The sequence below is a fragment of the Lysinibacillus sp. FW12 genome (assembly GCF_050817245.1).
Lineage (GTDB): Bacteria > Bacillota > Bacilli > Bacillales_A > Planococcaceae > Lysinibacillus > Lysinibacillus irui.
The window spans coordinates 3,342,892-3,400,562 of record NZ_CP139094.1 but is presented as its reverse complement, the minus strand read 5'-3'; the positions used below and the strand labels follow the sequence as shown (position 1 = coordinate 3,400,562).

Here is a 57,671-nt window from a genome sequence, read left to right as displayed (position 1 = left end):
TCAAAACATTTGTTAAAATATACATATCTGCTAGTAGCATATGCATGCAGTGTTGATTTTTGAACGGGGAAAAGGGGAGAATGGACATGACAAATGAGGTAGTAATCGTGAGTGCTGTGCGTACAGCTATAGGCTCATTTCAAGGGACATTGAAAGACGTACCAGCAACAACTTTAGGTAGTATTGTCATTAAAGAAGCATTAGCTCGTGCAGGTGTAGCAAAAGAGCAGGTCGATGAGGTGATTATGGGGAACGTCTTATCAGCAGGACTTGGACAGAACCCAGCGCGGCAGGCAGCGATAAAGGCTGGTTTACCACATGAAGTGTCAGCTTTAACCATCAATAAAGTATGTGGATCTGGTTTAAAGGCTGTTCATTTAGCAACACAGGCCATTTTAGCAGGAGATGCTGATATTATTGTTGCAGGTGGCTTTGAAAATATGAGTCAAGCGCCGTATATCTTAAAAAATGCACGAGAAGGCTTCCGTATGGGAGATCAAAAGGTAGTCGATACAATGATTCATGATGGCTTATGGTGTGCGTTTAATGATTATCATATGGGAATTACAGCAGAAAACCTATGTGATATGTACGAGATTTCACGAGAAGAGCAGGATGATTTCGCAGCTCGCTCACAGCAACGTGCAGAGGCCGCAATTTCTGCAGGCAAGTTTGAAGATGAGATTGTCGCTGTAGAGATTCCTCAGCGCAAAGGTGAGCCTATTCTTTTCGAAAAGGATGAGTTTCCTCGAGCAGGTGTGACAGCAGATTCTCTTGCAAAGTTACGTCCAGCATTTAAAAAAGATGGATCAGTAACAGCAGCGAATGCATCAGGCATTAACGATGGTGCCGCAGCCGTTGTTGTGATGTCAAAGGAAAAGGCACAAGAGCTCGGTATTCAACCAATGGCCATCATATCTGCTAATGCCAGCGCAGGAGTCGATCCAGCCATTATGGGAACAGGTCCTGTCAAAGCAGTGCAAAAAGCGCTAAAAAAGGCAGGGGCAACATTAGATGATGTGGATTTAATTGAAGCAAATGAAGCATTTGCAGCACAATCGATTGCTGTAGATCGTGAATTAAGCTTTAATCATGATAAACTAAATGTTAACGGGGGTGCGATTGCTCTTGGTCACCCAATCGGTGCAAGTGGTGCTCGAATTTTAGTGACGCTGTTACATGAGATGGAAAAGCGTGATGCAAAAACGGGCTTAGCCACATTATGTATTGGTGGTGGACAAGGCGTAGCAACTGTTGTCAAGCGCCCTTAATGTCAATAAGTAGGTGAATGTGATGGGAAAGAAACGAAAACAACAGCAACATGCAGCTAATAGCATGACAGCAAGCTTACCAAAGCAAGAAGCTGTAACATTAGCAGACCAACTAGGTGGCGATGTACTTGCAAAATTAAAAGCTGCGAAGCAAGATTTAACTGCTAAAGAGCAAGCGGCAGAAGAAGAACGCCAAGCAAAACTTGCATTTGATCGTAAACAACGTGAAAAAAATAAATCGTTTGAAGAATTACTAAACGAATACGGAGATAAAGGCTCAAAATATTAAATGGGAAAGCAGTGAATTCATGCATAAATGGATTCACTGTTTTTTTATGTCCATATAAAATATCCTTTAATAGACGATATTATAAAGGCAGGAGATTCTTAATCATAAAATGGAGGACGCTGCCAATAACATATACCTTATTGTAGTTTATTAAATGATTAAATTATGATAGGAGTAACAGCCATGTTAGAAATACAAACAGAAAGATTAAGATTAATACCTTTAAATGCTAAGTATCTACAATTACTAATTGAGCGTGGAGAACAAATGGCAAAAGAGCTGTCGTTAAGTAAGTTTGAGGAAATATTAGATGACGAGCTTAAACAAGCATTGCATTTCAGACTCTTCAAGGTTTTAGAAGATGAGCAAAACTATCTGTGGCATACAAATTGGTTGCTTGTATTAAAAGAACAAAATTGTGCTATTGGAGGCATTATGCTAAAAGGGATGCCTAACGAGAGGCTGGAAGTGATCATTGGTTATTACACTTTTCCTAGTTTTCAGGGATGTGGTTATATGACAGAAACCATCATCGCATTGAAGAACTGGTTACTTAGTCAACCAAATGTAAAGTATGTTATAGCTGATACTGAAAAGGATAATAAGGCTTCCCATCGAGTTTTAGAAAAAGCAGGAGCTACATTATATAAAGAAACAGAGTCATTCTTTTTTTGGAGATTCCTACATTAATTATAGATAAAAGACAAAAGGCTAAAACAACGCCTTTTGTCTTTTATTTTTAAACAATTTCCTTATAATGACGACTGCACCAACAAAAACAATGGCCCCGGCTGTATCAACAAGCACATCTTGACCACTCATCGTGCGACCTGGAGTAAAGCTTTGACGAAATTCATCAAGCATTGCGATAAAAGCCGTGCCGATAATGGCAATAATAGCTGCAAAACGGCGTTTTCCCCATGCAAAGTACAGACCAAGTGCAATACATCCAAACCCGATAAAATGTGTCAATTTACGAATTAAAAATTCTACAAATGGAAAATAACCGCGTTCTTCAATAGATACGGTTGTTCCCCAATACGGAATTTTTAAAACGGATAGTTGTTCTTCAAAAGGTTTATTGGAAAGTAAGTCTTCTAATTCAGGTAAAATACTTTGTTGCTCGTAGGTCATACTTGAAGAGGTGATTAGTATGACTAGACAGATGATAAAGATCAACCATTTTTTCATCGGTGTTCTTGATAATGCTCATCTTTAGTCAGCTTATTGACTTTCTTAAAATCTGTTATCGAATCAATTTTTTCATAGGCAGCAAGTGTTTCAGCTAATTGTTGTTGTGAGCTTGCACCGATGACCGTTGAAGCGATAGTAGGTTCTTTTAGATTAAAGGCGATTGCCAGTGCATGTAAATCATCATATTGAGCAGCTAAGTCTGTTAACGTTGTAGATAACTCATCTACTGTATAGGTATTAAAACCATTTACATGCTGTAGACGTTGTTGCCAGCTATTCGTTAGTAAGCCTTTCGCAACTGTTCCACGTGTTACGACAGATGCACCTTCCTTTGCAATCAACTCAAACCATTCTTCAGGGCGACGGTCTAATGCACTATATTGCATCATAACGCTTTTTGCTGAGCTTGCGGGTAAAAAACGACGTAGCACGTTGGGGCGAATGGAGGAAATACCATATTCCCGAATAAGACCTTCTTTTTTCAAATCCTCAAATGTACTGATAATACCATCCCAGTCATCTTCGATTGTACCACCATGTAATTGGTAAAGATCAATGTAGTCAGTACCTAAACGACGTAGGCTAGCATGTATGGCTTCTTTTATATAGGACGGGGATGCATCCCAGTGCCAGCTATTGACACCTTCAGTCCAGCGATTACCTACTTTTGTGGCTAAAATAACATCTTTACGACGTTTTCCTAGGGTTGCCCCAATAATTTCCTCGTTTGCACCGTAATCATATAAATCTGCTGTATCAATATAATTAATGCCAGCATCTAAAGCCATATCGACAATAGTAGCAGCTTGCTTTTTATCTGTCGAAAGAGACATGCCTCCTAAACTGATCTCTGAAATAAACAATTCACTTGTGCCAAGCTGTCTTTTTTTCATGTGAACAACCTCCTTCGATTTCTCTACTTGTAATGGTACAATGAACATATCTGAAGAACAAGCGAGGTTATCGTCAATGAAAAAGTTTGAGGAAAAAACAACTAAAACGACACCGGTCTATGACGGAAGAATAGTAAAACTACAAATTGATGATGTGACGTTACCGAATGGTCAGGTTGCCAAACGAGAAATTATCAAGCATCCAGGTGCTGTGGCAGTCATTGCTGTTACGGCTGAGGGGAAACTAGTGTTGGTAGAGCAATATCGTAAAGCGCTTGAACGTTCTATAATTGAAATTCCTGCTGGTAAACTTGAGCCTGGTGAGGAACCAGTGGTAACAGCACGCCGAGAATTAGAGGAGGAGACTGGCTATGGGGCACATAGTCTAACTTTTTTACAGGCATTTGCGACATCTCCAGGCTTTGCGGATGAAGTTATTTATCTATTTGTTGCCAAGGGTTTATATAAAATAGAAAATAAAGCAGACTTAGATGAGGATGAATTTGTCGAACTATTAGAAGTTTCGTTGGAAGAGGCACAAACAATGGTAGTAGATCAACGAATATACGATGCTAAAACAGCATTTGCGGTACTTTGGCTTGCAGCAAATTTAGAAAATAATCTTTTAGCATAATAGAGACGGACGAGCATAAGCTGTACAAACCTTGATAGAAAAGGAGCATGTTTATGTCTCGTACGGTGTCTATATTTTATCACGCTTCCATCATTGCGGTAAGTTTCGTTTGTGGTGTTATCTTCTTTCATATTATTGGTGGACCGAAAGCGGAACCATTTATTTTATTTATAGAGCCTCGTTTAGCAGATGAGGACAGGCAATCCATTTTTCGTTTAGTTTTACCTGTTGCTATTTCCATAGGCCTTGTTTTGCTACTAGCGACACATAGCGTTTTAAAGGTTTTAGTACGTGTGACTGTAGCTATGCGTGCCACTTTTTTTGGCTTTAGCTCGGTTTTTTTATTACAAAAACTTGAAGCTTTTTGGCTTTATACGATTTGGTGGTTTCCATTTCAGCTCATCTATTGTATATTGTTGCTAGTCCTATGCAATTTACTTGTACCTGCTTGGTCAAAGCGAAAAATCGGGAAACAAGTATCTGGTCGGACAATTTTGTTGAATTTTATCGCATTTTTCATCATAATAGTTGCAGAGTTTATTGTTATTTCTTATGTGTTAAAATGATGAATTGAATGGACATAAATTGAGATCAGATAAAAAAATAGAAGCTTGTTAGAAATCTATTCACTATCTTGTAATAGGATTTACTCCTTTGGTATAATGGAAAGAGTTTAGGGGGGCGTCACATGGAGAGCCGAATTGATCGTATAAAAAAACAGTTGCATAGTGCTAGTTACAAGCTGACGCCGCAGCGAGAAGCGACAGTTGCTGTCTTGCTTGAGCACGAAGAGGACCACCTAAGTGCTGAGGATGTATACCTTTTAGTAAAAGAAAAAGCACCAGAGATTGGTCTAGCTACTGTTTATAGAACGTTAGAATTATTAACTGAGCTCAAAATTGTCGACAAAATCAACTTTGGCGATGGCGTATCGCGCTATGACTTACGCCAAGAGGGAGCTGCCCATTTCCACCATCATCTTGTTTGTATCGAATGTGGTGCTGTTGATGAAATTCAAGAAGATTTGCTTGAAGATGTGGAAGCCGTAGTTGAAAAACGTTGGAACTTTATCATCAAAGATCACCGACTAACTTTCCACGGCATATGCTGGCGCTGTCATGATAAGAACGACGAAACGAATGAAGACTAATAACGAAAAACTGTCTGTTTTAATCTTTAGTATAGATTGAAATAGGCAGTTTTTTGTTTTATCTTGATTCAGTAGAAAGCAATGATTGGGAAGATTAGCTTTTAGGCTAACCCGAATTTCTGAACTTACGATGTAACGACATGGGTTGAATTATGTCGAATGGAGGGTGCTTTAGCACATTTCTTTTTGCCGTGCTAAAATAGAGAATAATTGACAGTGAGGGGGCGTTGTGATGAATGAGTTTCAATATGCAGTAGAGGACTATATCCATTTTATCCAGGTGGAAAGGCAGTTATCTGATAATACATTAGCATCCTATCGCCGAGATTTAGAAAGCTATGTGCATTTTTTACAGGAGGCAGAGGGGATGACTGATTTTAGCCGTGTGGAACGAACAACCATATTACGGCATTTAGAGCAATTGCGGGCACAAGGCAAGACAAGCCGTACCGTTGCTCGTCATATCTCCTCTATTCGGAGCTTTCACCAATTTTTACTGCGAGAAAAGCGTGCTGAAACAGATCCAACGGTTCATTTGGAAATGCCAACCATAGAGCAAAAATTGCCGAATATCCTATCTATCGAAGAAATTGAAGCTTTACTAACAGCTCCAAATCGTAGTAAACCACAAGGTATACGTGATCTAGCAATGCTAGAGTTATTATATGGCTCAGGTATGCGCATCAGTGAACTTATTGCGTTGGACTTAGCCGATATTCATTTAACAATGGGCTTTGTACGTGTATTTGGGAAGGGTGGAAAGGAAAGGATTATTCCACTTGGCAAAAATGCACTATCAGCCATTAATGCCTATTTAAACGGTGCTCGTGGTCAATTACAAGGAAAGCATCCAAAAACAGATGCGTTTTTTATTAATCAAAGAGGGAAACGTTTAACAAGGCAGGGTTGTTGGAAATTAATGAAGGAGCATGCATTAAAGGCAGGCATCCAACATGAGTTAACACCACATACATTGCGACATTCCTTTGCTACTCATCTGGTTGAAAATGGAGCCGATTTACGAGCGGTGCAGGAAATGCTTGGCCATGCAGATATTTCTACTACGCAGATTTATACACATATTAGTAAAACCCGATTATCTGAGGTTTATAAGCAATTCCATCCACGAGCTTAACACTTCTAAAAGGAAAAATATTTTTTAGTCGGATGTCTGACCTTTATTTTTAGCTTTTTTTTGGTAAAATAGAGTCATGAGATTAGGAGGCAACCATTATGAATAAACCGTTTAACAAAATCCATGTTGTTGTCATGGATTCCGTAGGTATTGGTGAAGCACCGGACGCTGCAAATTTTGGTGATGTTGGTGCACATACACTAGGACATATCGCTGAAAAAATGAATGGGCTTACAATGCCAGTGATGGAGTCCTTTGGTTTAGCAAATATTGAATCATTGCAAGGCATGCATCCAGTTAAGGAACCAAAAGCATACTACGGTAAAATGCAAGAAGCATCTGTTGGTAAAGATACGATGACTGGTCATTGGGAAATCATGGGGTTAAATATCGATAAACCATTTAAGGTGTATCCAGAAGGGTTTCCAGCTGAGCTTATTTCTGAGATAGAGAAGCGTACAGGTCGTAAAGTGCTGTGCAATCAACCGGCAAGTGGTACACAAGTCATTGAAGACTTTGGTAAGGAGCATATGGAAACAGGTGCGATTATTGTCTATACGTCGGCAGATCCTGTTTTACAAATTGCTGCACATGAGGAAATCATTCCATTAGAAGAATTATATAAAATATGTGAAATTGCTCGTGAATTAACATTACAGCCTGAATATTTAGTAGGGCGCGTTATTGCACGTCCATTTGTTGGTACACCAGGAAACTTTACTCGTACTTCCAATCGACATGACTATGCATTAAAGCCATTTGGCCGTACAACGATGAATGTTTTGAGGGATGCAGGGTTAGATGTAATTGCTATTGGAAAAATCTCTGATATTTTCAACGGTGAAGGTGTTACAGATGCCGTTCGTACAAAAAATAATATGGATGGTATGGATCGATTTGCAGAGGTTGTACGCCGTGACTTCCGTGGTATGAGCTTCTTAAATTTAGTAGACTTTGACGCCAATTTTGGCCATCGTCGTGATCCATTAGGATATGGACAGGCATTACAAGAGTTTGACGCACGTTTACCAGAAATTTTGGAAGCGATGTCAGAAGAAGATTTATTAATTATTACAGCTGATCACGGAAATGATCCAACCTTCCATGGAACAGATCATACGCGTGAATATGTACCGTTAATTGTCTATTCACCACGCTTCAACGGAGGAGCAGAACTTGCACTTCGTGAAACGTTTGCGGATATTGCAGCAACAGTTGCTGAAAACTTTCATGTAGAAGCACCACCATTCGGCAAAAGTTTCTTACAGGATTTGAAATAAGGGGGTTATTCGTATGAATATGGTTCAACTGTTTGAAAAGAAAAAACAAGGATTAGAGCTATCTCAAGCTGAAATTCAGTATTTTGTTGAAGGCTATACGACAGGTTCAATCCCAGATTATCAAGCAAGTTCACTGTTAATGGCAATACGCTTATTAGGTATGTCTGATGATGAAACATTTTATTTAACAAAGGCCATGATCGAATCAGGTGATGTTATTGATTTAACATCCATTGAAGGCTTTAAAATTGATAAGCACTCAACAGGAGGAGTTGGTGATAAGGTTACACTTGTTGTTACACCAATTATTGCTTCCCTAGGAATTCCTGTGGCTAAATTTAGTGGTAAAGGTCTAGGTATTACTGGAGGTACAATCGATAAACTAGAATCGATTAAAGGCTTGAAAACAGAGCTTTCCTCACAAGAGTTCATTGATAATGTCAATCGACATAAAATTGCAGTAGCTGGTCAAACAGGTAATCTAGTGCCAGCTGATAAAAAGTTGTATGCCCTTCGAGATGTAACAGGTACGGTTGATTCTATACCATTAATCGCTGCATCAATCATGAGTAAAAAAATTGCAAGTGGTGCCGATGGTATTGTATTAGATGTTAAATGTGGATCTGGTGCCTTTATGAAGACACAAGAAGAAGCACAGCTTTTAGCGGATACAATGACAGCTATTGGAGAAAAACTAGGACGTAAAGTGGTTGCACATATTAGCGATATGGATAACCCACTAGGTAAAATGATTGGTAATAAGCTTGAGGTCGTAGAAGCCTATGCTTTATTAAAAGGACAGTTAGAAGAAACACATGAAGATTTAGTCGATGAATGTGTCGTCATTGCCTCCTTAATGTATCAAGTTGCCGCTGGTGTAAAGGAAGCAGAAGCAACTGCAGCTGTTAAGCGTGTGCTTGCGGATGGTTCGGCCGCTGCAAAATTTGAGGAGTTTATTGTCGCACAAGGTGGAGTAGTCTCTGATATTGTTCAAAATGACACAGCTTATAAAGTAGCGGTAACAGCAATTACAGAGGGTACGGTGGAAACAATTAATGCCCTATTAGTTGGTGAAGCGAGTGTCGGTTTAGGAGCTGGACGTTTAACGAAGGAATCTGAACTTGATTATGATGCAGGAATTCAGTTGATTGCTAAAAAAGGCGATCATGTTAACAATGGTGATACCATTGCTTATCTATACTCAAATAATCCAATTGACGAAGAAACAATTAATAAAGTACAAAAAGCTTATACAATTGTATAAATGTTAGTTTAGCGAGAGCTCTCACTTTTAGAGAGTTCTCGCTTTTTTGTGTTTTAAGGAAAGAACAATCAAATAGATGGATTGAGCTTAGAAGACAGACAAATTAAAGAATAGAACAATTGAAGTTTAAGAATGAGTTGCGTTTAAAAAATGTAGATTTATCCCATACTGCACTTAACCTAAAAAGCTATAAGTATGTCGATTAGACACTATTTCGGAAGACTTTGCACTAGTTCTGTCAGCCGCAAGGATTCACCGTATTGAATGTGGAATTGCACGAGAAGGAGGCGATGTTCATGCATTATCAATTAGAAATGGTCACAAGAGAGACAGTCGTTATACGTTTGTTTGGGGAGCTCGATCATCATGCAGTAGAACAAATTCGAGCAAAAATTTCTGCAGCAATTTTTCAAGGCACTGTGACGACCATCATTTGGAACTTAGAAGGCCTATCTTTTATGGATAGTTCAGGAGTTGGATTAGTGCTTGGTCGTATGCGAGAGTTAGAAGCAGTTGCTGGGCGAACTATTTTATTGAATCCATCGCCAACGATGCGAAAAGTATTTCAATTTTCAGGTTTAGGGCCGTGGATGATGGATGCAACAGAGGAACAAGCGATTGATCGCGTAAGGGGGATTGTAAATGGATAACGAAATGACATTAACTTTTTTAGCACTTAGTGAAAATGAAGCCTTGGCACGTGTGGCTGTTACAGGCTTTATTGCACAATTAGACCCAACAATTGATGAGTTATCAGAATTTAAAACAGTTGTCTCAGAAGCGGTTTCCAATGCCATTATTCATGGCTATGAAGAAAATGGTAAGGGTGTTGTTACAGTTCATGCAAAACGTGAGGATGATATTGTAACAGTATCTGTCATGGATAAAGGGGTAGGAATTGAAGACGTTAGTCGAGCAATGGAGCCGTTATTTACAACGAAAAGTGCAATGGAACGCTCAGGTATGGGCTTTACTATTATGGATAGTTTTTCGGATCAGCTAACAGTTATGTCTAAATGGCAAGAAGGAACAACTGTAACGTTTACGAAGAAATTTTATACAGTTCGCACAGCGGTAATGTGAGGTTGAGACAGTGAAGCCGTTAGAACAGTCGTCCGATAAGCTATTGTCTCAGGAGGAAATGCGTGATCTAATTGCACGTGCACAGCAGGGCGATCATGAGGCTCGTAAACGAATGGTAGAAGGTAATACGAGGCTTGTGTGGTCCATCGTTCAACGTTTTACAACAAGGGGTGTTGAACTCGAGGATTTATTTCAGATTGGCTGCATAGGGCTCATGAAATCTGTGGATAAATTTGATTTAACCTATGATGTGAAGTTTTCAACCTATGCAGTACCAATGATCATCGGAGAAATTCAACGCTTTTTAAGGGATGATGGCATGGTGAAGGTGAGTCGCTCGATTCGTGAGCTAAACTTTAAAATCCGTCATGCTACAGAAGAATTTATTAAAAAGAATGAACATCCACCGACTATTCAAGAGCTTGCTCAGGTGCTTGGTGTTACAGCTGAAGAAATTGTCACAGCTTCTGATGCGCTAAGAGATCCAGCATCTCTCCACGAGCAATTGTATGAAAGCGAAGGGGATTCCATTACATTGATGGATCAAATGAAAGATGAAAAATCAGAACAACCATTTGACTATATTCCATTGAAAGAAGTACTCACGAGACTTGAGCCGAGGGAGCAGTCTATTATTTATTTACGCTATTTTTCAGATTGCACGCAAACTGAAATTGCGACTAGACTTGGAATATCTCAGGTACAAGTATCCCGTTTAGAGAAAAAAATCCTCGCCCAGCTGAAAAGTTGGATGGCGACAAGTGCAACAGTGGAGCAAGAAGTAATGAAAAAAGACATCTAAGAAAATGGTGACAGCATGACAAATAAATTATTTAACAGCTTAGAAGAAGCCGAAGATTTTCTTATAGAACATTTTGGTGACGGCGAATCATTTGACGTTTGTGTCAAACACTTATTTGTCAAAGATTTGCCGGTCCTTTGTGCCTATATTAGCGGACTTGTGGACGGGGAAGCTTTAACACAATTACTCTCTAGCATGCTCCCAGATGAGGACTCGGACATTGAAATTGATGTTGAGGATGAGAAAGAATATTTTGAGTCCTATTTTAATTTCCATGGACGTTCAGAGGAAACAGAGCGTAAAGCCTATTTACTATCCATTTTAAGTGGACAAGTAACCTTTATTACTAAAGGGGGCTATTGCTTTGTTGCCGAGTTGAGAAACTACCCGGGTCGTTCACCAGAGGAGCCTGACAATGAAAAGGTTATCCGAGGTTCGAGGGATGGTTTTACGGAAGGAATAATGCAGAATACGGCTTTAATTCGTAGACGAATTCGCAATAGTAATTTACGTTTCGAGCTACATAAAATATCAAAAATCGGCCAAACTGACGTCGCGATTGCATTTATGAAGGATGTTGCCAATGAAGATATGCTCGAAGGATTACGACAGCGTCTTGGACAAATTAATCATGATGGCCTGACGATGGCCGATAAATCGCTAGAAGAATGGCTTTTTAAGCAGAAGTTTCATCCAGTTCCATTTGTACGTTATACGGAAAGGCCGGATATTGCAGCAGCTCATCTACTTGAAGGACATATAGCCATAGTGGTAGATACCTCTCCATCGGTTATTCTTGTGCCTGTTACGATGTTTCATTTATTACAGCACGCAGAAGAGTATAGACAGGCGCCAACTGTTGGAACTTTTGTACGTCTAATGCGGTATTTTGGCTCTGTAATGGGTTTACTTTTACTACCATTGTGGTATGTATTTGCAACGAATGAATCGTTACTTCCTGATGCCCTATCCTTTTTAGGTATTGAGGAAAAATCACATGTACCCTTATTGCTGCAAATTCTGATTGCCGATATAGGTATTGAGTTTCTAAGGATGGCCGCCATTCATACTCCCTCACCATTATCTACTGCGATGGGATTGGTTGCGGGAGTGATTATTGGTCAAATTGCCATTGATGTAGGATTGTTTTCTTCAGAGGTTGTGCTCTATACAGCTGTTGCTGCTATTCTTATTTTCATTATCCCGTCGTATGAGCTCAGTATCTCAATCAAAATTTTTAGGTTGATGTTATTGATTATGACAGGTATATGGGGTGTCAACGGATTATTTATTGGATTATTTTTATTGTTTACGTATTTATGTTCATTGCGACCAATGCAGGCACCTTATTTATGGCCGCTAGTTCCATTCTTTCCAAAGGCAATGCTACGTGTCATTATTCGCTTCCCAATGACTGCGGATGCATTAAGACCTTATGTAGTCGCTTCCAAACAGCGAAAAAGATCATAGGAGCCGTTGCACTCGTTTTTTTCATGTGATAAAGTTCACATATAGTATTTTGTGATTTTTGCAAAAATTATTTTCATTCAAGAAAAAGTAAGTATTATACATTTACATTTTCTTGCTTAGTGGAAATAATTATTTGATGGTGTACGTTTATTTGAAGGTACAATTTCGCTATCAATGCGTAAAAATAACAAGATGGAACGATGTGAAAAGGGAGAGATGCACATGCATTTATATGGAACACAAGCGGTATCTGAAGATGGTCATTTAACAATTGGACAGGTAGACACACTAGACTTAGCAAAAGAGTATGGTACACCACTTTTCGTGTATGATACTGCACTTATTCGTAAGCGTGCACGTAGCTTTATCGATACGTTTAAAAAATTGGGCGTAAAAGCAGAAGTAGCATATGCTTCAAAAGCATTTGCATGTGTAGCGGTGTATCAATTAGCAGCAGAAGAAAATTTATCATTGGATGTGGTATCAGGTGGAGAATTATTTACAGCTTTAAAGGCAGGATTCCCAGCTGAGCGCATTCATTTCCATGGCAATAATAAAAGCATTGCTGAATTAGAGCTAGCTTTTGACTCCAAAATTGGATGTATTGTTGTAGATAATTTCTATGAAATACAGCTTTTAAAAGAAATTTCGGAGCGCCGTCAGCAAAAAATGCGTATTTTATTACGTGTTACACCAGGGGTTGAAGCACATACGCATGATTTCATTACGACAGGTCAAGCAGATTCAAAATTTGGCTTTGACTTAAACAATGGCCAAGCGGATGAAGCATTCCAACAAACATTTAATCATGAATTCCTAGAGCTATTAGGCTTACATTGCCATATCGGCTCACAAATTTTTGACACTGCTGGCTTTGGCTTAGCTGGAGAAAAGTTGATTGACAAAATTTCTGATTGGAACAAGGCTCACGATTTTACGTGTACTGTGTTAAACTTAGGTGGGGGCTTTGGTATTCGTTATACTGAAGAAGATGCACCGCTTGAACCACAAGTATATGTAGAGGATATGATTACAGTTGTAAAAAATAAAGCAACTGTACTTGGACTGAAAATGCCAGAAATTTGGATTGAACCAGGTCGATCGCTTGTAGGTGATGCAGGAACATCTCTTTATACAATCGGTTCACAAAAAACAGTGCCAGATGTGCGAAAATATATTGCTGTTGATGGTGGAATGAGTGATAATATCCGCCCGGCATTATATGATGCTAAGTATGAGGCTGTCATTGCAAGTAAAGCAAATGCGCCAAAAAATGAACTTTATACAGTTGCTGGTAAATTATGTGAATCTGGCGATAAATTAATTATTGATGCTAAACTCCAAGATGCAGCTTCAGGTGATATCTTAGCTATTTTCTGTACTGGTGCCTATGGTTATTCAATGGCTAGTAACTATAACCGTGTACCTAGACCGGCTGTTGTGTTTGTAGAGAATGGACAGCATCAACTAGCTATTCGCCGTGAAAGTTATGAAGATATTGTGCAAAACGATCTCCCGCTAACTTTAAAAAAGGGTGAGTAAATTTGAGGAAAAATAAATGGGTATTGCTAGCGTCGATTTCAACTTTTATTTTGTTGTGGGGCGTTGTCTATTGGGTGTTGGCATCTAAAGGTATTCTCGGACCTGGTTCGTAAGACAGAAATTGGCTTGCGGTAAAAGTACAAATCGTGTAGGATAGTCAAAGATTATGTACAGCTAGAAAAAGAGGGAATAGACAAATATGTTAATTCGATATAAAAAAGCTTTAGAGAAAATAGCAATGGGGCTACTTTCATTTATGCCTAACGAAAAAGACGTAAAAAAGCTTACAGAGACCATCCACTCCTATGAAAATGATGATCATTGGGTTTTATATTTATGGAAAAAGAATGATGAATATGTTGGTATTGTAGGGCTTGTAATCGATGAGGATAACACGGCTACAATCCAGCATGTATCAGTTGTTCCCTCCTATAGGGGCGAGGGTGTAGCAACGGAAATGCTTCAGGAAGTAGCGGAACTTGGCCAATATGAAAGTGTACGCGCTACGGATGAAACACGAAGCTTCGTTCAAAAATGTATCCATTGTATCGATGAAAAAGCAGACGATTAACAACGTCTGCTTTTTCTTTGTTTGCTTTCTTGTCGCTCTGCAAGAATATGTGAGCGATCTCGTAGCATATGTTTATGAAGAAGATAGGTTGAGCTACTAGAAGGCAAAAGCTGTATACGTGTTATGGTTAACTCCAGTAAACTTGCTGAAAGAGGGAGTTGAAAAGCTTGAAAGGACTTGCCTGCTTTAATGGCAGATAAGGTTGTTGTTACTTGTGTTAGGAGTTGATGATAATCAATTTCCTGGAAAAAAATATGACCTTCATTTTTTTTGAAATTATGAAGTGCCTTTTCTAAAATTCGGACAGCGCCAGTATTGTTACCACGTCGCCAATGATAGAAACCTGTTGCAAGCTGCACATAGCCGACTAAAGGATGCAATTTATCACCTGGTGCAATTTTCTTCCAATATTCCTCAAGCACTTCATGGCATTCAAAAAAATCCTGATTGCCATTAAAATATGCACAGTAATCTATAAATAAAGTATGATGCTGTGGATGCATTTTGGACTCCTTTCCTCTATACTAAAAGAACATAGAATCACAGGGTGGTAAAATAATGTCTTATGAAGTAAAACTAGATGCCTTTTCGGGGCCTCTTGATCTATTATTGCATTTAATTCACAGATTGGAAATTGATATCTATGATATCCCAATGGCTGAAATTACACAACAATATATCGACCATATACATGCTATGCAAGTACTGGAGTTAAATGAAGCGAGTGAATATTTAGTGATGGCAGCAACATTGCTGGCTATTAAAAGTCGTATGCTTTTGCCTATTCATGAAGGAGAAATGGAAGACGCAGAATTAGAAGTGGATGGACCTGACCCGCGTGAAGAACTGGTGCAACGACTAATCGAATATAAAAAATACAAAGAAGCTGCCAGCAATTTGCAAGAACTTGAAACTGACCGATCGCAGGTATTTACTAGGCCACCTGCTGATTTAACAGGTTTAGCCTCAGATGAACAAATGGCTTTGTTTGATTTAAATGTCAATATTTATGACATGCTTGGCGCATTCCAAAAATTAATGCGCCGAAAAAAATTGAAGAAACCTTTAAAAACAACAATTGCTAGACAGGAACGATCAGTAAAAGATCAAATGCGTTCAGTTGTTGATTCTTTACGATCAACAGGTGGACGTGCATCATTTTTCGAGCTTTTTCCCTATGAAGATAAGCCGACACTTATTCTGACGTTTGTATCCCTTCTTGAATTGATGAAACGACAGGTCGTCATCGTAGAGCAAGATGGTAACTTTGAAGATTTAACTGTTACCTTACAGAAGGAGGAATGGGAAGATGACGAAAACATTGATGTTACAGAGTAGAATTGAAGCCTTATTATTCGTTGTTGGAGATGATGGCTTAACGATTAAACAATTATCACAACTTTTAGGGGAACAGGAAGAGCTCATTGTTCAGGCGATGAGTGCCTTGAGAGAAGCTTATGACGAGGATTTAACTAGAGGAATCACTGTAAAAGAAATTGCGGGCGTTTATCAGTTAATTACAAAATCAGAGTTTGCTGATACGATTCAAAGATTAGTAGAGAACCCAACGGCCCAATCTTTATCCCAAGCCTCACTCGAAGTATTAGCGATAGTAGCTTATAAACAACCAATTACCCGTGTGGCAATAGAGGATTTACGTGGTGTGAAGTGTGAACGACCAATCCAAACATTAGTTTCACGAGGATTAATTAAAGAGGTAGGGCGCTCTGAGGGAACTGGACGTGCCATTTTATACGGGACAACTAAAGAATTTTTACATTATTTTGGTTTGAATAGTATTGATGAAATGCCACCTCTACCTGATGAAGACCTTATGGAAACTGAACAAGAAACAGATTTATTTATGACTAAATTTCAAGAGACGTTTAGTGGTTCAAAGTAATTTGTTAGGTATAATGCCTAGCCTTCGACAAAAATATAAATCTATATTTTCCTATCATATTGAATAAGGAGTGGCTAGTTGCTTCGGTTATTTCGTTTTACACTGTTTATGATTATTTTGCTAATGGTAATGCTCCCACAAACCAGCTATGCAAGAGGTGGAAGTGGCTATGCTGTCTTAGATGGAGAAACAGGACGTGTTTTAATAGGATCTAACAGCGATGCGCGATTACCTATTGCTAGCTTAACGAAAATTTGGACGGCGCTGGTGGCAATCGAAAATAGTGATCTCCAAGATGAAGTTGTTATTTCACCGAAAGCTGCTATGTCTGAAGGCAGTTCCATTTATTTGCAGGCTGGCGAAACGGTGACAGTAGAAACGTTATTATATGGTTTAATGTTACGTTCAGGTAATGATGCTGCCACAGCTTTAGCAGAGCATGTGGGGGGGTCTGTGGAGGGCTTTGTTAAATTAATGAATGAAAGAGCTGTAATTGCGGGTCTTTCTAATACAGTTTTTATGAATCCATCTGGCCTTCATCATGAAGAACATTTATCGTCTGCAAGGGATACTGCAGAGATGTTAAGAATTGCCCTGCAAAATAAAACCTTTGAGAAAATTGCTTCAACTGTTCTTTATCGGGCGGATACGGTAAACGGAATGCTGTGGGAAAATAAACATCGTTTATTAAGAGAAGGCTCAGGGATGGCTGCAGACATTGATGATGAAACGGAGCAGCCTGTCAGTTCTTTAAAATCAGCCACAGGTACGGCCTTTGCTGGTAAAACAGGCTTTACAAAGGTTGCTGGGCGTACACTTGCGACCGCCTTTCAAAAGGACGGGCAAACTTGTATTGTCGTAACATTAAATGAATCAGATGATTGGAATGTTCATCGAGGACTATCCAATAAAGTATGGCAAGATTATAGTCTTGAAACAGTAGTGAAAAAAGGGAAATACAACGTTAATAAGAAATTGGCGATTCGTTTAGAACAGCCTATACGCCTACAATTAAATAAAGAAGAAAAAGAGCAAGTACGGCAAGTTCTACATGTTTCAAGGAAACGTAAGGAAGCTGTCTTGTCAATCTTTATTGGGGAAGACCGTATTTATGCTACACCTGTAAAAGTTGAATCAGCGAATCGTTGAAAAACGAGACGCTGATTTTTTACATTAATTGATTAATTGAGGGTAAATTTGGTAATATGATAATGAGGTTAATAGTCTTAATTTTCTAAAAAAGGGGGAGGAATATTTGAGGAGTGTTTCTGTTGAAACAAATAGTAGACAGATTCAATTAGGGATAATCATTGTATTGTTCTTATCAAGTTTAATTATCCCTGTCATTCTACTATTTCCGATTCAAGAGTGGTTTTATCGACCAAAAGAGGTTTATTATTTTGAACCGTACTTGCAAGCTTATTTAATATTTATGGCCGCATTATTGTTCATGGCACTAGCACTATTAATAAATTATTTGATCATACCTGAAACTAAAAAAGGTAAAAGTATTCAACGTGGTATACTGATTACTTCCTTTTTAATTGCTTTAATCTTCATTGCCTTGAGCTTTAATCACTATAAAGTAATGGATTCAAATGGTATTCATATGAATCAATTTTTTAGTTTAAAAGAGGATTTTGTCGCCTGGGAAGAAATAGTGAAAGCTGAGCAAGTAAATGTAAAAAAAGATGGAGCGACAAAGCCTGAGCGACTGGTATTTACATTAAAAGATGGTTCCACAATTGAAGAACCTACATCGACTAAATTGATGCTAGCAAAAAACTTTATTTCCTTTGAGTTAAATCAACGTGGATTAACAATTGAAAATGTGTTTGAATAAAGCTGCCGTGTGGTAGCTTTTTTTGTTAGAAAAAAGGAAGTACAAATAGTTTATATAAACATTTTTTAGGAACGATTTGCTTTCTGGTAAAAAGAGCATACTACTATCTAGGACTGATAAAAAAGTTTTTCCTTAATTTGGTGAATGAACAGAAGATAGATAATTACGAATACTCTAATAACAAATGTGAAATTTGTTTTTCTTTAATAATGCTTAAAAGTATGACATAATTTTCACAGATTGGCGGGAAAAATAACCCTATTCATGAGGTTAAAATCGAATGGTGACGAAAGTGTCAATGTGAAAGAAAACTAGAGGTGAAAAAATGGAAAGATTACAAAAAGTCATTGCCTATGCAGGAGTTGCCTCAAGGCGAAAGGCAGAGCAATTGATTTTAGAAGGTAAAGTAAAAGTAAACGGTGAAGTTGTTCGTGAGTTAGGAACAAAGGTATCTAATTCCGATACAATTGAAGTAGAAGGTGTGAAACTTGAAAAGGAAGATAAGGTTTATTTCTTACTATATAAACCACGTGGCACAATTTCAGCTGTAACAGATGATAAAGGACGCAAAACTGTCACAGATTTATTTCATCATATTCCGCAACGTATTTTCCCAGTTGGTCGTCTTGATTATGATACATCTGGATTATTGTTATTGACAAATGATGGAGAATTTTCCTATATGCTGACACATCCAAAGTTTAAAATTGATAAAACGTATATCGCTCGTGTCAAAGGTGTTCCAACAATTGAAGGGCTTAAAAAGCTTCAAAGAGGGATTAAATTAGAGGATGGTAAGACAGCACCAGCTAAGGTTAGTATGACATCCTTTGATGAAAAAGCAGGCAAAGCGATTTGTGAAATTACGATTCATGAAGGTCGCAATCGCCAAGTGCGCCGTATGTTTGAAGCAATTGGTACTCCTGTTGTTAAATTAAAGCGTGAACGCTTTGCATTTTTAGATTTATATGGCCTTGCCCCAGGTGAATACCGTGAATTGACAAAGCATGAAGTAAAACAATTGCGTGTCTTAGCAGAAACAGGAAAGCTTGATTAAAAGAACTTCCCTGAAGAAAGGTTAGATACCTCGAAAGGTATTAAAAATGTTTACACTTTCTTTGTGGTGAAATCGTTCATAAATCATTCATAATTAATAGCTAAGTGTTTTTGTATCATTTTGCTATAATAGGTGAGAATAGTACACCTAGTAACAGTTTGCATAAAAAGAACTGTAGCACATTTTAATCTGGTATTGTTGACGTCCATGTGAAAGAAGTTTTTACATACTTAAAGACGTAAATAAAATGAAAAAGTTCTATCTGGGTCTTTAAAATGTAAAAGCTTCACGTCTACAAAATTACGCTATGTCGTAATTGATAGGGGGTTTATTAACTTGGAGAAAAAGAAAAAGCGACTCGTACTGCGAACGGTCATTTTAGCCGTGCTGGCATTGGCAATTGGGTACACGGTTTATGGAACAGCAACAAAGGAAAAAGTAGAGTTAGTGGCAGTAGGGTCTGAAGCACCTGACTTCACGTTAGTAGATTTAAATGGTGAAAAACATAAATTGTCTGATTATAAAGGACAAGGGGTATTTTTAAACTTCTGGGGAACTTGGTGTAAGCCTTGTGAGAAGGAAATGCCTGCGATGGATAATCAGTATCAAGTGTTTAAAGATCAAGGTGTACAAACATTAGCTGTTAATATTGCGCAAACAGACTTTGAAGTGCAGAATTTTGTCGATCGTTATAATTTATCATTCCCAGTAGTCATTGACAAAACGAAAAGTGTTATGACTGCATACAATGTAGGTCAATTACCTGCTACAGTGTTAATTGATCCAGAAGGCAAAGTAGCGAAAATTATCACAGGTGAAATGACGGAGGAAAATATCGCTTCGTTCATGGAATTAGTGAAGCCGAAATAAGGAGTAAATGACGATGGAAAATATCATTTGTGCTTGTGGTCATAGTAACCCATACGGCACGAAGCTCTGTGAGAAATGTGGTCGTCCTTTAACCGAAGAAGAAAAGCAAAATAAAGTAGTTGATATGCGATATGATGGCATGGCCATTCGTTCAAAAACATACAACAAATCTATCATCGATAAAATATGGAATTTCTTCTCGAGTGTTAAAGTTGGTATTACCTTAATTATTATCACATTGATTGCTGCTTCAATCGGAACATTACTACCACAAGAGTTTTACGTAAAAGCTTCTGATATGGAGAAAGGAGCTTATTACGCAGACGTATATGGTACATTCGGTAAAATTTATTACACGTTAGGCTTATCGGATTTATATAGCTCATGGTGGTTCCAAATTTTAGTTGGTATGCTGGCTGTGTCGATAATCGTAGCGAGTCTTGACCGAGGAATTCCACTTTATAAATCATTAAAAAATCAACGTGTGAAAAGACATGAAAGCTTTATGAAGCGTCAGCGCATTGTCGCGGAAGGGCAAGTGACTGGTAGTGCAGAGGAAACGCTTGATAAAGTAGCACAAAAAATGACTGAGATGAGATATTCTGTTCGTCGAGATGGTAGCGCTCTCTTAGCTGAAAAAGGACGCTTTTCTCGTTACGGCCCGTACATAAACCATGTCGGTCTCATTATTTTTTTAGGTGGAGTCATGCTACGTCTTGTCCCGGGCTTCTATGTCGATGAATCGATTTGGGTTCGTGAGGGAGAGACACGTGCTATTACTGGCATGGACGGTTATTTCATTGAAAACCGTGATTTCATTTTAGAGACTCATGATAATAAACCACAGGGAGAGCAAGTCAAACAGGGTGTGAATGTTGTTGCGAAAAATTTCCAAACAGATATTACACTATACAAACAGCCTGATGACGCACTACCAGGTGATACAGAAAATCTAGAAAAAGTAAAAGATTATTCGATTCGTGTAAACCATCCTTTAAAAGAAGATGGCTTCGCTCTTTACCAAATGGATTATCGTCTAAATGAATTAAAACAAATGAATTTTGAATTAATCAATAAGTCGACTGAAAAATCACTTGGTAAAGTAGAAATTGATTTAACTAATCCTAAAAAAGAATACGATTTAGGTAATGGTTCTTCAGTACAAATTCTTGTTTATACACCAGATTTTGATGGGTTTGAAAACGGAGAGCCACAAACAAAAACTTCAATTCCAAATAATCCAGCATTTTTATTTAAAATGACAACGCCAGAAACACCAGAAGGCGAAGTAAGTTTTGTTGAAATTATGCAACCTCCGTTAGAGCCGCTTGGTGAAAATAAGTACAGAATGAAGTTTGTAGCAGCAGAGATGCGTGATATGTCAGGTATTACGGTCCGTAAAGATAGTACAATTCCTATTTTATTTGTCGGGGGTGTCATCTTTATGATTGGTGTTGTGATAGGTTCTTACTGGAATCACAGACGTTTATGGCTTCAAGTAGAACCAGATGGCCGCGTGTTAATGGCTGCCCATGTCAATAAAAATATGTTCAGCATGAAAAAGGATTTAGATGCTGTAACAGCCTTTGCTACATTGCCTCCGTATATAGACCAGTTAGAGAAAAATGAGGCTAGCGAAGAGTCCACAAATGGTGGCAATAAAGAAAAGGAAGGTGACAACACCTTATGAGTTTGATTGACCTAAGTGGAAACCTATTATTTGTAGCATTTATTGCTTATTTAGTTGCAACATTATTATTTGGTGGCTCCATTAAGCAAGCGAATGCTACTGGTAAGAATACAGGAAAATGGGGTAAGCTTGCCATTGTTGTAACAATTATTGGTTTCCTTTCTCAGCTTGGCTATTTTATTACGCGTTGGATCTATACAGGTCATGCGCCAGTAAGTAATATGTTTGAATTTACAACGGCATTTGGTATGTTCATTGTAGGCGCGTTTATCTTAATTTATTTTATTTATCGTTTGACTGCACTTGGATTAGTTGCCTTACCTGTAGCACTTTTAATTATTGCCTATGCCGCGATGTTCCCAAAAGAAGTAAGTCCATTAGTACCTTCCTTACAAAGTCATTGGTTAACCATTCACGTTATAACGGCAGCATTAGGGCAATCTATTTTAGCCATTAGTGCTGTGGCAGGACTTATTTACTTATTAAAAGTAGTCGATTTAACAAAGCCTTCTAAACAACGTTTTTGGTTAGAAGCCGTGATGTACTGTCTTGTAGTAGTGGTTGGTTTTGTTGCGGTGACATCTACATTTAGTGCGATGGATTATGAGTCTAGCTATAATTATGTTGATAAAGAAGGAACAACGCGAAAAATTATTTATAATTTACCGCCAATTTTCGGTATGAATGAGTATGAAGCTGTTGAAGAACATGGCATGTCACCATTAGTAGAAATGCCAGCTTTAATTAATGCGAAAAAATTAACAACTGTTGTTTGGTCATTAATGGTAGGATCGGTTTTATATTTATTAATTCGATTAATCGCTCGTCGTCGAATTAGTGCCATTTTCCAACCACTCGTTAAACGTGTAAATTTACAATTACTTGATGAAATTGGTTATCGTTCAGTGCTAATTGGATTCCCTGTATTCTCCCTAGGTGCTTTAATCTTTGCGATGATTTGGGCACAAATTGCTTGGAGTCGTTTCTGGGGTTGGGATCCAAAAGAAGTTTGGGCTCTTATTACATGGTTATTCTATGCGGCATTCCTACATCTGCGACTATCTAAAGGCTGGGAAGGTCGAAAATCTGCTTGGTTAGCATTAATTGGATTCGGGATCATTTTATTCAACCTAATTGCTGTTAACTTAATTCTTGCAGGTTTACACTCCTATGCATAACCTGTGAAGCAACAAGCCTTTTCGCTGTAGCGAAGAGGCTTTCTTTTCTTTTCAATATGTGTCACACCATGTACAATAGAAGTTAGAGAAAGATTGGAAGAGAGGGATCGTGAAAGTGTCAGAAAATATTTCAGTATTAGTAGTAGATGACGAGGATCGTATTCGCCGCTTATTAAAAATGTATTTAGAGCGTGAAGGATACCTTGTTGACGAAGCAGAAAATGGTGAACAAGCGATCGAAAAATCTTTAGAAAAAGAGTATCACTGTATTTTACTTGATATTATGATGCCTGAAAAAGATGGGCTAGAAGTATGTGCGGAAATTAGAGAACGTGCAGCAACACCGATTATTTTATTAACTGCAAAAGGCGAAGAAGCGAATCGTGTACAAGGCTTTGAGCTTGGTGCAGATGATTATATTGTAAAACCGTTTAGTCCTCGTGAGGTCGTATTACGAGTGAAAGCTATTTTACGTCGTTCACAGGCGTTCTCACCAGCGACAAATGCATCCTCTTCAAAAGATTTAGTGGTATTCCAGCATTTAATGATCGATCATGATGCACACCGCGTGACAGCAGAGGGAATTGAGGTCAATTTAACACCTAAAGAGTACGAATTATTATACTTCTTAGCGAAATCGCCAGACAAAGTATTTGACCGTGAACAACTACTAAAAGAGGTTTGGCATTATGACTTCTTTGGTGATTTACGTACAGTTGACACACATGTGAAACGATTACGTGAAAAGCTCAACCGGGTTTCAGAAAACGCTGCTAAAATGATTGTGACGGTTTGGGGCGTTGGTTACAAATTTGAGGTTGTCAATGAATAGAATATGGAATAGTGTTGTCGGGAAGCTATGGGTAACCATATTGCTTCTCGTTTCATTTGTATTATTTGTTTTCACGGTATTGATGCTAGAATTTCTTCAAAACTACCACATGCAGCAAGCGGAAATTTCATTACGTCAAACGGCTGCAACAGTGGCAAGTATAGTGGACGACAATGAAACAGCAGAATCCACTTCAGAATTATTAAAAGATATATTACCTACAGGGACCAATGCATTGATTGCTATAAGTCATGTGGAAGTCTCTTTTGCAATGCAAGAAGGTGTAAATAAAAAAGAAATACAAGACACCATTTTAGCTAACAAATCTTTCCATGAAGTATTTCAATCTGATGAACCCATTATTAAAGAAATGATGATGCCTTCTTCTACTGTTCCAGAAAAGATGGAATCGTATGTTGTGCTTGGTTTCCCATTGAATGTTGAAAACGCAGTACATGGAGCTGTCTTCATCTACCAAAGCCCAGATGCGTTACATAAAACGTCTAAGGAAACAACGAAAATTGTCTTTTTAGCGGCCTTTATAGCATTTGTATTGACAACATTTTTTGCGTTTTTCCTTTCTTCACGTATTACTTCACCGCTTAGAAAAATGCGTGAGTTGGCCTTTGAAATTGCTAAAGGTAACTTTGAAGCAAAAATGCCAACGACCCAAAATGATGAAATTGGTCAGCTTGCGGTTGCTTTCAACCAAATGGGACGTCAATTAAAACATAATTTAGAGGTCATCAATCAGGAAAATGAACAGCTTTCAAATATTTTGACATCTATGACAGATGCTGTGATTACATTTAATCGTGACCGTACAATATTATTAAGTAATCCACCAGCCGAACGTCTTATGCAAAAATGGTTTGTCAACAAAGGCTCGCAAAGTGCTAAACCAATTCCACCTGAGCTTTATCATATGCTTGATCATGTGCTGATGTTTGAGGATAAGTTAGAAGAGGAAATTGAAATGGACGGCAATTATTATACATTTACTATTAGTCCTCTTTATAGTGGAGAAATGATACGTGGTGCTGTCGCTGTTATTCGTGATATGACTGAACAACATCGCTTAGAAAAACTAAGATCGGATTTTATTGCGAATGTTTCTCATGAGCTTCGAACACCGATTGCCATGTTGCAAGGATACTCGGAAGCGTTGATGGATGATGATTTTATTCAAGATCAGGAAGAGCGCAATGAAATTACTAAAATTATTTATGATGAATCGAAGCGAATGGGTCGCCTTGTAACAGATTTATTAGATTTGGCACGAATGGAATCAGGGCATATGACCCTCTATAAAGATGAATTACCAATTAATTCTACATTTGAACGTATTACTCAAAAATTTGCCCAAGTAGCAAAAGAAAAGCATGTTCGCTTGATCTTTGACAGTGAATTTAACGACGATGCCATGATTAATATGGATGAAGATCGCATTGAACAAGTGCTCACAAATTTAGTTGATAATGCATTAAGACATACTGATGAAGGGGCTGTCACTGTAAAGGTTGAACAGGAGCCAACCTTTGCTAAAATTTCTGTGCAAGATACAGGGCACGGCATTCCACAGGAGGACCTACCATATGTCTTCGAACGTTTTTATAAAGCAGATAAGGCACGTACTCGCTCTAAAGGAGGAACGGGTCTTGGTTTAGCCATTGCTCGAAATATTGTAAAGGCACATTCAGGTAATATCATGGTAGATAGTGTGCTGAAAGAAGGTACAACCTTCACGTTTTATTTACCGTTCGATTAATAACATGTATTGCTATTAATTGGCTGTAACTTCTATGAATGTAAGACGACAAATACTATAGAACGGGGGTGGAGTGCTTTGAATGACTCCGTGTTCCATCGACTATACGATGCATATCACCAGGACGTGTTCCAGTTTTTAATATATTTAGTAAAAAACCGTACACTCGCTGAAGATTTAGCGCATGAAGTTTATGTACGAGTGTTGCGCTCATATGATCAATTTGCAGGTAACAGCAGTGAGAAGACCTGGCTTTTTGCTATTGCTAAAAATGTAGCAATTGATCATTTCAGAAAGCAAGCTGTACGCCAAAAGCATTCACTTGATTTCTTTGACTGGGAAACGGAACAGCTCCATTCAACCACACCATCACCGGAAGATATGCTACAGGCCAGTGATGAATTTATGCAAGTCGAGTCAGCACTTGAAAACTGTACAGGTGACCAGAAAATGGTCATTATTATGCGCTATTTTCAGGATTTATCTATTGCAGAAACTGCGCAAATACTAGATTGGACAGAAGCTAAGGTAAAAACAACCCAGCATCGAGCCATTAAATTTTTAAGGCAACAGCTACAGCCGATTAAAGAACAGGAGGCGAAACGGCAATGACGCATAAGCCATTTGATGATGAGCAGCTTGAACATGTATTGAACAATGCCCCTAAGCTTTCTGACCACCGTTCAAAAGAAGACATATTAAATCGGTTAATGGCAGATGCTCGCTTGCAGGATAATATTCACCTTCAAGAAGCAATTCAACAACCAGTAGAGGATGAACAAACTCAGCAACAAAGTAATTCTCTGAAACAAGAAGAACGATCAACCGAATCTAAGTTTCGTAAAATACCATTTTTTATGAGTGTGGCAGCAGTTTTTGCGTTAACAATACTCGTAGGCTCAATGGTAATGAATAATCAAGCTGAACAGAAAGATCAAGCTAGTACGGCTGAAACAGCTACGTACTCTACTTTACAGGAAGATCGTGCTACAAAAGATGCATCTGCGAAGGATGAGGTGCTCCAATCCAATATTGTAACAGAGCATGAGCGTATTTTATCTTTACGGTCATCTGTCTATGAAGAAGATGTCAAAGATGCTGTTGTCTTTCGTATTGGTTTAGCTGGACGAGACGCAGAAAGTGTTCCTATGACATATGTAATTCCAAATGAGCGTGTTGCAACTGATTTTGGAACTGAAAAACCTTCTACTTTACAGATGTATGAAAAATACGCTCCTCAAATAGATGAGGAAGCTAAAGGGTTTACAGACTATCATCCTTATAAAGGTGAGTTAAAGGAGAAGGAAGATAAGCTTGTTCATGTTTTACCTAAGGACAATGATTATGATGTTGCTTCAGCTACCGTCAATGAATACAAAGGAACTTTGGAAGATACATTCTCAGATTCTGAATATACAGAAGTAGAGATTCAAAATGAAGATGGTACGCCTTATGAGTTTTCCCAAGATGGTGAGCCAAGTCAAGCTATGTCATTAACAGGTGCCAAACATTATAATTATTATTTATACAAGGATCCAAATGGAGCAGAATATTTATCTCCAGATTTCCGTCAAACCTTTGCTAATGTGACAGAGGCACTCACACAGATGAAAAATAAAAATGATGATGTTTATGTGCCAGTTGTTCCTGAAAACGTGACATACACAGTAAAAGAGGAAGCGGATGGTGTAGTCATTACATTTGACATCCCTCTTGATTTAACATCCTTGGAGCCAATTCGAGCTACACAATTAATCGAAGCCATGATGCTAACTGCTGCTAGCTTTGATCAACAGTTACGCTTAGATAATGTTGTTCAGGAAAGCTGGGAAGGATTCGATTTAAAAAATTATTTGCCAAAGCCTGTAGGACCAAATAAACAATATATGCCGTAGTCAAAGAGATAAAAGAAATAGGGTATTCCTACAACGTAGGAATGCCCTATTTCTTTTTGCAATACATACAAATCTAATCGGAATTTTTTGAGCAGAACTATTTACTTTTTCTTAATAATTCATTATAGTAAGGCTGTAGAACAAAATAATATGATTCATCTTCGGGGCAGGGTGAAAATCCCGACCGGCGGTAATAGAGTTGTAAATCGTTAATGAATTTTCATTAACTCGAGAGATTTATGCTAAACTCTTCAGCCCGCGACCTGTGCAAATTTTTTTGCATGGCTGACTTGGTGCAATTCCAAGGCCGACAGTTAAAGTCTGGATGGGAGAAGATGGAGGTACGATCGTCATTCATTGTTATGAAATAAACTGTGACTGAGCGCTTTTTCGTATGGCTTTAAACGCTGCTCAAAAATAGTTTATATTGACGCCTATTCGTCATGCCTTTCTCCCTTGTGCTTTAGATGCATAAGGGTTTTTTCATGCTAACAATTGAAAGATCGTCACCTTTCTTCTTGCGAGATTGAATCAGCAAAGAGGAGAGAGTTTTCTATGAAGAAAAATGTTAAACTTCAATCGTTTATTACGATTGGTATGCTGAGCAGTATTTCGTTTTTATTAATGCTTTTTAATTTCCCTATTCCGCCTTTCCCAGCATTTTTGGAAGTGGACTTTAGTGATATGCCTGCCTTACTAGCAGCCATCACAATGGGACCGGTAGCTGGTATTTTAGTAGAATTATTTAAAAATGTGTTGGATTGGATTTTCTCAGGTACTCCAACTGGGGTGCCGGTAGGTCATATTGCCAACTTTGCAACAGGTATTTTATTTATTTTGCCAGTAAGCTTTATTTTTAATCGTTTTAAATCGATTGCGGGCCTTATTGGAGGTTTAGCGACAGGGACAATAGTGATGGCAGTGGGAATGAGCGTTTTAAACTATGCTTTATTTTTACCAATGTACACATATTTCCTAGGAATGGAACCAGTTGTAGGAGACTCACTTTATAAAATGATTGTCGCTGGGATTTTACCATTCAACATTGTGAAGGGTATTTTATTAACAGCTATTATGGCTTTATTATTTTCAACAATGCGCAAGTGGATCGACCGCCAGCGCTCAATGTATATAACGAAATAATTGAAGATGAACCTCGGGTGGATGGACTGCTCGAGGTTTTTTGTGGTTTAAACTGGATGGGAGGTAGCTTGGCTAAAGTGAGAGAGATAAAAATCGGAGCGTAAAAATAGAAAAAAGTAATAGAAAATGCTAGCAATCTAGTTCTTTATGATTATTACCTAGTCGAAAGGCATATTTTCATGTAAAATAGAGTTGAGTTTAGAATGTTTGAGGAGTTTTGAAGAGATGAGTGGAAAAAAAGGACAATGGTCAAGTAAATTAGGTTTTATTTTAGCGTCAGCTGGTGCTGCAATTGGTTTAGGAGCGATATGGAAGCTACCGTATGTCACAGGGCAGAGTGGCGGTGGGGCATTTTTCCTAATTTTTGTGCTCTTTACATTGTTAATTGGTTTGCCCATGCTATTATCCGAATATGTCTTAGGTCGTGGTACGCAATCAGAGGCGATAACTGCGTATAAAAAAATCGCTCCGTCAAAACCAGGGTGGGCATGGATAGGCCGAATGGGTGTGCTTGGTTGTTTTTTATTATTAACTTTTTATAGTGTTGTTGGTGGTTGGATTTTCATTTACAGCGGCCTAGGTGTAGCTGGCGCTGTGATAGATCCAGCAATTGATTCAGCTGAATTATTTGGGAAAATTATAGGGACCCCTTGGATTACGCTAGTGGGCTTAGCTTTGTTTACATTAACAAATGTACTAATTATTTCATTAGGTGTACAAAATGGTATTGAGAAAGCTAATAAATGGATGATGCCATTACTCTTTATCATGTTCATTGTTCTTGTTATGCGAGCTGTTACATTAGATGGTGCGATGGAGGGAGTAAAATTCTTCTTATGGCCAGATTTCTCTAATATTACTGGGAAGGCACTATTAGAAGCACTAGGGCAATCATTCTTTGGACTAGCAGTAGGATTCTCTTGTCTTGTTACATATAGTTCCTATCTAAAAAAAGATGTTAGTCTTCCAAACTCAGCGGGCTCTGTTGTGCTACTAACTGTACTAGTATCTTTTTTGGCAGGACTAGCGATCTTCCCTGTTGTATTTGCCTTTGATTTAGAGCCGGCAGCGGGACCAGGTTTACTATTTATGGTGCTACCGACTGCTTTTAGTCAAATGCCATTCGGGGAAGTATTTTTAGCCATGTTTTTATTGTTATTTTTATTTGCTACATTAACATCATCATTCAGTTTATATGAAATTATCGTAGCAGCCATGATGGAAAATAGTCAGAGATCTCGTCCGATGTGGACACTTTTATTAGGTGTAGTCGTTTTCATTGCTGCCATTCCAGCAGCACTTTCCTCTAGTATTTTATCGGATGTAACTATTTTCGAGAAAAGTATTTTTGATGCAACCGACTTTTTAGTGTCCAACTTAATGTTGCCATTGGGGAATTTGTTTATTGCGATCTTTATTGCCTATGTAGTGGATAAGGAAATTGTGAAGAGAGAACTGCTAATGGGTAGTAAAATGGGGCAGGGCTATTATTCAACATATCGTATGTTAATGTTAGTTATTGTACCGATTGTTATTCTCGTTGTATTTATTAATATGTTATTGCAATATTAAAATAAAGATAAGGTGTATCCATTGAAAAGTGGGTGCACCTTTTTTATGTATCGAAAATCAAGATCAATATATTCTAAAAAAACAATGTTATAAAACCTAACATAAGTATTGCGTAGTTTTCATTTTTAATGTATTTTAAGTACAGTTATAAAATGTTGTGTAAACTAAAATTACATTGGAGTGGTGAAGAATGAAACATTTTACAAAAGAAGATATTATTCGTCGGGTAAAGGAAGAAAATGTGAAATTTATTCGCCTACAATTTACTGATATATTAGGAACAATTAAAAATGTCGAAGTCCCTGTGAGCCAATTAGAAAAGGCTTTAGATAATAAAGTCATGTTTGATGGTTCGTCGATTGAAGGGTTTGTCCGTATAGAGGAATCTGATATGTATTTAAAGCCTGACTATGATACATTCGTAATTTTCCCTTGGACTGCCGAGAAAGGAAAGGTTGCTCGCTTCATTTGCGATATTGCGAGACCGGATGGTACACCGTTTGAGGGAGATCCTCGCTCCAATTTAAAACGTGTATTAAAGGAAATGGAGGAGCTTGGGTTTTCATCCTTTAATCTTGGTCCAGAGCCAGAATTTTTCCTGTTCAAGCTTGATGATAAAGGGCATCCAACACTAGAGTTAAATGATAGTGGCGGATATTTTGATTTAGCACCTACTGATTTAGGAGAGAATTGTCGTCGTGATATCGTCCTAGAGTTAGAGGGGATGGGCTTTGAAATTGAGGCTTCTCATCATGAAGTAGCACCTGGTCAGCATGAAATTGACTTTAAGTATGCCAGTGCCATTGAAGCATGTGATCATATTCAAACGTTTAAATTAGTCGTAAAAACCATTGCTGCACAGCATGGATTACACGCTACGTTTATGCCAAAGCCACTATTTGGGGTCAATGGGTCAGGAATGCATTTTAATCTATCGCTTTTTGAAGGGGATAAAAATGCATTTTATGATGAACATGCGGACTTACAATTAAGTGCAACAGCACGCAGCTTTATGGCGGGGGTAATGAAGCATGTGCATGGCTTTACGGCAATTACGAATCCGCTAGTCAACTCTTATAAAAGATTAGTACCCGGCTATGAGGCGCCATGTTATGTAGCATGGTCTGCTCAAAACCGTTCACCACTCATTCGTATCCCTGCAGCTCGAGGATTGTCTACTCGAATCGAACTACGTTCAGTTGACCCAGCTGCAAATCCTTATTTAGCAATGGCTGTTATTCTTGCATCTGGACTGGACGGTATACGGAAAGATTTAACACCACCTGCTGCAGTGGATCGTAATATTTATAAAATGACAGAGGGGGAGCGTGAGTTAAATGGTATTGATAGCTTACCATCCTCATTGGAATATGCGCTTATTGAATTAGAAATGGATACCGTTGTTCGAGAGGCTCTTGGCGATCATATTTACGATAAATTTACCGCTGCTAAAGAAATTGAGTGGAATAAATATCGTACTCGCGTCCATAACTGGGAGCGTGAGGAGTATTTAACGATGTACTAAAAAGTGTAGGAGTCTTTTTTCTCCTACGCTTTTTTATGTGTGACATGGACATCTTTTTGCTCTATCATTAGAGTAAAGGAGAGTGGACCATGGCACAAACGACTCAAGTTGTAACAATTCAAAATCATGATATTGTGCAATTTGAACATGATATTAATCGAGCTTTAGCAGATTTACGAGGCTTTATCATACTTGATATCAAATACAATACGCTCTATATTGGTGAGCAGACAGTCATCCATTCGGCATTAATTATTTATGAATATAACGATTAGACACCAAAACAGATTAGAATCTGTACGAGTATATCGTTTGGTCATGTCGATGAGACGTGACTTTTTTATTTAAATAAGGATAAGAGAAATACCCGATCTTCTGGAAAGGTTAGAGGTAAAATAGCTACTTCCTCTTTAGTTTTCCATGCGATGTCATAAATTAATCCATCGGGATCTTGAATCATCATTTGTCCACCTGTTATGATGGCTTGAAAATAGCGAACTTCCACTACTTCATTGTGCTTATAATAAATTTCCTTCATAATATCGGCTGTATAGCCTGTTTCCTCATAGACTTCCCTTTTACAGCAAGCCTTAAAATCTTCCGTCGCCTCTTTCCCACCTGATGGGACAGTCCACGTTTTCTCTTCATCAACAGTTCCTTGTAAAACCATTAATAACTGATTCTCTTCGTTCAAACAAATAGCTGCAGCACCTAGCCATTTCATCGTAGAGGCCCCCTATACTTTCTTTTATACTATTTTTATAATGAATACTATTGTAAATAAATATAAGGAGAAACGAACTATAAAAGACTTAAATATGAAAAGCTATTCAAAAAATACTTCCCATTTCACCTGTCCAAAGTTAGCATAAAAAGACAGGTTATACAGCAATATCTATTTTAAGATGGTATCAAGGAGTGAGAGCAATGAGTTGGATTGAGTCGATTCAAAAGGCCATTAATTTTATGGAAGAACATTTATTAGAGGACATCACGATTGAACAGATTGCACAGGAGGTTAATTCATCTGTCTTTCATTTTCAACGAACGTTTGCAATATTGACGGATATGTCCATTGCGGATTATTTGAGACGAAGAAGATTAACATTAGCTGCACAAGAATTAATGGACACAGACCGGAAAATAATCGATCTCGCCTACAAATATGGCTATGAAACTCCTGAAGCTTTTACAAAAGCGTTTCGTAAGCAGCATTATGTAACGCCAAGTGAAGCTAGAAAGAAACAAGGACCATTACAATCATACAATCGCCTGGTCATCCAGGTAAGCTTGAAGGGAGCAGAACCAATGAAGTATAAAATTGTAGAAAAAGACAAGTTTCAAATTGTTGGTGTGAAAAGAACGTATAACTGTCAAAATGGAGAGAACTTAAGAGAAATTCCTTTATTTTGGCAAGAAGTGAATCAGAGTGGCCTTGATCATCAGCTATATCAATTAAATAACGGCAGTATCGATGGCGTATTAGGTGTATGTGTACCAAATATAAAGCAAGGACAAAAGGGATTCATTGATTACTGGATTGCTACTGATCATGTAGGGGATGTTGATGAGGGGCTATTAGCAATGGAAGTCCCTGCATCTAAATGGGTTGTCTTTGAGGTCCATGGACCAATGCCAGATGCGATGCAAAATACATGGAAACAAATTTATTCTGAGTGGTTTCCGTCGAATCCGTACGAGCCAGCAGGGACAGCAGAACTTGAGGTTTACCCGGAGGAAGATCCCTACAGCCCAGATTCATACTCAGAAATTTGGATTCCAATAAAGTAATCGTCAAGCCAAGAATGCAAACCGATGCATTCTTGGCTTTTATCATTCTTATAAAAATTTCCTTTTTAACAGTACATTAAAGATGTAAAATAAATGTATGTTTACAATAAACGATTAAATATTAAATGACTTTTTAATCGTTAATTATTTTCATAAGGGGGTTAAAGGATGATGAGAGGTACGATTCAAAACAAACGTGTTGAAATTTCACAAGTGGAAGCATAGCACTTCTTAAAATCAGGGAGAGTAGCGCATGTCGCAACTGTTGATGAGGAAGGCTTTCCTTACGTAATTCCTTTTGTCTATGTATATGAAGGGGATGACAAACTTACACGAATCGAGGAGGTATCTAAGAAAGAATGGTTCTTTGATGCTCTTCTAGAGAAGTATGGCAATCCTGAATGGACATTTGAAAGAGAAGGCTATCCGATTCTGCCTAAAATTGAGCTTTTTGAGGTACAAATAGAAAAAATAACTGGAAAAATAAATCACAGCATGTATCACTGATAAAAAAGGCTAAGTATTAGTTGAAATCTACCATCCTTAGCCTTTTCATTTTACGAGTTAGTTAAAGTGAATAATTGAAGCGTATTGTCAGTATCGTCATAGCCTTGGTAAATAAAGTTCAATTTCTTTAAAACCTTGATAGAATTGATATTTGCAGCCTCAACTTTTGCAACAATTGTATTCATTGCTAAGTTCGTAAAGGCGTAATCAATTAAAGCAGTTATAGCTTCTGTTGCATAGCCCTTTCCCCAATGAACCTTCGCTAAATCATAGCCAATCTCAGTGATAGCATGGTCAAAATCAAACATATTAAAGCCACATGAGCCAATGATATGATTGGATGCCTTTTCAAAGATTGTGAAACGGAGCGCCTTTTGTTGATCTGCTAATTGTTCCAGTAGTTCAATCATTTCTAGGGCCTGGTCTTCATGTGTAAAATAAGTGATATTCATATATTTGGTTACATCAGGATCTGACCAAATGGCCAATAAATGTTTAGCATCAGCCTTCACCATTTTTCGTAGCTGTAATCTTTCAGTGTTAATATATTCAATCAATACTTTTACCTCCAAAAAGTTAGGATGTTGGATGAAAAATATTGCTATCTGTGCATAATTCAGTCCCTTCTAATGAATCTAATTTTATTATAATAGACTGGGTACAGACTGCAAGTAACTGGAGGAAATATTATGATAAGAGTCTCAGAGGAACAATATCCAACCATTAAACAAATGATTTTAAGAGCCCCAACATTTGTTTATAGTATACTAGATCAAATAATAGAAGGAACTGTCTATGCGGATACAACTGCTTTTCAAACTTTATTATTTCATACGAAATCAGGCATTTATTATATACATGGTGATATAAATAAGACTGCGGTTGATCAACAGCTTAGCTATTGCTTTCTAGAATCTATCAAGCAAAAGAAACGTTTTACTCTATTCTCTTCCACAGCACAGTGGGATACTAAAATTGAACAATTATTCGATGGGCTTATTAGAAAATTAGAGCGCTATACATTTTCATTTGATGAAGACATGTATAATCAACGTGAAAAAAGCGAGGGGCATGATTACGAGGTACAACCTATTACTGAACATCTTATAAAAAATTCATTGGAATTCGGGCATGCATATTATGATGAATATTGGGACTCTCCTGCGAATTTTCTTGAAAAAGGCTTTGGCTTTTGTTTAGTCCATCATCACCAAATAATTAGTGAAGCTGTCGCTATTTTTAAATCAAATGATTATGCGGAAATTGATATTATGACGGATCCGAATTTTAGAGGGCAGGGCTTAGCTAGTATGATTGCAGAAACATTTATTGACCGTTGTCTCGCACATGCTATAAAACCTTGTTGGGATTGCGATATTTCGAATACTGCGTCCATTTATCTTGGTACAAAGCTTGGTTTTACTAAGCCGCAAAAATACTCGATTTTTACTAAGAAGGAGCCCACGCTGTCCTCAAAAACATCGTGAGCTTTGTTCCTTAAAAGTATCGATTGCGTAAATCAAAAACACGATAGAATAATCTGGCATCTCTCGCCATTTTATTAGGTGCATTCATATACGGTTGAAGGCATCGTTGAAACTGTTCATCACAATGTCTTGTGCTACCGTGGCGTGTATAGCATTCATCGTGTAGTTTACAGCAAGCATCCACTGCATTCGTAGGCTCGCCTGGCCCTGAGCAGCCAGGACCACAGTACCGATAACCTGGGTAACAAAAACCAAGCTTGCGTTTTCTATTCATTGGCTAAACCTCTCTTTACTATGTTTTTACTATAAAATATGTAATATTTCATGACAAAAGAGGTTAAAAAACTACTAGGCTATTCTTTTAATTTGTAAGGTTGCTGTAAGCTTAAATGAACATAACTGTAAGGATGGGGCGTTATGCTAGCTATAGCATAAAAGATAAGGAGTTAATGCAACATGAATCCATCCGTAACACAGAAAGAACGAATTATTTCCTTAGACATTATTCGAGGATTAGCGTTATTTGGTATTTTATTTATTAATGTAGGTGCCTACCAAGTTCTTATTGAAGGTGGCCCAATGCCTGATTATAGTGGCATCAATGGTGTAATCAATACACTTATTGATATATTTATCGAAAAGAAATTCTTTTCTATTTTTTCATTCCTGTTTGGTGTTGGTTTTTATATTTTCGCTACTCGTGCAGAAGCGCGTGGAGATAGACCGAGATGGCGCTTTGCAAGACGGTTATTGGCATTATTGATTATTGGTATTATTCATATTTTTCTATTTTGGGGCTCGATCCTAGCCATTTACGCAGTGCTTGGATTTTTATTGCTGCCATTTTATTCAGCAAAAGTGACAACAATTAGTAAATGGTTAATGGCTATTATCACGCTTTATATTCTTGCTTTATTAGGACAAATATATATGCCTGCTAATACTACAATGTCAGCTATTTATGGCTTTGTAGGTAATGATGCCGTCTCTATTTTCATTATGTTTTTAAGTGGTTTTTTGGCAGCAAAAGCCGGCTGGATTAGCCGTATAACAGAGAATATGCAAAAAGTGAAATGGCTACTTTATGTGACAGGTCCATTATTTATCGGATTTTCATTATGGATTTGGTTGGCATCGCAAGCAGATGATCAACATATACAATCTATTCTTGGCTTAGGTGTTATTCCGACAACATACTTTTATTTAACATGTTTGTTTATAATATTAGAGCATAAACAAGTAGTGAAACTTCTTCAACCAATCGGACGAGTGGGTCAAATGGCATTTACTAACTATTTAGCACAAAGCTTTATCGGTACTGCTATTATTTCACTAATGGGTTTAGAGGTTGTCTCACCATCAGATATTGTTGTAATAGCGAGCATCATTTTTATTATTCAAATTATTTTTAGTATGCTTTGGTTTAAATTCTTTACAATCGGACCATTTGAAAAGCTATGGCGATATATGACATACGGTAAAAGAGCGGTGACAAAGCAATGATAAAATTCTTGGAATCCCAAACATATAGTTTGGGATTTTTTCCTGGAGAAATAAATATTGTATGATTTTGTAAAAAGTGAAACCTACTATTAATCACATCCGTAGATTAGTTACATGAAATAAAGGAGCATTTGAAAATATGGCAAAACAAATAAAAAAATATATGGCTGTAACAACGGCATCTTTTATGGCTGTACAGCTAGCCGCATGTGGAAATAGTGAAACACAAATAGTAGAGGAAAATCCTACAACAACATCTGCTACTAATCCGTCAAGCGAAGAACAAACTCAAGCAACGAGTGATGAATTAATAAATGTTTATAATAGCGAAATGGCTGATGCCTGTGATGAATGGCAAGAGGGGGACGATGGTTCCTATGAATGTATCGATGAAGATTCCCCGTATTATTCTCAGCATTTCTTTAATGGTCTCATGTATGCAACGGCGGGCGCAATGATCGGAAGTGCCATTTATAAAAGCCGCAATTTAAAAAATGGCACAGATCGAGATGAACAAAGCGGGGGTGGTGGTTCTACTGTACCTCGATCAACCCAAAATGCTAAGGATGAAAGTAAAACAAATGGTCTCACGAACAGCACTCAAGAAAAGGCTGGTACAACATCCAGTAGCTCTACACCGAGTAGTTCAAACTCCTATTCAAGTGGTCAGCGCTCCTATTCAACGGACAGCTCATCAAAAAGCTCGAACTCCTATTCCAATAGTTCTTCCTCCTCTAGTACAGGGAAATCTGGCTTCGGTTCAGGTGGGGCCTCTCGTGGCGGCTCGTCCTCCTCGTAAGTTTGAAAAGGGAGCATAAAAACTGATGAATTATACACAACAACGACAAGCATTCTATTCTAAATTTCCCCACTTCTTCCCTGATTTTGAGGATTTAGAGTACGCACTTTATGATGTTTTAGAATTGCCAAAACAACAAATCGATCAACTTCACTATGCCACACAAATACTTTGGCGTATCTTTTTAAAAGTAGGGAAACAATTTAAGCATTTATCGTGCGATCAATTATTAGCCTTAGGAATTCGTCCCGAAATGATACCCTATATTCAACTAGATTATTTACAGCAGCAATCTGTTCTGGCTCGCTTTGACTTTATTTGTACAGAGGATGGTCATATTAAATGTCTAGAGTTGAATGGAGAAACACCTTTTCTTGTACAAGAAACCTTTGAAATGAATGAACAGCTCTGTCAGCATTTTAGTTTTAAAAACCCAAATGATGTGACCGCTTTACAAAAAACGTTGTCAGGTGCACTTTTTGCTGCTATGCAATATGTAAACGATGTTAAAAAGCCAAAGATTGTGATCACCGGAAAAATGGCAACAGAGGATTATGAAGAGTATTGTCAGGTGCAATTTATTAAGAGCTGTATTCCTTTTGAAATTGAGTATGTACCTATTCAGAAACTAACCATTTTTTCTAGTGATACGTCAAATGTGTCTCAAGGTCTTTATACACCTGCTATGGAGAAAATTGATATTTTATTTCGTCCTGCACATCCTGCAGAGTTTTTAATAGATGATATAGCTTCAGATGGGGATCGTATTGGGCTACAATTATTAGAGCTTGTCAAAAAGCGACAGCTAGCCATCATTAATCCACCTGCAGCTTATGTCTTACAATCGAAAATCTTATTATGGTTAATATGGGAGCGGAGAAGTGACCCACTACTCTTTACAGCAGAGGAAAGAGCAGCAATTCAGCAATTTATGCTACCTACATATCTTACAGCAGAACCTTTTATTCGTGAGGATATGCCTTATGTGAAGAAACCTGTTTATTCACGTGAAGGAAATACTGTGGAGATTTACGAAGGTAGTGGGAAGAAACTAAATGCCTCTCAATCCTCCCATTATGATGATAATTTGTTTATTTATCAGCAGTATATAGAGATGCCTAACATAACGATTCAGCTAAAAGAGGGATATCAGTCTAAAAAATGGCTAATCGGTTCATTTGTTGCTGATAATCGAGCGTGTGGTTTAAGCTGTCGCGTCGGCAATCAGATTACTGAATGGGATTCACATTGGTTAGCAGTGGGTTACAAGGAATAGTAAGTCATTAATAGTAGAATCGGCGAGACCTTTTGATAAGTTTCGCCGATTATTGTTTTTAATCATTCCAGCCCTTACATACATCAACCCATTCTTTATAGGGAGTATACGTTTCGAGTTCTGAAATGGTTACCTCTATGGCAGAATTGCTACTACCGCATGCTGGAAATACAGTTGTGAAGCGTTTCAGTGATTCATCTAAATAAATGGCCACCCCTTCGTTTACACCAAAAGGACAAACGCCTCCAACATCATGCCCAATCATTTTTTCAACGTCATCCCTTGCTAGCATCTTAGCCTTCGTCCCAAAGACCGCTTTAAATTTGGCATTATCGATTTTAGCATCGCCTGCAGCAACAATTAATACGGCACCGTCATTCACCAGAAAGGATAAAGATTTTGCTATACGTTCAGGCTCACAGCCGAGTGCCTGTGCAGCTAATTCAACGGTTGCAGAACTTTCTTCTAATTCTTGTATCTTGTGCTCAACATGCCATTGTGCTAAATGATTACGTACTTTTTCAATTGCCATATGTACAACTCCTCCTACTTATCTCTATTACATTCGACATAGTGCTATCCAGTTTAATACTTTTTTAAAAGTATTCCTCTAACGAGATGCTAGCCTTTGCAACCAAATGTTAAACCTTTGAAATTAAAGCTATGCCGAATCAGGATAAATTTAATTTTAACATAATTTTCTGAATAAATAGTTGTGAATGCTTTATCTTTCCAGTACGATTAGTTTAGAAGTGTAAAATTACACTGGAGGAGGGTATCTGATATTAGAATTATACAAACTGTATCGGTGTTAATTGGTTTATCGGTTGTCACATTAATGGCTGCGCTTATTGTTACACTGAATGGAAGTATACATTTTATGCATTTAGTGTTTACCGTGCCTGTTTGTTTATTTGTCTTTTTTATATCTAGCATGTTTAAATGGATCAACACTAAGAGAAGAAGAGGCTTGTTATTTGGTGCTATGGGGATTGCCTTATTGATTGCGTCCATCAAACCGATTCAACATTATTATAAAATGAGTATCCCGACTGTCGATGCAGAAATTGATGTAACGGCCTATCAGCCATTTGCACAGGGCAATAAAGTGGAAAAGACTGACGCAAAAGCATCCTTACAATTATCGGAGTCATTACCACGTTTAGATGGTGCGACGGCTCTGTATCCTTTGTATGCAGCTTTTGTAGAGGCCACTTATCCAAAAAGTGACTATGCTCCGTATAATAGTAGAGTACAAGTTAATCGCACACCTGAAGCTTATCAAAATTTAATTACAGGAAATGTTGATCTTATCTTTGTGGCAGCACCGTCCACCTCACAGGAATGGCAAGCAGAAAAGGAAGGTCTGACGTTAAATATGACACCAATAGGACGAGAGGCATTTGTCTTTTTCGTGCACCATAAAAACAGTGTCGATAATTTAACTCTAGAGCAGGTGAAAAAAATATACGCGGGCGAAATTACCAATTGGCGAGAGGTAGGTGGCGAGGACGAGACAATTCGTGCTTTCCAACGTCCAGCAGATAGTGGCAGTCAAACAGCACTAGAAAAATTGATGGGCAATACGCCATTGATGAAAGCACCTTCTGAAGACATCGTGTCGGGAATGGGAGGAATCATCCGAGAAGTTTCGCAATACCGAAATTATAAAAATGCCATAGGCTTTACGTTTAGATATTATTCGACAGAGATGGTCAAAAATGAAAAAATTAAATTATTAGCTATTGATGGAGTGGTACCGACTAAAGAAAATATTCAAAATGGTACATACCCTTTAGTATCAGAATTTTATGCAATCACAGCAGGAACAGAAAATCACAATGCACAAAAATTAATTGATTGGATTCTTTCTGAGGAAGGGCAAGTCATGGTTGAAAAGGTCGGCTATGTACCACTGGAAAATCATTAAATAGTTTGCTATACTAAGAGTAACAATCGAATGAATAGTTTTCTAGGGTTCCGTAGCCTTGCTAGTCTGGTCCGAGAGAAAACCACAAATTGATTTTGTGACACGGAAGGATAAAAGCCTGGGAGATACTGTTTTTAAAACAGTTTCTTCAGGCTTTTTTTGTTTGGATAAAATTAACTCACAAAGTGAATGCTAAACAACGGTTAATCGTCCGTGTCTTATAAAATGGAGGGGTTTTTATGAATAAACAGTGGATAAGTGTCATTGTAGCGGCTTGCTTTGAAGTATGTTGGGTCATTGGTTTAAAGCATGCAACAAGTGTATGGGAATGGCTAGGTACTGCCATTGCTATTTTTGTAAGTTTTTATCTGCTTATTAAGGCAGGGGAGCATTTACCAGTTGGTACGGTTTATGCTGTCTTTGTCGGTTTAGGGACAGCTGGAACTGTTTGTGCGGATAGCTTGTTATTTGGGGAGCCATGGAAATTAGCAAAAATAGTATGTATTGTAGTGTTACTCGCAGGAGTAGTCGGCTTAAAGCTTGTAACTGGAGAGTCAAAGGATCAAGAGGTGACTGAATAATGGCATGGATGGCATTAGTGATTGCAGGATTGTGTGAGATGATGGGTGTATATATGATCAGTAAATATAACAAGATGAAAAGTTTGAAAAATTTAGGATTACTGATTTTTGCATTTACCTTAAGCTTTGCAGGTCTTGCCTATGGAATGGAAAAATTGCCAATGGGTACAGCCTATGCTATTTGGACAGGAATCGGTGCGGCTGGGGGAGCACTGCTAGGAATGCTATTTTTTAATGAATCCAAGGACTGGCGCCGTATTGTTTGTATTATCCTTGTATTAGGGGCGGCAGTCATGTTGAAGTTGTTATCATAATAAACAGGCACTCCTGCATAAGCGGAAGTGCCTGTTTTCTTATATTATTTCTTTACATCTTTTGTCCATTCAGCTACCTTATCTGGATTAGCTTCTACCCATTCTTTCGCAGCGTCTTTTGGATCTTTACCATCCATTACTTCTAGCATTACGCTTTCTAAATCTTCTGCTGTCCAGTGGAAGTTATCTAAAACAGAGTATACATCTGGTAAATCTTCTTTCAAGCCTTTACGAACAAATGTATTAATGGTTTCTTCTCCACCATATACACCTTTTGGATCTTCTAAGTATTTAAGATCATATTTCGCAAATTTCCAGTGAGGTGACCAACCTGTGACAACAATCTCTTCTTCATTTTTCAGCGCCTTAGCCAATGAAGTTGTCATTGCGCCAGAAGAAGAAGTAATAAAGTTCCAATCTGCTAAATTATCATATTCTTCTATTGCTTTTTCCGTAGCAGCCGTAATACCAGCACCTGGTTCAATCCCAGTGATTGTATGATCAGCTTCATTTGTTAAATCTTCAATAGAGTTCACATTCATATAGCTTGGAACAACTAAGCCAATTTTTGCACCAGCAAGGTTTTCTCCTAGCTCATCTAAATCAGCTTTATATTTTTCGTACTGTGATGCATGTGTATGTGGTAACCATGCAGCAACCATTCCGTCAGCTTCCCCTTTAGAGACAGCCTCCCACATAATTGCATTATCTAAAGGAGTTAATGTCACATCATAACCTAAATCTTCGAGAACTTGCCCAACCACATTCGTTGAGGCGATTTCTGTATCCCACTCAACATAGGCAAGGTTTACCTCCTTAGAATCACTGGTTTTTCCAGAGCTTGAGCCTGAATCGCCTCCACTACATGCAGCGAGCATGAAGCCTAGACCTAGAGCCATTCCTAACTTTGATATTGTCTTTAGTTTCATCGAATCTCCCTTTCTATTTATCATTTTATCAAACTGCCAACACCATCCATAAGGTGCATGCCGGCGAGAAAGATTAACTATGTTTCTATAATGCTTTCTTTTTATTAAAGCTTTGTGTTAAGCGGTCAATAATAATAGCAAAAATAACTAAGCCTAGGCCTGCAACAAAGCCATTCCCAACTTGTGTACGTTGAAGGGCTGTTAATACCTCTCGTCCTAGACCCGGTGCTCCAATCATAGAAGCAATAACTACCATAGAAAGTGATAGCATCACGGTTTGGTTAATTCCGGCCATAATCGTAGATTTAGCCAAAGGAATCTCTACTTTAAATAGTTTTTGACTAGCGGTACTACCATAGGAGTCTGCTGCTTCGACTAATTCCTTCGGTACTTGACGAATACCGAGGTTTGTCATACGTACTGTTGGGGGTAAAGCGAAAATAACAGATGCAAAAACACCAGGCACAATCCCGATGCCGAAGAAGGCAACTGCTGGGATCAAATAAACAAAACCAGGCATTGTTTGCATGAAGTCAAGTATTGGTTTAATAATGTTTTCAGCTATTGTAGATTTCGACATTAGAATACCAAGTGGAATACCGATAATGATGGATATAATACTTGAAAAGAGCACGAGTGTAGTTGTCTCCATAAGGTGTGTCCATAGTCCTTGATTATAAATAAACAAGAGACCTATTAATGAGAATGCAGCTAGCCCGAATTTTTTGCCTGAAACGAAGAAGGCAAATATCACTACAAGTAATATAAGAATAATGGCTGGGATACCCATTAATAAATCAGTGACCTGATTCATGAGTAGTTTTCCAAATTGCTGAATAGAGTTAAAGAACGCTGAAAAATTACTCGTCAACCAGTCCATAGCTGATTCTACCCATTGAGCTAGTGGTATTGTTGGAATATTATCTAAAAAATTATTCATGTACTTCGGCCTCCTCATCGCTCGTTGAAAGTGCTTGGATGACAACGCCCCTAATGAGAACCCCTAGTAAGCGGTCATCTTTTACAACTGCGATAGGAGTAGGTGAATTATAAATCATCCCTAGAATATCTTGTAATAGCATATCTGGTGGAACGGTTAGCACCTCTGTTTGCACAATGGAGTGGACGGTCTGTTCATGCTTTTTAGCTGCAGCTAGTGCATCATCCGCAGTAATATAGCCTTTTAAGTGTCGATTTTTATCAACAGCCATTAATAAACTAACTGCTTCTTGTCGCATGCGTTTGAGTGCTACTGTAGGGCCATCCAAGTCTACATTAACGTAAACAGGTCGTACCATAACATTTTCAGCTGTTAATACTTTAGAACGGTCCACATCCTCTACGAATGTTTTGACATAATCATTTGCTGGGTTGGTTAATATTTCTTCCCCTGTACCAATCTGAATGATAGAACCATCCTTCATAATAGCGATCCGGTCCCCAATGCGTAATGCTTCATTTAAATCATGTGTAATAAACAAAATCGTTTTTTTCAATGTTTGTTGTAGATCAAGTAGTTCATCCTGCATTTCTTTACGAATCAAAGGATCTAGTGCAGAAAAAGCTTCATCCATTAGCAGTATTTCAGGGTCATTTGCAAGTGCACGCGCTAACCCAACACGCTGCTGCATACCACCAGATAATTGACTTGGATACTGATCTTTGTATGCAAGTAATCCAGCATTTTCTAGAGCCTGTTCAGCTTTTGCTTGTCGTTCTTCCTTTGAAATACCACGAATTTCAAGGCCGTATTCGGTGTTTTGAAGTAGTGTACGATGGGGGAATAAACCGAAGTTTTGGAATACCATACTCATTTTGTTTCTTCTTACAGTCCGTAGACTTTCTTTTCCCATTGTAGAAATATTTTCTCCATCAATATATATATTTCCGCTCGTTGGTTCAATAAGGCGGTTTAAGAGCCGTATAAGGGTTGATTTGCCACTACCTGACAAACCCATAATGACGAAAATTTCTCCTTCATTGACAGTAAAGCTTGCATCGTATACACCAACAGTTGCACCTGTTTCTTTTAAGATATCAGTCTTACTTTTTTGTTGCTTAACGAGTTCTAGTGCTTGGGGAATATGTTTGCCAAACACTTTCGATACGTGTTCTATTTTAATTTTTTCCATAGAAGCACTCCTTTCGTAAATTATTACTATGTGAGGATAATGATACCCAAAAATAAACAAGTAACAACTTTACTGTAGCAAAGGGTTGTTACTTTTGTCAAATCGACAAAAAAGAAAAAAACCGCTTAAACGCTGTTATATCAGCGCTTAAACGGATTTTAATTTGGATATAAAAAGCTTTGAACTCTGGCAAAGCTTTCATCATTACCGACAAAATAAATAATGTCTCCCTCTTCGAATGAGACATAAGGTCCAGGGGATAGTAATAATTCATTACCACGTCGAATTCCTACAATGGTACTTGATGTATTTTGCCAAAAGTTTAATGCTTGTACTGTTTGATGAATGCAAGGGCTATCAGCTGTCATTTCTAATTGATAGGGAATGAAAGGATTGACTGAACGGAAATGCTCTGTGCGGCTAATTAGCTGCTTTGCTTTATCTTGTAAATTAATTAATTCATGATGCTGTTTTTGGATGCTAGTTAAAAGTTCATTTTGTATTTCATGTATAGATTGAACATCATGAAACTGTCTAACGAAATGTGCCGCTTTTTCATAAGATTTAATGATAACTCCACTACCTTTTGAGGCCTCTACAATTTCTAAGTCTTGTAAAACAGCAATGGCTCTTCTTGCAGTTTCCGCCGAAACATTATATTGACTTGCTAAAGAGGATCTTGCATATATTTTATCGCCAATTTGGTATTTTCGTTCCACGATCTTTGATGCAAGGTCATTGGCTATTTGTTGATATTTTGGCTGTTTTACTTGAACATTTTTTTCTAAGTTCATTCTTAACTTCCTTTCGTCATTACAGGTACCACAGCTTATTATAGACTAGCCTGCACAGAAAAAATAGCATCTCCATAAGCTAGTAGTATATGATGTAAAAGTAATGTTAAAATTTTTGTATCTTATATTTATAATCAAAGAATAATAGCTGTTGATTGACACTTTTTAGTTATTATTATAAACTAAGTTACGTTATGTAAGTGCTGTGAAAATACATGTGCTCAGTTGGTGTATTTACCCCAACTGTTTCTATAGAAGGTTGGAGATTATAATGACAATTACGACTAAAGTTATGGACTTAGTGAAAGATAAAATGACAATGGTAAAGTATACCGACACAGAAAATATTTGCCTTGTTGGACCTGTAAATTTACCGATTAAACAAGGTGATTTTTCTGCCACATTTCAATGGTATAACTGGCTTAAAGTTGATGCAAATTTATCAAAAGAAGAAATCATTGATGGATTAGCCACTGCCAATTTAGCCTTTTTACAGCAATCATCAGTCCTTGTATATGGTGATTTTACCCATTCAGAAGATGCTTTAATCCGAATGCATAGTATTTGTCACACAGGTGACATATTTGGCAGCCAACGCTGTGATTGTGGCTATCAATTGCATGAGTCCATGAAAATGATTGTGGAGCATGGCTGCGGAGCAATTTTTTATTTAGCAGACCATGAAGGCCGTGGTATTGGTTTATTCTCTAAATCTCTTGCTTATTTATTACAAGAGGAAGGGTTAGACACGGTTGAGGCAAACCATGCTCTTGGCTTCCCGGACGATACTCGTTCTTATGAAGAAGCACTTGCCGTTCTAGCTACGCTGCGTTCTAAACCGGTAACACTTATTACAAATAATCCTAAAAAACTGGCTGCTTTACAGGATCGCGGCTTGGCAGCAGAAGGGCATGTACCTTTATGGGGTGGGTTGACGGAGACGAACCGTTATTATTTAGAAACAAAGGTTGAAAAATCTGGACATATACGCGAAAAGCAATGAGTGGAGGTTACGATCATGACGAATTTAGATGAAAAGTATATGCAATTAGCACTAGATTTAGCAGCTAGTGCGAAAGGAAATACTAACCCAAATCCACTTGTTGGGGCAGTCATTGTGAAGGACGGCGTGATTGTTGGCACAGGCTTACACAGAAAAGCAGGTGAACCTCATGCAGAAGTGCATGCTTTTCGCATGGCTAGTGAACATGCGCACGGTGCGACGCTCTATGTAACGCTAGAGCCCTGCTCACATTATGGCAAAACACCTCCTTGTGCGAATTTAGTGAAAGATTCTGGAGTACGTCGTGTTGTGGTTGCTATGCAAGATCCTAACCCAGCTGTAGCAGGGCGTGGCATTCAATTGCTTCGAGATGCTGGAATAGAGGTAGAAGTGGGGATTTTAGAGCAACAAGCGCGCCGTTTAAATGAACGCTTTATTCACAATATGTTGACGCAACGCCCCTTTGTCATTTCAAAATTTGCTATGACTTTAGATGGGAAAATTGCCACACATACAGGGCATTCTAAGTGGGTGACAGGCGAGGCAGCGCGTGAGGATGTGCACCAAATTCGTCATGAAGTAGATGGAATTTTAGTGGGTGTTGGTACAGTCATCGCTGATAATCCTACTTTAACAACAAGATTAAAGGAAGGGAATGGAAAACATCCAACACGTATTATTATGGATAGTTCTCTACGTACACCTGACCTTGCGAATGTGTTAAATACAGAGCAAGCACAAACGATTCTTGTTTGTAATAAGGACGTAAGCCAAGACAAGATTGATCAGTTTACAGAGAAAGGTGTCACGGTTTTACCTGTGGGCAAAAATGAACACGGACTTCAGATTGATGAGATGCTTGAACAGCTTTATCAACTTGGCATTACAGATATTCTACTAGAAGGTGGAAGTAAAGTGAATGCTTCATTTTTACAGCAAGGAGCTATTGACAAGTATGTGGTGTATATTGCCCCTAAAGTTCTGGGAGGGAATTTATCGTTAACGCCATTTGCTGGCTATAATCCCTCTTTTATGAACGAAGCATGGAATGTTGAAGTTACTACATTTGATAAAGTCGGCGAGGATTTGCGAATTATTGCCTATCCAAAGCTAGGTGAGGAAAAATGAATTACCATGCGGATGTATGTATAGTAGGAGCAGGACCAGCTGGAACATTGCTGGCCTATTTATTAGCCCAAAAAGGGTTATCCGTGATTCTACTAGAGCAGAACGCAGCACTCGGCCAGGCATTTCGTGGCGAGCATTTAAATGAGGAGGGCGAGGCTGTTTTAAAAAACCATCATCTTTTTGAAGCAGTCGAATCCCTTGGCGTATTACGAATGGAGAAGCTTGAGTATTACGCAGAAGGTAGACCTTTTAAAACGATATATCCTGATGAGGCAGTAGGGCATTTAGGTATACATGTACCGCAAAAACATTTATTAAAAGCCATTATACAAAAAGCACAATTATTACCCAACTTTACATGTTTACTACATACAAAGGTAATAAAGCTCGTTATGGATGCATCTGGATATTATAAAGGGATCACAGCAATAAAAGGTGGAGACACGATAAAAATCAATAGTCAGTTAATAATCGGTGCTGATGGCCGCTATTCTACCATTCGTAAGCAAGCACATATTGATGCTCAAAAACATAAACATGGCTTTGATTTACTATGGGCTAAAATTCCTGCCCCTCCTGGCTGGGAACCATCAATTAAAATGGCATTAATCGAAGATAAGCAACTGTCATTGTTTACACAAGTCGGGGGCTTTATTCAAATTGGCTGGAATATTGAACAAGGGAGCTTCCCACAGCTTCGAAAACAAGTGTTTACACCATTTATACAACAGCTTTCGGATGCATTTCCAGAGTTAGCGAAGACCGTGACGGAGCGTATAACATCTTGGCGTGATTTTGTGTTGCTGGATGTCTTCAGTAGCCATTGTCATAGCTGGGGGACAAAAGGTCTTGTCTTGTTAGGGGATGCTGTTCATACTATGACACCCACTGGCGCCTTTGGGCTTAATAGTGCACTGAAGGATGCAGAGTGTCTTGCGTCATTACTAAATAAAGACATGCTAGCACATTTTAATGTACAAGATTTTCAACAAATGCGTAAGCAAGCCATTGAAGAAGTATTAGCAAAACAAATTGAAAAAGAGCAAACATTTGCTGATAATTTCATCAATAAGGCTTCTTGAAGGGACGAACAACTAGATGAAGTTTGGCTTTGATATAGATGACACATTAATTGATTTACGAGCACATGCCTTTTCTCTTTACAATCAAAAACTAGGGAAGAATGTTTCCTTTGAAACCTTTCAAGTCTTACAACGAGTAGAAATTCATGAACCTTTTGGTTTAACGGATGAGGAAGGCTCAGCAATGTGGAATAGCACATTAGAGGAAATTTATTTTACGAACTGTCCTCCTTTTAAGGACGCCTTAGAAACACTGCAAGCCTTAGCCGAGTCAGGACATGAGATTTACTATATTACTTCTCGTCCTAAGCAGTATTGTGCGCAAACAAAAGCATGGATGGAAGAGCAAGGTTTCCCCATTACCGAAGGACGTTTTTTCTGTGGGATGCAAGATACAGAAAAAGTGGCCATTATAAAAGAGCTTGCTTTAGATATTTATGTAGATGATAAACCAGCTGTGCTGGAAACGCTGAACGACGTAAGGACTAAAGTTATGTTAAAAAATCAATCCTATAACCAACATGTGAATCTACCACGCTTATATGATTGGCAAGAGTTTCAAGGGATGCTACAAAAATAAAGGATTGGTGCAACGAATACCGTTGTACCAATCCTTATTTTGTTAAAATCGACTAAGCTGAAAGGTTGTTAAATCCTGTTTACTTTTGCCGTCAATGATTAAATCCGCTAATACTTCTCCAACGGCACTGCTAAATTTAAAGCCATGTCCAGAAAAGCCTGAAGCGATGATGATATTTTGATGTTCAGGTAAAAAATCGATAATGAAATCTTCATCTGGTGTCATCGAATATTTACATGTTTTTCCGTATTTTAATGCTCCGTGCTGGGGCATGAACTGATCGATAAAGTTTTGTAAGTCAACGCTGTCGGCTTCATCAAATGGTCGTAACGGTTCATTTGGATTAATCGCTTCACCGCCATCATGTCGTCCAAGCTTCAATCCTGTCCCATCAATACTTGGAAAGCCATAGTAGGTCGAATCGGCAAATTCAAAGCAATAGGCTGGAAAAACCTCGTCATGATAAAGCTGCTCATCTGCGTCAAACCATGCAAAAGTTTTCCGAGTCGGTGTTACTGGAATAGTTATACCAATCGTTTGGAGTAACTCCGATGCCCAGGCACCTGCAGTTACAATTAAGTGCTTCGCCTTGTAGATGTTTTGTGCTGTTTGAACTTGTACCATTTCTCCAGCTTGGATGGTCAGTACTTTTTCGTTTGTCTGTAGGCTTGCCCCAGCTTCTAAAGCTAATTTTTTATAAGCTCGTATACATGCTTCCACACGAAGGACACCTGCTGTCGGCTCAAAATAAGCTACTAAATTTACTGGCAAGGATAGCCCTGGCCACTTATTCATTGCTTCAGCTGCTGAATAGTATTCGAGTGCTAAGCCATAAAATGCTGCACTAGCTTTCACGTTCTGAATAAAAGCACAAGTTGGTTCGCCAATATTTACTACCCCTGTTTGTAAAAATAAATGTTCGTCTGCTAGCGTTTCGAGCTCCTGCCAAAGCTCCCCAGCTCTTTTGACAAAAGGCACATAACTAGCGCCTTCCCCATAAGCATAACGGATAATTCGTGTGTCCCCATGATGGCTACCTTCCTGATGAGGGGGAGTATAAGTATCTAGCATAAGGACTTTTTTTCCAGCCTTAGCTAAATAATAACCAGCAGCCATTCCCATAGAGCCAGCACCCACAATTATGACATCATATACCATTTTAATCCCTACTTTTTTGCTCTAGTATAACAGATGAATCGTTAAGGAAACAGAAATTTTTGAAATTAAATAAGCACAGCACCTACTCTCCTAATGGAGGAAGGTGCTGTGCACGTCAGATTTACTACTTTGAGCTTGGTAGAACTTTGTTGAGGATAATAGCAACGAGGGCAGCAGTTGCTATGGGTGAGCCAAATAAATATTGAACAGTTGTAGGTAACGAGTATAAGAAATCATCAGGCAATAAAGAAAGAGCTAACGTTAAAATGATAGGGATTGCTATCACATACATTTCCTTTTCACCAATACGTTCATTTTTCATGACCTGTAAACCACTAATGGCTATTATGCCACAGACAATCACAAATACACCACCGATGACGGCAGACGGAATTGCTGAAATCAGTGCAGCTAATTTACCAGAGAACCCGAAGACGATAAACCAAATACCCGCAGCGATAAATACTCGACGGCTTGCAATCCCTGTAATAGAGATAACACCTGCATTGGTAGAGTAGCCCGTAACTGGAGTTGATCCTAATAATGAAGCAATAAAGCAACCAATTCCTTCACCAATAACACCACGATTAATTTGTTTATCTGTTAATGGTTTGTCGATGACATTGCTGATCGCAAACCATGTTCCAGTAGTTTCTGCCATTAAGACAATATAAATAATGACCATTGTGATAATTGCTGAAATATTAAAGCTAAAGCCAAAATCTGCGAAGGGAATTTGTGGCATACTAAACCATTTTGCTTGCGATACTGCTGATAAATTTAAAACACCCATCATATTTGCTGCAATACTACCAGCGATTAAGGCAATGATAACGGAAGTAATACGGAATAGACGTCCTTTTTGATGAAAGACCGTGCCTAACATAACACAAATAATCAAGACAATTGCTGAAATTAACGCTAAATAGATATTTTGGTTAATGGATGCACCTGCTCCATTAAAAATATTATCACTTAAACCGACAGGCATTAAGGATAGACCAACCACAAAAATAATTGTTCCTCCAACAATTGGTGGAATAAATGTTTTGACAATTTTATTGAAGATGCCTGTATAGCCTAAAATAATGACTAAAATAGCTCCTATTAAGCTAGCACCTAACACAGTGCTCCAGCCTAAATCACCACTACCGCTTGCTGCATAGATCCCAACAATGGCGCCGAGTGGGACATAGGAAGGGCCTTGTGCCATCGGTAATTTCATACAAAAATGTGTTTGTACAATCGTTGCGATTCCTGCCGCAATAAACGTTGATTGAATTAATGCACTTGCCTGGCCAGTTTGTAAGCCGATAAGCATGGCAATTAAAAATGGGACTACGTAAACATCCATTGCCATGACATGCTGTAACCCTAGAAGGGCTGATTGACCAATCGAGACTTTTTCATCTGGTAATACGGTTAACTGGGTTTTTCTTGTTTCATTAGTTTGTTTATTAAGTTGCGTTTCCACGAAGATGTACACCTCAAATAATTATTTAGTTACTATAGAAATTAGAGAATCAATATTACTCTCTCGTATGAACTTTATTTCCTTGCACCCAAACCTCACGAATATTTTCTGGACGCACAAGATACATCATTTTTTGAAAAATATCGCGTAAATCTTCATTCTGATCAAAAATAGGGAGCTTGGCAGAAGGGATTTTTGTATCAATGATCTGTACATCCCATGTATAGTGTTCCTGTAAACGGCCTATTGGAAGGCTTAGGCTTTCTCCACCGCCAGCTGTTGCTAAATAAAATGCCTCATTAATGGTAATACGTGAATTTGGAACACCACGTTGATCAGCAGCTATAGCTGTATCTACACCATCCTCTAACATTCTCGATGACATAACAGCCTGTCTTGCATTATCAAAAAGACTTGGAGAAAATCCTCCTGAAACATCTGAGCCTAATCCAATATCAACACCCATCGCATGGAAGCGGGCGATAGGAATGACACTATTAGCAAAATAGGCATTGGAGATTGGACAATGGCCAATGGCAGTACCAGTTTCAGCAAATAGTCGTGCATCGTCATCACTTAAGAAATTACAATGTGCCATTACAGATTTTTTACCTAATAAACCAAAGTCATGTAAAGCAACAGCATCATTTTTATTAAATCGTTCTTTAACATAGCCATGCTCCCAGTCACTTTCGCTACAATGCGACTGAATATGTGTATCATATTTTGCAGCTAATTCACCTAAACCTTTTAAGGCATTGTCAGTACAGCTTGGTATAAAACGTGGTGTCACAACTGGATAGACACCTTGTTTAGTTGTTTTGGCTAGTTCTTTTACTGCTAAAATAAACTCTTCTGTATCGGCTAATGCTGTTTGTGTGTTTGCATCACGATAAAAATCTGGATTTTGCTCTGGATCATCCATGACCACTTTTCCGACTAGTCCTCGTTGGCCCTTCTCTGCGCAAATTTTAGCTAAAAGAACGCTTGCCTCTTTATGGACTGTCGCAAAATATAAGGATGTTGTTGTTCCATTGGCAAGAAGCGTGCCTACTAAATCCTCATAGACCTCTTGGGCAAACGCTAAATCCGAAAATTTTGATTCGATAGGGAAAGTGTATGTGTTCAGCCAATCATAAAGAGGAATATCTAGAGCTGTACCTGATTGAGCCCATTGCGGCGCATGGACATGTAGATCGACAAACCCTGGTAAGAAATATTGCCCTTCAGATAATTGATGGAAATTATTTTGATGTTGATATGTAGTTAATAGTTGCTGGTAATCAGTATGTTCAGGAGCGATTGTTTTATCAATCATGCCGTCAGCATTAATGAAAAATAAATAATCTTTTAAGATTTGAACCTCAGTAGCAGATTTACTTGTAAATGCTGTCCCTTTGAAAATATGCGTATATTCAGTCATAAAAACCACCTTAATGTTCGTTTATTGATAATAACATGGATTATTATAGGCTATTTAAACTATCAAGTCTATAAAAAAACGAATATTGATGAATTAACAAGAGGATTTAAAGAGCATTTTCAACTACTATTTGACAGCTTTGACAAGCGTTGATGGATGGATAAACAAAGTAATTTGAGAGCGTTACACAAATTGGATAGTTTGCCGTACTAGCTGCAATAAGACTACTAGTAGTCTTAGACATTAGATGATAAGCAGAAGAAGCTAGAAAGGAATCGATGATGAATTTCTCGATTCCTTTGAGATTGGACACGTTTACTATCAAATCGATTGATTGATGATGTGGAGAAAGTTATTAAAGGATGAGGAATGATGCTGTTCATTTTTTCTAGTACAAAGATAGATAGGACGCTGAATATCGATATCCTTTATAAAGACACGCGATACTTGTTGCTGTTGGATAAAGCTAGAGGCTGCAATGGAAGGGGCTAGCATAGTACCGAATCCTGCTGCAATAGCATGGATTGATTCATTAATTCCATCTAGTTGTAGTCCGACCTGAGGTGGGGGAATCTTATGCACCTTACATAAAGCATTTAAGTATTCTTTTGTGGAGCTACCATCTTCCCTTGTGACAAAGGGCTGTTGCATAAGTTCTGCTAACGATACAGTTTGATCCGCTAGTGGGTGATTATAGGGCACGATAAACCAATAATCTAAGTTCATTAAAAATTGATAATTGATATCTGGGTGATGTCCATCCTCTTTGACAATAAAGGCTAAATCTACCTTATAATGCAGTAATTCCTCAATTACTTGCTGCGAGTTAGCCGTTTTTAAATGAATATTTGTAGCTGGATAGATTTGCTTAAAATAAGCAAGCCATTTGGGTAATAAAAAGTGAGAGGGGACATGTGTAGATGCGATTTGTAATTCTTCGTTGCCAGTATTTTTTAGCTGCTCTATTTTATTTTCGATATCCTGCTCTAAATCAAATAATCGCTGAGCCTGTTTATATAAAAAAGCGCCATTTTGTGTTAGTGTAATACCTCTCCCTTTAGATTCCAGCAAGGTTAAAGCTAGTTCCTTTTCTAAATTTCGTATTTGTATAGTGACGGCTGGCTGACTAATCATAAGAGCTTGGGCTGCTTTGGAAACACTATTGAGCTCGGCCACTTTCGTAAATAAACGTAGTGCATGTAAATTCATGATAGACACACCTTTTATAAAATATTTTTATGCTTTTATATACATTATATATTAGATTTATTAATCTTCACTCTGTATTCTTTTAATTACAGTAGGGAACTGGGGAGGGGGATGAACACTTGAATCGACAGCATATGGGGATTGTTTTTGGGGGAATATTATTATTGGTTGTAGCGATGGGGATTAGTCGCTTTGCTTTTACACCGATTTTGCCATTTATGCGCCGTGATGTAGGATTTTCATTAGAAGTAGCTGGGTTTTTAGCCTCAAGCAATTATATTGGCTATTTTATTGGAGCATTATGGGCGGGCTTTATTTATCGTCAACGCAAAAAACTTTTATTGACAAGTGTTGTTTTCAACGTCCTTTCAGTAGGCTTAATGGGATTAATAGAGCTGTATAGTGTATGGCTAGTGCTTCGTTTAATCGCAGGTATTACAGGGGGCTTAATTTTTGTCTTGACGTCAAGTATTGTGATGGATTATTTGGCGAAACATTCACTGTCACGATGGTCTGGCTATGTCTTTAGTGGGATTGGTTTAGGGATTGCGATTTCAGGTTTATGTGTACCTATTATTGAAGCTAAATTTGCGTGGCAAGGTACATGGCTAGGATTAGGAATATTGTCAGCGGTTTTATTACTCATGACAACTATTTTGTGGAAGGGTTTAGAGGCTAAGGACGGCTTAAAAGTTGCAAAATCACTAGATACGAAAATGACAAAGGGCTTTATGCCATGGCTGATCGTGTCTTATGGATTAGAGGGCTTAGGTTATATTATTACAGGAACTTTTTTAGTTGATATTATTCATAATATCCCTTCTCTACAGGCTTATTCCTCGTATAGCTGGGTGATGGTGGGGCTAGCAGCGATACCATCAGCACCAGTCTGGACAGTTTTATTAGAAAAATTTTCGGCAATAAAAATTTTGTTTGTGGCATACATATTTCAAGTGATAGGCATCTTGTTACCCGTATTTTCACAAACTGTATGGAGTGTATTGTTAGCATCGTTTTTATTCGGTCTAACCTTTGTAGGAATAGTCACACTAACAACATCCTATGCACGTCAGCTTTTTCCGACCCAGAGCGGATTCGTTGTATCTCTATTAACAACCTTTTATGCTTTTGGACAAATTATTGGTCCAATTATCGCAGGAAAACTGGTAGAAGTTTATAGCAGCTATAAAGCAGCACTTGTCTTTGCAGGGGTAATTGTATTTCTTGCATTACTTGTCATGGTTGTTGGCAGGTGGCTCACTGTCAAAAAAGAAGCTGTCGCTGAACAATCCATTTCAATATAACGCATAAAAGCCAGAAATCCTATTGGGATTTCTGGCTTTTCTCATTTACTTAAAGAAGCCGTGCCTCTATCTACATGATATTAAAAGATATAATAAAAGTCTATATATTTTTTTCTTTATATGGAAAAATAGACAAGTGCACAAGAGACGTAACGTTACGATTCTACTTTGAAATGAGGTCTTTATATGAATACAGAACAAGCCATTCAACGCTGGAATCTATATGCAGAAAGGTATACAGCTAACTACGATGAGCAGGGTGACATTCATCGTGTAGTACTGTTAAACCCCACCATCTTTGCATTGTTGGAAGAGATCAATGGAAAGCATGTATTAGATGCAGGGTGTGGAGAAGGCTATTTAAGCAGATTACTGGTGAAGAAGGGTGCAAGAGTAACAGCGGTTGATTTTTCACAAAAAATGCTGGACATTGCTAAGGAAAGAACGCCACAGAAGGATGCTATTCAATTTTTACAAGGGAACTGTGAAAAATTAGCGTTTCTAGCAGATGAACAATTTGATTGTATTGTTTCGAATATGGTTCTCCAAGATTTAGAGGATTATCAGGCTGCTCTATGTGAGATGTATCGATTATTAAAACCTACTAGCACTTTTATTTTTTCGATTTTACACCCATGCTTTGTGACACCAAATAGTGGATGGATGAGACATGTGGAGCTAGATCAGCAATATTGGAAAGTCCAACGTTATTTTTATGAAGGGGTGTACCAACAGCTAGATGCTGAGCCACCAATCATTCTGTACCATCGAACATTAACAAGCTATGTGCAAGCAATTAGGCAAGCTGGATTTATGATTGAGACTATTGTAGAGCCAAAGCCATCAGAGGAGATGCTAGAGAAGTATCCTCAATTTAAGGAAGATTTGCATTGTGCAGATTTTATTGTTTTTAAATTAAGAAAATAAAGGAGAAGTAACCATGCGTTTATTCCATATCAGTGAAGACCCTACTATTACGATTTTTCATCCTCGACTACCTGAGCGACCAGATTTAGATGCCACCAAAGGGCTTGTATGGGCGATCAACGAGAGATGCTTGCCGAATTATTTAACGCCAAGAGATTGTCCACGTGTTTGTTTTCATGCAGGAGAACAGACAACAGAGCAGGACAGACAGCACTATCTAGCTCAAGCTTCTCATGTAGTAGTCATAGAAAACAAGTGGTTGGAAGTATTGAAGAATACAAGTCTTTACCTATATGAGTTTGATAGTAATGGATTCACATTACAGGATGATATTGCTGGCTATTATACAAGTGAATTAACACAAATGCCCATCAATGTCTCAGAGATCGAAGATATAGAGAAAGCATTATTAGAGCGTAATGTTGAATTGCGAATGGTAGATAGCTTGTGGGAAATCCATGATGAAATCCAGCATACAAGCTTAAA

General features: G+C 38.1%; 61 protein-coding genes, 1 pseudogene and 2 riboswitches (1 of these 64 running past the window's edge). Of the genes and pseudogenes, 47 read left to right on the top strand and 15 right to left on the bottom strand.

The window, feature by feature from the left end; all coding sequences use genetic code 11:
* Nucleotides 1-86: 86 nt before the first annotated feature.
* The 3 genes from SJW71_RS17695 to SJW71_RS17685 all read left to right on the top strand — a co-directional run bounded on the left by SJW71_RS17695 (nt 87) and on the right by SJW71_RS17685 (nt 2,250).
* On the top strand, nt 87-1,271 hold the full coding sequence (locus SJW71_RS17695; protein WP_431811289.1) for an acetyl-CoA C-acetyltransferase: 1,185 nt from the start codon (nt 87-89) through the stop codon (nt 1,269-1,271).
* Nucleotides 1,272-1,293: 22 nt separating this feature from the next.
* Nucleotides 1,294-1,560: a YqkE family protein gene (locus tag SJW71_RS17690; protein ID WP_431811288.1), complete on the top strand. Its 267-nt coding sequence runs from the start codon at nt 1,294-1,296 to the stop codon at nt 1,558-1,560.
* A 183-nt stretch (nt 1,561-1,743) separates the two neighbouring features.
* Complete coding sequence (locus SJW71_RS17685) at nt 1,744-2,250, top strand: GNAT family N-acetyltransferase (protein WP_274796171.1); 507 nt, start codon at nt 1,744-1,746, stop codon at nt 2,248-2,250.
* Nucleotides 2,251-2,271: 21 nt separating this feature from the next.
* On the opposite strand, the gene SJW71_RS17680 is transcribed toward SJW71_RS17685, so the two are convergent.
* Both SJW71_RS17680 and SJW71_RS17675 read right to left on the bottom strand, forming a co-directional pair.
* Complete coding sequence (locus SJW71_RS17680) at nt 2,272-2,751, bottom strand: VanZ family protein (RefSeq protein WP_274796172.1); 480 nt, start codon at nt 2,749-2,751, stop codon at nt 2,272-2,274.
* Entirely contained in the window at nt 2,748-3,647 is a 900-nt protein-coding gene (locus tag SJW71_RS17675) for an aldo/keto reductase (protein WP_274796173.1), read from the bottom strand. The genes SJW71_RS17680 and SJW71_RS17675 overlap by 4 nt, the downstream gene beginning before the upstream one ends.
* A 76-nt stretch (nt 3,648-3,723) precedes the next feature.
* Here SJW71_RS17675 and SJW71_RS17670 point away from each other — a divergent pair, with 76 nt between their 5' ends.
* The 12 genes from SJW71_RS17670 to SJW71_RS17615 all read left to right on the top strand — a co-directional run bounded on the left by SJW71_RS17670 (nt 3,724) and on the right by SJW71_RS17615 (nt 14,578).
* Nucleotides 3,724-4,281 carry an NUDIX domain-containing protein gene (locus SJW71_RS17670; RefSeq protein ID WP_274796174.1) on the top strand — a complete coding sequence of 186 codons (558 nt, stop codon included), beginning with the start codon at nt 3,724-3,726 and terminating at the stop codon, nt 4,279-4,281.
* 53 nt (nt 4,282-4,334) lie between these two features.
* Entirely contained in the window at nt 4,335-4,847 is a 513-nt protein-coding gene (locus SJW71_RS17665; protein WP_274796175.1) for a hypothetical protein, read from the top strand.
* A 122-nt stretch (nt 4,848-4,969) separates the two neighbouring features.
* Complete coding sequence (locus SJW71_RS17660) at nt 4,970-5,431, top strand: Fur family transcriptional regulator (RefSeq protein ID WP_274796176.1); 462 nt, start codon at nt 4,970-4,972, stop codon at nt 5,429-5,431.
* A gap of 232 nt (nt 5,432-5,663) precedes the next feature.
* Nucleotides 5,664-6,566: a site-specific tyrosine recombinase XerD gene (gene xerD, locus SJW71_RS17655; protein ID WP_407133182.1), complete on the top strand. Its 903-nt coding sequence runs from the start codon at nt 5,664-5,666 to the stop codon at nt 6,564-6,566.
* Nucleotides 6,567-6,664: 98 nt separating this feature from the next.
* Nucleotides 6,665-7,846 (top strand): phosphopentomutase, encoded by a 1,182-nt coding sequence (gene deoB / locus SJW71_RS17650; RefSeq protein WP_312505397.1) that lies wholly within the window; start codon nt 6,665-6,667, stop codon nt 7,844-7,846.
* A gap of 13 nt (nt 7,847-7,859) precedes the next feature.
* Complete coding sequence (locus SJW71_RS17645) at nt 7,860-9,110, top strand: thymidine phosphorylase (RefSeq protein ID WP_407133187.1); 1,251 nt, start codon at nt 7,860-7,862, stop codon at nt 9,108-9,110.
* A 296-nt stretch (nt 9,111-9,406) separates the two neighbouring features.
* Nucleotides 9,407-9,760: an anti-sigma F factor antagonist gene (gene spoIIAA, locus SJW71_RS17640; protein WP_004232181.1), complete on the top strand. Its 354-nt coding sequence runs from the start codon at nt 9,407-9,409 to the stop codon at nt 9,758-9,760.
* Complete coding sequence (gene spoIIAB / locus SJW71_RS17635) at nt 9,753-10,193, top strand: anti-sigma F factor (protein ID WP_155590400.1); 441 nt, start codon at nt 9,753-9,755, stop codon at nt 10,191-10,193. Before spoIIAA ends, spoIIAB begins: the two co-directional genes overlap by 8 nt.
* A 10-nt stretch (nt 10,194-10,203) precedes the next feature.
* Complete coding sequence (sigF, locus tag SJW71_RS17630) at nt 10,204-10,995, top strand: RNA polymerase sporulation sigma factor SigF (protein WP_274796180.1); 792 nt, start codon at nt 10,204-10,206, stop codon at nt 10,993-10,995.
* 15 nt (nt 10,996-11,010) lie between these two features.
* Entirely contained in the window at nt 11,011-12,465 is a 1,455-nt protein-coding gene (locus tag SJW71_RS17625) for a spore germination protein (protein ID WP_274796181.1), read from the top strand.
* A gap of 222 nt (nt 12,466-12,687) precedes the next feature.
* Nucleotides 12,688-14,007, top strand: a complete 1,320-nt coding sequence (gene lysA, locus SJW71_RS17620; RefSeq protein WP_274796182.1) for a diaminopimelate decarboxylase — start codon at nt 12,688-12,690, stop codon at nt 14,005-14,007.
* A gap of 199 nt (nt 14,008-14,206) precedes the next feature.
* Complete coding sequence (locus tag SJW71_RS17615) at nt 14,207-14,578, top strand: GNAT family N-acetyltransferase (protein WP_274796183.1); 372 nt, start codon at nt 14,207-14,209, stop codon at nt 14,576-14,578.
* On the opposite strand, the gene SJW71_RS17610 is transcribed toward SJW71_RS17615, so the two are convergent.
* Entirely contained in the window at nt 14,575-15,081 is a 507-nt protein-coding gene (locus SJW71_RS17610) for a DUF309 domain-containing protein (protein WP_274796184.1), read from the bottom strand. The genes SJW71_RS17615 and SJW71_RS17610 overlap by 4 nt on opposite strands.
* Nucleotides 15,082-15,136: 55 nt before the next feature.
* Here SJW71_RS17610 and SJW71_RS17605 point away from each other — a divergent pair, with 55 nt between their 5' ends.
* From SJW71_RS17605 to SJW71_RS17530, 16 genes are all read left to right on the top strand, one after another.
* Nucleotides 15,137-15,916: a segregation/condensation protein A gene (locus SJW71_RS17605; RefSeq protein ID WP_322610361.1), complete on the top strand. Its 780-nt coding sequence runs from the start codon at nt 15,137-15,139 to the stop codon at nt 15,914-15,916.
* Nucleotides 15,888-16,481 carry an SMC-Scp complex subunit ScpB gene (gene scpB, locus SJW71_RS17600; RefSeq protein ID WP_274796186.1) on the top strand — a complete coding sequence of 198 codons (594 nt, stop codon included), beginning with the start codon at nt 15,888-15,890 and terminating at the stop codon, nt 16,479-16,481. The genes SJW71_RS17605 and scpB overlap by 29 nt, the downstream gene beginning before the upstream one ends.
* Before the next feature lie 78 nt (nt 16,482-16,559).
* Nucleotides 16,560-17,630, top strand: coding sequence for a D-alanyl-D-alanine carboxypeptidase family protein (locus SJW71_RS17595; protein WP_341385794.1), 1,071 nt, complete (start codon nt 16,560-16,562; stop codon nt 17,628-17,630).
* Nucleotides 17,631-17,736: 106 nt separating this feature from the next.
* Nucleotides 17,737-18,324, top strand: coding sequence for a hypothetical protein (locus tag SJW71_RS17590; RefSeq protein ID WP_431811287.1), 588 nt, complete (start codon nt 17,737-17,739; stop codon nt 18,322-18,324).
* Nucleotides 18,325-18,649: 325 nt separating this feature from the next.
* Nucleotides 18,650-19,381: a pseudouridine synthase gene (locus tag SJW71_RS17585; RefSeq protein ID WP_274796189.1), complete on the top strand. Its 732-nt coding sequence runs from the start codon at nt 18,650-18,652 to the stop codon at nt 19,379-19,381.
* 336 nt (nt 19,382-19,717) lie between these two features.
* A complete protein-coding gene (gene resA, locus SJW71_RS17580) occupies nt 19,718-20,251 on the top strand; it encodes a thiol-disulfide oxidoreductase ResA (RefSeq protein ID WP_274796190.1) in 534 nt (177 codons plus the stop codon).
* 13 nt (nt 20,252-20,264) lie between these two features.
* The gene (resB, locus tag SJW71_RS17575) at nt 20,265-21,941 is read left to right on the top strand and encodes a cytochrome c biogenesis protein ResB (protein WP_431811286.1); all 1,677 of its coding nucleotides are present in this window, start codon (nt 20,265-20,267) and stop codon (nt 21,939-21,941) included.
* The gene (gene ccsB / locus SJW71_RS17570; protein WP_274796192.1) at nt 21,938-23,119 is read left to right on the top strand and encodes a c-type cytochrome biogenesis protein CcsB; all 1,182 of its coding nucleotides are present in this window, start codon (nt 21,938-21,940) and stop codon (nt 23,117-23,119) included. Before resB ends, ccsB begins: the two co-directional genes overlap by 4 nt.
* Nucleotides 23,120-23,234: 115 nt before the next feature.
* Nucleotides 23,235-23,951 (top strand): response regulator transcription factor, encoded by a 717-nt coding sequence (locus tag SJW71_RS17565; RefSeq protein WP_274796193.1) that lies wholly within the window; start codon nt 23,235-23,237, stop codon nt 23,949-23,951.
* Nucleotides 23,944-25,719 carry an ATP-binding protein gene (locus SJW71_RS17560; protein WP_274796195.1) on the top strand — a complete coding sequence of 592 codons (1,776 nt, stop codon included), beginning with the start codon at nt 23,944-23,946 and terminating at the stop codon, nt 25,717-25,719. The genes SJW71_RS17565 and SJW71_RS17560 overlap by 8 nt, the downstream gene beginning before the upstream one ends.
* Nucleotides 25,720-25,797: 78 nt before the next feature.
* Nucleotides 25,798-26,331: an RNA polymerase sigma factor SigX gene (sigX, locus tag SJW71_RS17555; protein ID WP_396631733.1), complete on the top strand. Its 534-nt coding sequence runs from the start codon at nt 25,798-25,800 to the stop codon at nt 26,329-26,331.
* A complete protein-coding gene (locus SJW71_RS17550) occupies nt 26,328-27,614 on the top strand; it encodes an RNA polymerase subunit sigma (RefSeq protein WP_274796196.1) in 1,287 nt (428 codons plus the stop codon). The genes sigX and SJW71_RS17550 overlap by 4 nt, the downstream gene beginning before the upstream one ends.
* A 153-nt stretch (nt 27,615-27,767) precedes the next feature.
* Nucleotides 27,768-27,955: riboswitch (FMN riboswitch) on the top strand.
* Nucleotides 27,956-28,169: 214 nt separating this feature from the next.
* Nucleotides 28,170-28,757 (top strand): ECF transporter S component, encoded by a 588-nt coding sequence (locus tag SJW71_RS17545; protein WP_274796197.1) that lies wholly within the window; start codon nt 28,170-28,172, stop codon nt 28,755-28,757.
* 225 nt (nt 28,758-28,982) lie between these two features.
* Nucleotides 28,983-30,329: a sodium-dependent transporter gene (locus SJW71_RS17540; protein WP_431811285.1), complete on the top strand. Its 1,347-nt coding sequence runs from the start codon at nt 28,983-28,985 to the stop codon at nt 30,327-30,329.
* A gap of 190 nt (nt 30,330-30,519) precedes the next feature.
* On the top strand, nt 30,520-31,854 hold the full coding sequence (gene glnA, locus SJW71_RS17535; protein WP_431811284.1) for a type I glutamate--ammonia ligase: 1,335 nt from the start codon (nt 30,520-30,522) through the stop codon (nt 31,852-31,854).
* A gap of 89 nt (nt 31,855-31,943) precedes the next feature.
* The gene (locus SJW71_RS17530; RefSeq protein WP_274796200.1) at nt 31,944-32,129 is read left to right on the top strand and encodes a sporulation protein Cse60; all 186 of its coding nucleotides are present in this window, start codon (nt 31,944-31,946) and stop codon (nt 32,127-32,129) included.
* Between the two features lie 65 nt (nt 32,130-32,194).
* Here SJW71_RS17530 and SJW71_RS17525 read toward each other — a convergent pair whose 3' ends face one another.
* Entirely contained in the window at nt 32,195-32,578 is a 384-nt protein-coding gene (locus SJW71_RS17525) for an NUDIX hydrolase (protein WP_274796201.1), read from the bottom strand.
* A 203-nt stretch (nt 32,579-32,781) separates the two neighbouring features.
* Here SJW71_RS17525 and SJW71_RS17520 point away from each other — a divergent pair, with 203 nt between their 5' ends.
* Complete coding sequence (locus SJW71_RS17520) at nt 32,782-33,645, top strand: AraC family transcriptional regulator (protein ID WP_341385797.1); 864 nt, start codon at nt 32,782-32,784, stop codon at nt 33,643-33,645.
* Nucleotides 33,646-33,885: 240 nt separating this feature from the next.
* A pseudogene (locus tag SJW71_RS17515) lies at nt 33,886-34,152 on the top strand (pyridoxamine 5'-phosphate oxidase family protein); the annotation flags it as partial.
* 50 nt (nt 34,153-34,202) lie between these two features.
* Here SJW71_RS17515 and SJW71_RS17510 read toward each other — a convergent pair.
* Nucleotides 34,203-34,709 carry a GNAT family N-acetyltransferase gene (locus SJW71_RS17510; protein WP_431811283.1) on the bottom strand — a complete coding sequence of 169 codons (507 nt, stop codon included), beginning with the start codon at nt 34,707-34,709 and terminating at the stop codon, nt 34,203-34,205.
* A 132-nt stretch (nt 34,710-34,841) separates the two neighbouring features.
* On the opposite strand from SJW71_RS17510, the gene SJW71_RS17505 reads away from it, so the two are divergent.
* On the top strand, nt 34,842-35,639 hold the full coding sequence (locus SJW71_RS17505) for a GNAT family N-acetyltransferase (RefSeq protein WP_431811282.1): 798 nt from the start codon (nt 34,842-34,844) through the stop codon (nt 35,637-35,639).
* A gap of 10 nt (nt 35,640-35,649) precedes the next feature.
* Here SJW71_RS17505 and SJW71_RS17500 read toward each other — a convergent pair whose 3' ends face one another.
* Complete coding sequence (locus tag SJW71_RS17500) at nt 35,650-35,913, bottom strand: Parvovirus coat protein VP1-like protein (protein ID WP_274796206.1); 264 nt, start codon at nt 35,911-35,913, stop codon at nt 35,650-35,652.
* Nucleotides 35,914-36,095: 182 nt separating this feature from the next.
* On the opposite strand from SJW71_RS17500, the gene SJW71_RS17495 reads away from it, so the two are divergent.
* The 3 genes from SJW71_RS17495 (at nt 36,096) to SJW71_RS17485 (ending at nt 39,217) form a co-directional block, all read left to right on the top strand.
* Nucleotides 36,096-37,142 carry a DUF418 domain-containing protein gene (locus SJW71_RS17495; protein WP_429979480.1) on the top strand — a complete coding sequence of 349 codons (1,047 nt, stop codon included), beginning with the start codon at nt 36,096-36,098 and terminating at the stop codon, nt 37,140-37,142.
* Nucleotides 37,143-37,281: 139 nt separating this feature from the next.
* Nucleotides 37,282-37,941 carry a hypothetical protein gene (locus SJW71_RS17490; RefSeq protein ID WP_274796208.1) on the top strand — a complete coding sequence of 220 codons (660 nt, stop codon included), beginning with the start codon at nt 37,282-37,284 and terminating at the stop codon, nt 37,939-37,941.
* A gap of 25 nt (nt 37,942-37,966) precedes the next feature.
* Nucleotides 37,967-39,217 (top strand): glutathionylspermidine synthase family protein, encoded by a 1,251-nt coding sequence (locus tag SJW71_RS17485; protein WP_274796209.1) that lies wholly within the window; start codon nt 37,967-37,969, stop codon nt 39,215-39,217.
* A 58-nt stretch (nt 39,218-39,275) separates the two neighbouring features.
* Here SJW71_RS17485 and SJW71_RS17480 read toward each other — a convergent pair whose 3' ends face one another.
* The gene (locus SJW71_RS17480; protein ID WP_431811281.1) at nt 39,276-39,749 is read right to left on the bottom strand and encodes a YbaK/EbsC family protein; all 474 of its coding nucleotides are present in this window, start codon (nt 39,747-39,749) and stop codon (nt 39,276-39,278) included.
* Nucleotides 39,750-40,055: 306 nt separating this feature from the next.
* Here SJW71_RS17480 and SJW71_RS17475 point away from each other — a divergent pair, with 306 nt between their 5' ends.
* The 3 genes from SJW71_RS17475 to SJW71_RS17465 all read left to right on the top strand — a co-directional run bounded on the left by SJW71_RS17475 (nt 40,056) and on the right by SJW71_RS17465 (nt 42,042).
* Nucleotides 40,056-41,147: a PstS family phosphate ABC transporter substrate-binding protein gene (locus SJW71_RS17475; protein WP_396631734.1), complete on the top strand. Its 1,092-nt coding sequence runs from the start codon at nt 40,056-40,058 to the stop codon at nt 41,145-41,147.
* A gap of 31 nt (nt 41,148-41,178) precedes the next feature.
* Nucleotides 41,179-41,274, top strand: a riboswitch (guanidine-I (ykkC/yxkD leader).
* Nucleotides 41,275-41,386: 112 nt separating this feature from the next.
* The gene (locus SJW71_RS17470) at nt 41,387-41,728 is read left to right on the top strand and encodes a DMT family transporter (RefSeq protein ID WP_274796212.1); all 342 of its coding nucleotides are present in this window, start codon (nt 41,387-41,389) and stop codon (nt 41,726-41,728) included.
* Nucleotides 41,728-42,042: a DMT family transporter gene (locus SJW71_RS17465; RefSeq protein ID WP_431811280.1), complete on the top strand. Its 315-nt coding sequence runs from the start codon at nt 41,728-41,730 to the stop codon at nt 42,040-42,042. Before SJW71_RS17470 ends, SJW71_RS17465 begins: the two co-directional genes overlap by 1 nt.
* Before the next feature lie 44 nt (nt 42,043-42,086).
* Here SJW71_RS17465 and SJW71_RS17460 read toward each other — a convergent pair whose 3' ends face one another.
* From SJW71_RS17460 to SJW71_RS17445, 4 genes are all read right to left on the bottom strand, one after another.
* A complete protein-coding gene (locus tag SJW71_RS17460; protein WP_274796214.1) occupies nt 42,087-42,971 on the bottom strand; it encodes a glycine betaine ABC transporter substrate-binding protein in 885 nt (294 codons plus the stop codon).
* An 85-nt stretch (nt 42,972-43,056) separates the two neighbouring features.
* On the bottom strand, nt 43,057-43,911 hold the full coding sequence (locus tag SJW71_RS17455) for an ABC transporter permease (protein ID WP_312505433.1): 855 nt from the start codon (nt 43,909-43,911) through the stop codon (nt 43,057-43,059).
* Nucleotides 43,904-45,103 carry a quaternary amine ABC transporter ATP-binding protein gene (locus SJW71_RS17450; RefSeq protein ID WP_274796216.1) on the bottom strand — a complete coding sequence of 400 codons (1,200 nt, stop codon included), beginning with the start codon at nt 45,101-45,103 and terminating at the stop codon, nt 43,904-43,906. The genes SJW71_RS17455 and SJW71_RS17450 overlap by 8 nt, the downstream gene beginning before the upstream one ends.
* A 158-nt stretch (nt 45,104-45,261) precedes the next feature.
* Nucleotides 45,262-45,897 carry a TrkA C-terminal domain-containing protein gene (locus SJW71_RS17445; protein WP_274796217.1) on the bottom strand — a complete coding sequence of 212 codons (636 nt, stop codon included), beginning with the start codon at nt 45,895-45,897 and terminating at the stop codon, nt 45,262-45,264.
* 271 nt (nt 45,898-46,168) lie between these two features.
* On the opposite strand from SJW71_RS17445, the gene SJW71_RS17440 reads away from it, so the two are divergent.
* Genes SJW71_RS17440 through SJW71_RS17425 form a run of 4 tightly spaced genes read left to right on the top strand, consistent with a single transcriptional unit; the run spans nt 46,169 to nt 49,690 of the window.
* Nucleotides 46,169-46,900 carry a GTP cyclohydrolase II gene (locus tag SJW71_RS17440; protein ID WP_322610369.1) on the top strand — a complete coding sequence of 244 codons (732 nt, stop codon included), beginning with the start codon at nt 46,169-46,171 and terminating at the stop codon, nt 46,898-46,900.
* Nucleotides 46,901-46,915: 15 nt separating this feature from the next.
* Nucleotides 46,916-48,028: a bifunctional diaminohydroxyphosphoribosylaminopyrimidine deaminase/5-amino-6-(5-phosphoribosylamino)uracil reductase RibD gene (gene ribD / locus SJW71_RS17435; RefSeq protein ID WP_431811279.1), complete on the top strand. Its 1,113-nt coding sequence runs from the start codon at nt 46,916-46,918 to the stop codon at nt 48,026-48,028.
* Entirely contained in the window at nt 48,025-49,110 is a 1,086-nt protein-coding gene (locus tag SJW71_RS17430) for an FAD-dependent oxidoreductase (protein WP_431811278.1), read from the top strand. Before ribD ends, SJW71_RS17430 begins: the two co-directional genes overlap by 4 nt.
* Nucleotides 49,111-49,126: 16 nt before the next feature.
* A complete protein-coding gene (locus tag SJW71_RS17425; protein ID WP_431811277.1) occupies nt 49,127-49,690 on the top strand; it encodes a 5' nucleotidase, NT5C type in 564 nt (187 codons plus the stop codon).
* 42 nt (nt 49,691-49,732) lie between these two features.
* Here the strand turns inward: SJW71_RS17425 and solA are convergent, their stop codons facing one another.
* From solA to SJW71_RS17405, 4 genes are all read right to left on the bottom strand, one after another.
* Nucleotides 49,733-50,848 (bottom strand): N-methyl-L-tryptophan oxidase, encoded by a 1,116-nt coding sequence (gene solA / locus SJW71_RS17420; RefSeq protein WP_431811276.1) that lies wholly within the window; start codon nt 50,846-50,848, stop codon nt 49,733-49,735.
* Nucleotides 50,849-50,972: 124 nt separating this feature from the next.
* Nucleotides 50,973-52,322: a uracil-xanthine permease family protein gene (locus SJW71_RS17415; RefSeq protein WP_431811275.1), complete on the bottom strand. Its 1,350-nt coding sequence runs from the start codon at nt 52,320-52,322 to the stop codon at nt 50,973-50,975.
* Nucleotides 52,323-52,377: 55 nt separating this feature from the next.
* Nucleotides 52,378-53,745, bottom strand: coding sequence for a guanine deaminase (gene guaD, locus SJW71_RS17410; RefSeq protein WP_312505444.1), 1,368 nt, complete (start codon nt 53,743-53,745; stop codon nt 52,378-52,380).
* Nucleotides 53,746-54,066: 321 nt separating this feature from the next.
* Complete coding sequence (locus SJW71_RS17405) at nt 54,067-54,954, bottom strand: LysR family transcriptional regulator (protein ID WP_407133208.1); 888 nt, start codon at nt 54,952-54,954, stop codon at nt 54,067-54,069.
* Nucleotides 54,955-55,073: 119 nt separating this feature from the next.
* Between SJW71_RS17405 and SJW71_RS17400 the strand changes: the two genes are divergently transcribed.
* The 3 genes from SJW71_RS17400 to SJW71_RS17390 form a co-directional block, all read left to right on the top strand.
* Nucleotides 55,074-56,258, top strand: coding sequence for a YbfB/YjiJ family MFS transporter (locus SJW71_RS17400; RefSeq protein ID WP_429979472.1), 1,185 nt, complete (start codon nt 55,074-55,076; stop codon nt 56,256-56,258).
* 186 nt (nt 56,259-56,444) lie between these two features.
* Complete coding sequence (locus SJW71_RS17395; protein ID WP_322610376.1) at nt 56,445-57,185, top strand: class I SAM-dependent methyltransferase; 741 nt, start codon at nt 56,445-56,447, stop codon at nt 57,183-57,185.
* 13 nt (nt 57,186-57,198) lie between these two features.
* Nucleotides 57,199-57,671: the 5' portion of a DUF6886 family protein gene (locus SJW71_RS17390; protein ID WP_312505451.1), read on the top strand. 43 nt of this gene lie beyond the right edge of the window; 473 of the gene's 516 nt are visible here — the first part of the coding sequence; the start codon lies at nt 57,199-57,201; its stop codon lies beyond the right edge, outside the window.

Excerpts from the sequence above, each read along its gene's own strand:
- SJW71_RS17455 (WP_312505433.1), bottom strand. The coding sequence starts at position 43,911 with ATGAATAATTTTTTAGATAATATTCCAACAATACCACTAGCTCAATGG.
- SJW71_RS17470 (WP_274796212.1), top strand. The coding sequence starts at position 41,387 with ATGAATAAACAGTGGATAAGTGTCATTGTAGCGGCTTGCTTTGAAGTA.
- ribD (WP_431811279.1), top strand. The coding sequence starts at position 46,916 with ATGACGAATTTAGATGAAAAGTATATGCAATTAGCACTAGATTTAGCA.
- SJW71_RS17500 (WP_274796206.1), bottom strand. The coding sequence starts at position 35,913 with ATGAATAGAAAACGCAAGCTTGGTTTTTGTTACCCAGGTTATCGGTAC.
- SJW71_RS17440 (WP_322610369.1), top strand. The coding sequence starts at position 46,169 with ATGACAATTACGACTAAAGTTATGGACTTAGTGAAAGATAAAATGACA.
- SJW71_RS17430 (WP_431811278.1), top strand. The coding sequence starts at position 48,025 with ATGAATTACCATGCGGATGTATGTATAGTAGGAGCAGGACCAGCTGGA.
- SJW71_RS17685 (WP_274796171.1), top strand. The coding sequence starts at position 1,744 with ATGTTAGAAATACAAACAGAAAGATTAAGATTAATACCTTTAAATGCT.
- SJW71_RS17465 (WP_431811280.1), top strand. The coding sequence starts at position 41,728 with ATGGCATGGATGGCATTAGTGATTGCAGGATTGTGTGAGATGATGGGT.
- SJW71_RS17405 (WP_407133208.1), bottom strand. The coding sequence starts at position 54,954 with ATGAATTTACATGCACTACGTTTATTTACGAAAGTGGCCGAGCTCAAT.
- SJW71_RS17525 (WP_274796201.1), bottom strand. The coding sequence starts at position 32,578 with ATGAAATGGCTAGGTGCTGCAGCTATTTGTTTGAACGAAGAGAATCAG.
- glnA (WP_431811284.1), top strand. The coding sequence starts at position 30,520 with ATGAAACATTTTACAAAAGAAGATATTATTCGTCGGGTAAAGGAAGAA.
- SJW71_RS17660 (WP_274796176.1), top strand. The coding sequence starts at position 4,970 with ATGGAGAGCCGAATTGATCGTATAAAAAAACAGTTGCATAGTGCTAGT.
- SJW71_RS17445 (WP_274796217.1), bottom strand. The coding sequence starts at position 45,897 with ATGAACTTAGAAAAAAATGTTCAAGTAAAACAGCCAAAATATCAACAA.
- SJW71_RS17690 (WP_431811288.1), top strand. The coding sequence starts at position 1,294 with ATGGGAAAGAAACGAAAACAACAGCAACATGCAGCTAATAGCATGACA.
- guaD (WP_312505444.1), bottom strand. The coding sequence starts at position 53,745 with ATGACTGAATATACGCATATTTTCAAAGGGACAGCATTTACAAGTAAA.
- SJW71_RS17585 (WP_274796189.1), top strand. The coding sequence starts at position 18,650 with ATGGAAAGATTACAAAAAGTCATTGCCTATGCAGGAGTTGCCTCAAGG.
- resB (WP_431811286.1), top strand. The coding sequence starts at position 20,265 with ATGGAAAATATCATTTGTGCTTGTGGTCATAGTAACCCATACGGCACG.
- SJW71_RS17605 (WP_322610361.1), top strand. The coding sequence starts at position 15,137 with ATGTCTTATGAAGTAAAACTAGATGCCTTTTCGGGGCCTCTTGATCTA.
- SJW71_RS17665 (WP_274796175.1), top strand. The coding sequence starts at position 4,335 with ATGTCTCGTACGGTGTCTATATTTTATCACGCTTCCATCATTGCGGTA.
- spoIIAB (WP_155590400.1), top strand. The coding sequence starts at position 9,753 with ATGGATAACGAAATGACATTAACTTTTTTAGCACTTAGTGAAAATGAA.
- SJW71_RS17520 (WP_341385797.1), top strand. The coding sequence starts at position 32,782 with ATGAGTTGGATTGAGTCGATTCAAAAGGCCATTAATTTTATGGAAGAA.
- SJW71_RS17540 (WP_431811285.1), top strand. The coding sequence starts at position 28,983 with ATGAGTGGAAAAAAAGGACAATGGTCAAGTAAATTAGGTTTTATTTTA.
- SJW71_RS17505 (WP_431811282.1), top strand. The coding sequence starts at position 34,842 with ATGATAAGAGTCTCAGAGGAACAATATCCAACCATTAAACAAATGATT.
- SJW71_RS17425 (WP_431811277.1), top strand. The coding sequence starts at position 49,127 with ATGAAGTTTGGCTTTGATATAGATGACACATTAATTGATTTACGAGCA.
- SJW71_RS17645 (WP_407133187.1), top strand. The coding sequence starts at position 7,860 with ATGAATATGGTTCAACTGTTTGAAAAGAAAAAACAAGGATTAGAGCTA.
- spoIIAA (WP_004232181.1), top strand. The coding sequence starts at position 9,407 with ATGCATTATCAATTAGAAATGGTCACAAGAGAGACAGTCGTTATACGT.
- SJW71_RS17475 (WP_396631734.1), top strand. The coding sequence starts at position 40,056 with ATGGCTGCGCTTATTGTTACACTGAATGGAAGTATACATTTTATGCAT.
- SJW71_RS17625 (WP_274796181.1), top strand. The coding sequence starts at position 11,011 with ATGACAAATAAATTATTTAACAGCTTAGAAGAAGCCGAAGATTTTCTT.
- xerD (WP_407133182.1), top strand. The coding sequence starts at position 5,664 with ATGAATGAGTTTCAATATGCAGTAGAGGACTATATCCATTTTATCCAG.
- SJW71_RS17670 (WP_274796174.1), top strand. The coding sequence starts at position 3,724 with ATGAAAAAGTTTGAGGAAAAAACAACTAAAACGACACCGGTCTATGAC.
- SJW71_RS17495 (WP_429979480.1), top strand. The coding sequence starts at position 36,096 with ATGAATCCATCCGTAACACAGAAAGAACGAATTATTTCCTTAGACATT.
- SJW71_RS17395 (WP_322610376.1), top strand. The coding sequence starts at position 56,445 with ATGAATACAGAACAAGCCATTCAACGCTGGAATCTATATGCAGAAAGG.
- SJW71_RS17675 (WP_274796173.1), bottom strand. The coding sequence starts at position 3,647 with ATGAAAAAAAGACAGCTTGGCACAAGTGAATTGTTTATTTCAGAGATC.
- SJW71_RS17560 (WP_274796195.1), top strand. The coding sequence starts at position 23,944 with ATGAATAGAATATGGAATAGTGTTGTCGGGAAGCTATGGGTAACCATA.
- SJW71_RS17680 (WP_274796172.1), bottom strand. The coding sequence starts at position 2,751 with ATGAAAAAATGGTTGATCTTTATCATCTGTCTAGTCATACTAATCACC.
- ccsB (WP_274796192.1), top strand. The coding sequence starts at position 21,938 with ATGAGTTTGATTGACCTAAGTGGAAACCTATTATTTGTAGCATTTATT.
- SJW71_RS17485 (WP_274796209.1), top strand. The coding sequence starts at position 37,967 with ATGAATTATACACAACAACGACAAGCATTCTATTCTAAATTTCCCCAC.
- SJW71_RS17695 (WP_431811289.1), top strand. The coding sequence starts at position 87 with ATGACAAATGAGGTAGTAATCGTGAGTGCTGTGCGTACAGCTATAGGC.
- lysA (WP_274796182.1), top strand. The coding sequence starts at position 12,688 with ATGCATTTATATGGAACACAAGCGGTATCTGAAGATGGTCATTTAACA.
- SJW71_RS17460 (WP_274796214.1), bottom strand. The coding sequence starts at position 42,971 with ATGAAACTAAAGACAATATCAAAGTTAGGAATGGCTCTAGGTCTAGGC.
- scpB (WP_274796186.1), top strand. The coding sequence starts at position 15,888 with ATGACGAAAACATTGATGTTACAGAGTAGAATTGAAGCCTTATTATTC.
- SJW71_RS17610 (WP_274796184.1), bottom strand. The coding sequence starts at position 15,081 with ATGCATCCACAGCATCATACTTTATTTATAGATTACTGTGCATATTTT.
- SJW71_RS17550 (WP_274796196.1), top strand. The coding sequence starts at position 26,328 with ATGACGCATAAGCCATTTGATGATGAGCAGCTTGAACATGTATTGAAC.
- SJW71_RS17615 (WP_274796183.1), top strand. The coding sequence starts at position 14,207 with ATGTTAATTCGATATAAAAAAGCTTTAGAGAAAATAGCAATGGGGCTA.
- SJW71_RS17530 (WP_274796200.1), top strand. The coding sequence starts at position 31,944 with ATGGCACAAACGACTCAAGTTGTAACAATTCAAAATCATGATATTGTG.
- deoB (WP_312505397.1), top strand. The coding sequence starts at position 6,665 with ATGAATAAACCGTTTAACAAAATCCATGTTGTTGTCATGGATTCCGTA.
- SJW71_RS17480 (WP_431811281.1), bottom strand. The coding sequence starts at position 39,749 with ATGGCAATTGAAAAAGTACGTAATCATTTAGCACAATGGCATGTTGAG.
- SJW71_RS17545 (WP_274796197.1), top strand. The coding sequence starts at position 28,170 with ATGAAGAAAAATGTTAAACTTCAATCGTTTATTACGATTGGTATGCTG.
- SJW71_RS17490 (WP_274796208.1), top strand. The coding sequence starts at position 37,282 with ATGGCAAAACAAATAAAAAAATATATGGCTGTAACAACGGCATCTTTT.
- SJW71_RS17450 (WP_274796216.1), bottom strand. The coding sequence starts at position 45,103 with ATGGAAAAAATTAAAATAGAACACGTATCGAAAGTGTTTGGCAAACAT.
- solA (WP_431811276.1), bottom strand. The coding sequence starts at position 50,848 with ATGGTATATGATGTCATAATTGTGGGTGCTGGCTCTATGGGAATGGCT.